Genomic DNA, 56,809 nt, shown 5'->3' with positions numbered 1-56,809 from the left:
TGCTGTTCCTCCTCGAGAGTCCAATCAGAAAACATCTTGTTCTCTCAAATATGGAGCAGCATCGATCATTTTGCAAGCGCATCTGTTGTTACAAGCCCTCTCTATTTTGGACCAAACTTAGGCGTGCGCGCCTGCGCCCTTTTTATTATGTGATGTAGAAAAGGTTCTTCGAACCTTTTCTACATCACATAATAAAAAGATGTTTGAGCACCGCAGGTGCGAAAACTCATGCACAGAGATGGTGGAGAGCATGGGGGGCTGACAGCCCCAGTACCAGCGGGATCTTGCTGCTCCCTGGCTGGCAGGCGCGTGCGCGCCTGCGCCCTTTTTATTATGTAGTGCAGGAAAGGTGCTGTGCACCTTTCCTGCACTACATAATAAAAAGATGTTTGAGCACCGCAGGTGCGAAAACTCATGCACAGAGACTGTGGAGACCACGGGAGGCTGACACACTCTAAAAGCCTGTCCGGTGGATGAACCCGGCATTATCCGGGCAGCGAGACAGAACGCATTAATGGGAGAGCGCATTGGCGGCAAACAAAGCCAGCACCAGTATAGCGCTCACGACCAGAGCAAAAAAGAGACGTAAAATAAGCAGAGAAGTAGATATTTTTAAGCGCTTCCGTGCTGGAACCTGTCTCTGTGTCTTCATATCGATCCTCATCGTTTCTGTCAGCCCAATCCTCGACTATAATCGGGCGCTGCATGGCACGATATTCACCACAAGCCGAGATTGCTTGTATGCTATCCTTCATCACAAGCAGAAACGATGTATGGATCGAATCCTAACATGCTATCTTTTGACTGGCCTTTTCTTCTTACACACCTCACATTCGCACATCGCACGCAACTTTTCGTACGTATAAATGCCCGTTTTATGCCCATCCTCCCAGATAGGTGTCAGGCCATAGCGGCCCACTGGCTCAATATTCACCAGTGTCGTCTCCTCAGGAGTTAAGGTCTTCTTGCTCGCCAGCACACCCGGTTGTCCACCCTCACCGGCGCACCACGCACAGGGACAGGCCCAGCGTAACAACTCCCAATCGTGCATGCTCTCATGCTCATCGCTCCATGATAAGTACAAAGTGCGCTTCTCCTCATCCAAAAAAAACGAGGTCGGCGTAGGATGACTATACTGCGACATAGGAAATCCCCCTTAATATATACACACACGTCTGAACATCGACGATACTATATCTGATCATATCCACACCTCATTATATGCCTTATCGACAGCATACGCTACTCCACCCATAACCATCCGTAGGAGCCACCCTTCACGGGCAACACCGCTTCAATACGAGCCCTCTCGACGAATACGGTAGGTGCGTGCCGAGGTCGCAACCGCTTTCCTGTTCCTCGTACCACCATCTCGCTCCAAGGTGCTCTAACGCCCTCTGGCATGATGGGGACGGATGAGCGTATCACGAGATGCAACTCATTCGCATGATCGCCACTCTCTAACGCTTGTTCCGCCTCTCCTGGTGGACCTTCGGGGGATATTTTGTGTACGACTCCACCGTAGAACGGTGGCCGCTACGTTGGTTTTGCCGATCCCCCCGTTCAGAGCAATACCGCTTCAAGAGCGAGAATTTAGGCGGTGTTGCCCGTGGAGGGTGGTTGCTACGATAGCACAAGAACAGAGTGCTTTAGCTGAATTGATTACTTCGTTACTCGTTTCGGTTTTCTTGCGTTGTACGAGATAGATACATCTTCGGGGGGATTTATATGCTTGAATTATTACTTATTGGTGGTGTTATTGGTAGTTGTATCATTGTATTGTGCTGCGCATTAATTGCTGTACAGATACAAAAGCGTGGTCTGGAGCGGCTTCAGCATCAGCAAGCGGCCTGGGAATGTGCTCAGGATACCCATAAAAAACAATGGGAAGAGCGTCAGGATAAATTGCTCTCTCAGCTGGAAAATGAGCTCAATGCCCATCTGGAGCAGCTTCAGAAAGAGACCGAGCAACGTCTGATGCTCGAGGCGGATCGCGTGAAATATGAATTATCCCATGTGCCACGCGTTGAGGATACACCATTGCCTGCCAGAACGCAGGATACAAAAGGGATAATGACGCCGCATACAACTGTCCCATTGCTGTCACGCAGCCTGCGTGGGGCAAATCTCAGCGGCTATGATCTTTCGTATCGCTATCTCCACGGCGCGGATCTGCGTAACGTCGATCTGGCGAATAGCAATTTGTTCATGGCTGATCTGAGCGGAGCCTGCTTACGTGGTGCCAGCCTGATCGGAGCTGATCTGTCGGCCGCCAACTGCGTTAATACCGACTTTACCGGCGCAGATCTCACTGGCGCGAATTTGCTGGTGACTGATTTAAATGATGCGGTCCTCGTTGGTGCCACATTGCAAGAAGTCCATAATCTGAGCAACGAACAGATCCACATCGCCATCGTGGATAGCACAACACGGCTTGATAGTGACATCGACATCACCTTACCGCGCATCCCACGCATCTCGCTGGCCTAGATCCCTATAACATGCAGGGAGTGCAGAGGGACGGTCAGTCCCTCTGCCGAGGCATGGGAATGCGCTCCAATCCTTGCTCTTTTCTCTCCCTGTATGTTATAGGGAGTGCAGAGGGACTGGCCGTTCCTCTGCCGAGGCATGGGGATGCGCTCTAATCCTTGCTCTTTTCTCTCCCTGTATGTTATAGGGAGTGCAGAGGGACGGTCAGTCCCTCTGCCGAGGCATGGGGATGCGCTCTAATCCTTGCTCTTTTCTCTCCCTGTATGTTATAGGGAGTGCAGAGGGATTAGCCGTTCCTCTGCCGAGGCATGGGAATGCGCTCTAATCCTTGCTCTTTTCTCTCCCTGTATGTTATAGGGAGTGCAGAGGGACGGTCAGTCCCTCTGCCGGGGTGTGGGGTGTTCCCCACCCTTTCTCTTTTCTCTCCCCCGCCGAAGGCGGTAATAAATAAAGAGAACCAAAAAGCCCTGAAAATCACGCTGGATTGCAGACTGAATCAAGGCAATTATGTTATACTACAGGATGCACGCTACCACAAAATTTATTTTATTGAGGGAACAGAACGTATGTCACAAGAACATCCTCTGCCATTAGCTGGAAAAGTTGCCCTGGTCACGGGAAGTAGTCAGGGTATTGGTCGAGCCATAGCCCAACGCTTAGCCCAGATGGGTGCAGATATAGTGATCAATTATCGCAGCAATGCACAGGCAGCGGAGGCTGCTAAAGCGGAGATAGAGGCATTGGGGCGACGATGTATCGCGGTTCAAGCTGATGTCAGTCAGGAAGAAGATGTACTGCGTCTCTTCGCTGAAATTAGCAGTACGCTTGGTCCTGTGGCTATCCTTGTCAATAATGCTGGCACAACGCGCGATAAGCTGATAATTCAGATGTCGCTCAACGATTTCGAGCATGTGATTGATACCAATCTCCGCTCCGCTTTTCTCTGTACGAAGGCCGCTCTGCGTGGCATGATGAAGGCGCGCTGGGGTCGTGTGATCAATATTGCCTCCGTCGCAGGTCTGATGGGTCCCGCTGGACAGGCGAATTATGGTGCCTCTAAGGCTGCTGTGCTCTCGCTGACGTTGAGTACCGCCCGCGAAATGGCAAGCCGCAATATTACGGCCAATGCCCTTGCGCCCGGCTTTATTCCTACCGAATTAACCTCTATTGTCACTGAGCCCCAGCGCAAATATATGCTGGACTCCACCCCATTGGGCCGCTTTGGAACAACCGATGAAGTCGCCGCTGCAGCCGCATTCCTGTGCTCCCCTGAGGCTGGCTATATCACCGGGCAGATCCTCAGTATCGATGGCGGCATGTCGATACATATTTAAATACACTATTTATCTCACTTCAAGTGAAATTTTTACCTGCTGCTCAAGCTAAAAGTTAGTGAAACAAGTTACCGCTGAAAATGATCTAACTCTTTAACAAACAGTTTGGTTAAGGAGGGCTTACGCTATATTATGGGTCTAATTGAAACTGATGAAACGAATCTATTCACTTTTGAGTCGTTCGCGGCTCATGAGTTTTACACAGACGTGAACCGGGCACTTGTCAAACAAACGCTGGCACATCTGCGCACACAAGAGGGCGACAAACCTCTGACCATCGTCGATATGGCATGTGGAACGGGAGCCGTCACACGTCTCATCGCGGAAGAATTAGTCAGACAGGGTCATTCAGCACAACTCAGGCTGGTCGGAGTAGATCCCTCGGCAGAGGCTTTGCGCCTCGCCCAGAAGGGCATGGATGAACTCCATCTTCCCGCTAATATCACCAGTGATTTTATTCAGGGTGAGTCAGAGGATCTCCCCAACCTCGTCCATGATGTCGATGCCGCATTCTTCTGTAATGCGATCCACCTCGTCCCAGACAAAGTCGCCGCCTTCAAACAAGTATCCGCTATTTTAGCGCCACAGGGTATTTTCGGCTGCAACAGCGCATTCTACGACGGAACCTACGTTCCTGGCACCGAGCGCTTCTACCGCCTCTGGACACGTCGTGCCGTGGGCTGGCTAAAAAAAGAGCATCCCGAGGCTCACCTGTCCCGTGAAGCGAAAGCAATGGCTATGCAATGGCTCAATCCAGATCAATATATCCAGGCGCTCAAGGAAAACGGCTTCACCACCGTCGAAACCCAGAGCACCAATATTGAGATCTCACTCGATGGCTGGCGTGATCTCGGTCAATACTGGCTCTTCATCGAAGGTGCCTTACCAGGTGTCCCGCTGGCGGATGGCGCACGTGCGCTAGAGATAGCCGTCTATCAGGCTGGCGAAGAACTTGGATTGAATGCCATTCCTCGCACCTGGTTGCAGATGGTCGCCATCAAGCAATAAGGTTCAGCCAGTATACGATCCAGTGAATATGGGCCCGGGCAACCTATGGGAAAGCTTTTCTATCCCTGCAAGCTTCCTATGGGCTGCCCGGGCCCATATATCCCTCTCCCTCACAGAGTGTTCAATCCCCCAAATCTTCTGCATCTTCCCGCATGACTTTTCGCACCTACAGCAACGATCGTTATGGGGTAACAAGATTGCCAGGGGAAAACCGACGCGAAGCGCTTCGCATCGGTTTTCCCCTGGCAATCTTGTCACTCCGACCTGGTCTTCTGGAAGCATTTTCGTTCTTCACAGACTCTTGTCCATCCTGGCGGCTCTCTGTTAGAAGAACATGCTGAACGTGTCGAGAGAGCGGCGATGGCGTGAACTCCTTTCCTCGGAGACTGCCCTCTTTTTACATGCGCTTTTGATAGGCCCTCATCGCAAAGATGTAGGCCACCACCAGAATGCCGACGCACCAGGCAAGCGCCACCCAGATATCATTCGACACGGGCTGCCCAGCCAGTAACGCACGGATGCTGTTCACGATCGCCGTCACAGGTTGATTTTCGGCAAAGACCCGGACGATAAACGGCATCGACTTCGTTGGTACAAACGCTGAGCTGATAAAGGGTAGGAAGATCAGCGGGTACGAAAAGGCAGTTGCGCCTTCCATCGTTTTTGCAGCCAGTCCGGCAATCACTGCTACCCAGGTTAACGCCAGCGTAAACAACGTGAGAATACCGACGACGGCCAGCCACGGCAGGATGCCCGCCGACGAGCGAAAGCCCATAATCAATGCGACGAGAATGATGACCGCCAGCGAAATCGCATTGGAGACCAGCGAGGTCAGCACATGCCCCCACAGCAGGGTAGAAGAGGCAATTGGCATGGAGCGGAAGCGTTCAATGATCCCCTTTTGCACATCGTTGAATAAACGATATGCTGTATAAGCTACTGCGCTTGCAATGGCGATCAGCAAGATCCCAGGTAACAAGTAATCCACATAATTGCCGGTCCCGGTTTGAATGGCACCGCCGAAGACATAGACGAAGAGCAGCATCATCGCAATGGGCGTGATCGTGACCGTGAAGATGGTGTCAACGCTGCGGAAAATGTGGCGCATTGAACGGCCAAGCATCACACTGATATCGCTGAAAAAGTGGTTTTGTACCTTGGTTCCTGAGTAGGTACCCTGTCTCGTTTCAATGTTCTGTATCGTTGCCATTTATGCTACCTCTTTTTTACCAATGATGGCCAGGAAGATCTCTTCTAAGGTCAATTGTTTTTCTACATACTCCACCTTTGCTGGCGGGAACAGCTTCTTGAGCTCCGCGAGCGTGCCGCTGGCGATAATCTTGCCCTCATGGAGAATGGCAATGCGATCAGCCAACTGCTCCGCCTCGTCCAGGTACTGGGTGGTCAAGAGGATGGTGACGCCCCCATCAGCCAACTCCTTCACTACTTTCCACACCTCGATGCGGGCCTCAGGGTCCAGCCCGGTCGTTGGCTCATCCAAGAAAATGATTGGCGGCGCTCCCACCAGGCTCATCGCGATGTCCAGCCTACGGCGCATCCCACCGGAATACGTTGACGCTTTACGCTTGGCGGCATCAGTTAAGCCGAAGCGGATTAACAAATCGTCGGCCACTTGGTGTGGCTGTTTGAGATGTCGGAGTTGGGCAATCATGATTAGGTTCTCTCGCCCAGTCAACAACTCATCCACTGCGGCAAATTGTCCAGTCAGACTGATGGATTGCCGCACGAGATCGGGTTGTGATGCCACATCAAAGCCGTTGACGAAGGCCTGCCCTTTATCCTGCTTGAGCAGTGTGGTAAGAATTTTAACCAGCGTGGTCTTGCCTGCCCCATTGGACCCAAGCAGGGCAAAAATGCTGCCCTGCTCCACGCTGAAATTCACTCCTTTTAAAACATCAAGCTTCTTGTAGGATTTTTGAATATCCTTTACCTGAATAGCAATGTTTGGCACAATCTTCTCCTTATGCTAGAACCGTTACGTCCGAAACATCGACTCCCAAGCCTTTGAGCGCGGCATAGGTGAGCTTATCCATCAGCGCGCCGTTAAAGCGAATGGATTCGACAGCACGCTTCATCGACCAGATCCCTACCGGGCGGAACGACACATTTTTAAGAGTCGCACCCTGAAACGAGGCATTCTTGAGTAATGGCAGGTCAAACTGGACGCCGATAAAGGTCAATCCATCAAAGCGCTGTCCAGTCAGGTCGGCAGAGTGGAAGTCCACGCCGATAAAGGTACAGTGTTCAAAGGTAGTTTTGCTCAGATCTGTCTTCGTCAATTTTGCATCGGTCAGTTGGGAGCCACTGAAGTGTGCTCCAGCCAGCCCCGCCGCATCGAATTTGGTGCGCACCAGGGTAGCTTCACTGAAGTTGGCATTTGTCAGATCCAGGCTGGTGAAGTCGCAATCGGTCAGATTGGCGTTGGTAAAATTGGCTTCCCGGACGTCGCTGCCCCGAAACGAACTCCCGGTCAGGTCTGCGCCCGTAAAGTCCGAGCCACGCAATGCGCTTCCTTGAAAGCTGCCATTCTGCGCAGTCACGCCCACAAAGTCGCTCTGTGGTAGATTGCTCCCACTCAAGTTTACGCCGTTGACAGAGTTGGTCAATTTCTCATTCATAACAATACTTTTCCTTTTCGTATACATGTCAAGCTGGTGATGGTGTGAGTCAGAGGCTCCCCTCTGACATTTCCGTCCTCACAAGCCCGAGGCATAATCATCGTTTTCCTCAAGTGAAAGGAGAACGAGCCCAAGGCTTTGAATTTTCAGGAGGACTCGATAGAGAGCCGCTTGATCGGGCAGTGATCCGTGCAACACGGTTCTACCGGAAGTCTCGATCAAAAGAGTGAGCGGCTCAAACCATTCTTGCCAGGACGGGTCCAGCTCTCCCTTAATAGTGATACTGCATCGCATCTTCAGTTCCATCCTCCTTTCGTTTGGGATGGTTGAAGTATAGAACCCCATCGGGTGAGTTGTGATCGCCCGATGGGGTGGTTGTAGAGGGGTGAAAGCAGAAGTAGAAAAGTTAGAGCAAGGACAAACGCCGGGCGACTTCGCCAGCTTCGACTCGATTGTGGACATCGAGCTTGCGGTAAAGGCTTTGAACATGGGTTTTCACGGTATTGAGCGAGATTATCAGCGCATCTGCGATCTCCGGATTGGAGCGTCCAACGACCAGCAGGCGTAGAACGCGCAACTCCTGCTCACTGAGGAGTTCCAGGAGTAATAGATCCTCCTTGGATACCTCCTGGCGTGGCTGAACTTCCACGCCCTGGGAAAAACCTCGCAAGAGGGTGCGTACGAAGGCAAGTAGAGAGGGATCACGCAGTTCTGGTAGGAGTATTCTGAGCAGCGCTTCCATAGCAGAGCCTTCATCCAGAAAAATGCGTTGAAAATTCTGTGGTTGAGCCAGTTTCAAGGCTTGAAGAAGCGAGGACCTGGCTTGAGCGTGTTCGCGTTGGGAAAAATGAGCCAGAGCCTCCAAAATTTGGATTTCTAGCACGCTCCGCTGGCGTCCCTGAGCCTGAGCTTTCTCTTTCCAGGGAAGCAGTCCTTCCAATGCCGCCTTCTCCCTCTTTTGGGCAATGCACACACGCGCCAGGAGCAGTGCTTCTTCTTGTTGATGCAAGAGTGGCAGATTTGGTGTCTGTTCGAGTGGTAGGGAACCAGCTATGTGCTCCCTGGCCTGAGTCCATTGCTCTACGGCGGCTAGATCTCCTTGTGCCAGTTGTATCTGTACTCGATAGGCGCGTATGGTGCTCAAAGACCAGGGAAAGCGCGCATGCTTTTCCCACCTCAAAAGCAGATCTAGAGCCTGGGCAGGTTCTCCAGACGCATACAGCAGACGAGCTTGGACAAGTGCTCCCGATGCCAGCACATGGATCTCTTCCTCTGGCTTTTTTCTCAACCCCAGCGCTTGAGACAGATACTGCCGCGCTTCTGCCAGTTCATTGCGTTCATACAAAAGCTGAGCAAGACAATAATAAGCCCAAGAGTTGTAGAACGGCTCACTTTCTCCTGTTTCCAGACGAAATTGCTGTTGGGCAATCTCTTGATCCTCATCGATATGGCCCATCGCTTGATGGTAGTAGTGCGAGGCTCCACGCAGCTCGCCTTTTTCTAGGCACACCTTACTCAAGAAAAGGGATGTCGCGAAGGCGCCAGAGGAATGATCGCCTTGGCGTTTTACCCGCTCGTACCCCTCGAGAAGGTACTGTTGGGCCACCTGTATCTCACCCGTAAGCAAGGCCTCGAGACCCCTGCTCACAAAATTATCAGGATACAAGAGACTGCGCTCTGTCAGGAGTGGTTGGGCCTGTTTGTTCAACGTAAACAGACGCCTGAGGTCTTCTTGCAGCCAGGCAAAGCCAGCGGAAAGTTGCAGGGCCTCCCCTTGCTTTTCCCGTTGCTCTTTGGCCTCAAAGCCCTGCTCTGCCCACTGAAGAAGCTGCCTCGCACGCGTCAACGTCGCAGATGAACGCCGATCTGTCGTCAGGATCAGGGCGCGTGCAAAGAGAAAACTGAGTTCTGGTTGAGCTTGCAGCACTTTATCTGGAAGGCGCTTCAGCCAGGAACAGAGCAAATGATACTCATTGCGGAAGCTGTTGGGAACCACAAAACGCTCGATCAACACGGTTGCACGCTCAAAATCCTCACTTCTGAGAGATGCTTCAATCGCTTCGGGGAGCATGCGCTGCTGCTCATACCACTGACTGGCTTTGCAGTGCAGCCCACGCACTGTGGTTGCGCCCAGGCGACGACGGGCCTCGTACTGCATGGCTTGCGCCCACAGAACATGATAACGATACCACTGCCGGTTCTCATCGAGGGGTTGGAGAAAGAGATTGGCCCGTTCCACCTGTTCAAGCAGAAGATCACTATCCTCTCTGCCTGTCAGAGCATCGCAAAGCGAGGCGCTCAAGCGGTCGAGCCCGCTGGTCTGTAACAAGAAGTCTTGTAACGCTTCAGGTAGACTTGCGAGCACTTCTTCGAGCAGATAATCGAGCAAGAAGCGTTGATTGCCGCTGAGAGTTTGCACATAGGCGGACGGATTGGCGTGTTTCTGGAGCACGAGTCCCGCCAGGTGCAGGCTGGCAACCCACCCTTCAGTACGTGCTTGCAGCAGCTCGATATCTTTTTCCGAGAGAGTGATTCCCATGTACCGGATAAGAAAATCCTGCGTTTCTTCTTGGGTAAAGCGCAATTCGGTCGTGCGAACCTCTCCCAGGTGCCCACGCACACGAAGACGGGCAAGAGGAAGATCGGGATCGGTGCGACTAGCCAGCAGAAGATGCACATGCGGCGGCAGATGCTCCAGCCAGAAAGTCAGCGCTAAGTGAATCTTGGGTTCATTGATGACGTGATAATCATCCAGGATGAGCAGGATGGGTGAGGTTTCCACATGCGGTTCGGCCAGTTCATTGAGCAAGGCTGTCAAACTGGTTGCCAGAGGCGCAGACGTTTGCAAGAGAGTGAGCGCGCGTGCTCCGATTTCTGGCCTGCAGAGGCGCAATGCTTCAATCAGCGAGATCCAGAAGCGTGTTGGATCATTGTCCATCTCCTCCAGAGGAAGCCAGGCCACGATTTGGGGGTGTCTGTGCGCCCATGTCGCAAGCAAGGTGGTCTTGCCCCAACCGGCGGCGGCTGAAAGCAGGGTGAGCGGGCGAGTGAGGGCATCATCGATAGCTGCGAGCAAGCGATCTCGTACCACGAGCGTGGCAGGTAAATGAGGAGGAGAGAGTCTGGTCGTCACCATCGCCATTTCCAGGCCGAGGCTCTGCTCGGTCGCTGTGGATGCGATCTCTTTCTCACTCTGGGCGGCCGGAGAGGAGACGGGTGATTGTTCTTGGAGGGTCTGAGCTACCTCTTCTAAACGCGTGAGCGTCACAGCCTCGCTCCGTCCGAGATAGCGCTTCTGAGTCTGAGCAGTGTTGGTATGGTAGGCATACCAGTAACCCGCTCCGCGAGCGCGCTGCTCTTTATACACGTTGAGTTGTCCGCACTGGCCCTGGAAAGAGAAAGAGGGATGCTCTGTTAACCAGGCAAACCACGACTCCTCGGTTCCCGACTCAATCCACAGGAGGACGTGGTCAGCAGTCTGGAGTTGGTAGGCGTGACGTTCAGGGAACCAGGTCAGGGTGGCGGCGGGCGCTTTTGGCATGTGTTTGTTTTTGCTCCAAAAAATATGTACCTCCCAACCTCCCAACAAGGATGAGTATAGCACGGAAAAGAAGCTAGAAGCAAGGAAATGGTCAGCACATCCAAACCCTCGCGTCCTATTTTCAGGTTTGGATGTGCTGACCATTTCCAGAGCGAAAGGGAAGAGAAAACGATCGTTTTCCTTTCCCCTTTTCGCACACAAAAATCGCTGGCATTTTTACCCGAAAGCGGGTAAAATAACCCCACCAAATGAGGTTTTCATTCCCATCATCCACGAAGTGAGGAACAAGCATGCCGGGATAGACGTTTGCCTATCTCCGCGTTTCCAAATTAGACCAGGATCTGGAGAAGAAAGAATAAGCTCGATATACAGCTTCGTCAAAGTTCATTTGAAGGGACCAGAGCACTACAGTGCTCAAAGAAGAATTGCGCCGAGTGCCTGTATGCATGGGAGCTGCATACAGGCACTCGGCTGCGTAACCCTGGCTCATGGGCGGATGTGATGAAAGAAGCGCTTGTTTGGAATGATCTTCTCCTCTTACTATAGACAATACACAAGCAGTTACATAAATACAGGCTAAACATGCTTCCCTGTTGACGTTATAAGCATAAACTGGTATCATAAACATACTGGGAATTTTCACGGCAAATTCGGTGCTGAGGTGAAATTAATGCAAGAGGCACATACGTGGCGCAAACTGTTAGGAAAAATCATTAGCGACACGAAAGAAAAGCAACACTTACTCGACACCTTAAAAATCACACCAATTACACTGACACGTTGGGCCAGTGGAGAGTCTGATCCACGGCAACAAAATCTACACCAGTTAATCCATGCCTTGCCGTCAAAATATCAGGAACAATTTCGCAAACTGGTGAAGGAGGAAAAAGGGACTGGTTCGGCCACAACAAACATGCAAGAGCATTCACAGAAAGAGATCGATGCGGAATTTTATGCCCGTGTCCTGGCAGCGCGTGCATTTGCAAATGCGAATTTACATTTCTGGTCAACCTGTCATCTCATCCTGCAACAGGCGATTGGACAACTCGATGCTGAGCGACGGGGCATGTCGATCTGGGTGGTACGCTGCATGCCTCCTTCGGGCCATTATCACAAGGTACGGAGCCTGCGTGAAAGTGTGGGGCTGGGCACGCCGCCCTGGATGGGAAATCTCGAACAAGAAGCGATGTTTCTGGGAGCCGAGTCCCTGGCGGGCAATGTCGTTACATTATTTCGGCCCGGTGTGGTACAAAACCTGGAGAAGGAACAGAATCTCGTCCCAGCCGCACGTACTGCGTATGAGAAAAGTGTTGCCATTTATCCTATTCTCTATGGCGGTCGCGTGGCCGGTGCGCTGCTTGTATCCAGTGTCGAGTTTGACTATTTCCTGTCAAGTGCACGCACAAATCTGATTCAGCAATACGCCGATCTGATTGCGCTGGCATTCGAGCCGGAAGATTTTTATGCGCCCGAAGAGATTGCTCTGTGCGTGATGCCCAGCCAGCAAGAACAAGAAAAACATTTCAAGCATTTTAACCGTATGGTTGCTCAAACAATGCTTGAAGCTTCGGCAAACAACCATCCGGTGGATCATCTGCAGGCCGAGATGTTAGTATGGAAGCAATTAGAGGAAAAATTCTTAGCATTGCCGGGCGAGGATCATAACTGAGGATGGGCAATACAAGCGCATCCGCAAGAGCGGAAAAGGAGATGAATTACGAAACGGAGCATACTTTCCGACAATTTTGACACGGTCATCGCGCCTTACTGGACCCAGACCTGTATCGGGACAGGTTCATTGAGTGTGTCCGATGCGGCGTTGCAAATGTGTCTGGCTGCCACTGCTCGCGGTCAGTATGCCGATGCACAGATTGACGATTATTCTCAACTGGCTCGTTCCGCTTTTCCCTGGCGACCACCATTGCGTATGGAGATACGCGCACACGCCTCTCATGTCGCTGCTACCCCACAGAGTACCATCCACAGCAAGGATATCTTGCGTGGTACCGCTGGCTTTGGCTTCTGGAACTATCCCTTCTCGGTGCGTGGGGATATTTTAACGCTGCCTGAGGCGGTCTGGTTCTTTTATGCCGCGCCACCCTCCAATATGGCCCTGGTGCCAGGAGTGCCAGGCTGGGGATGGAAAGCCCAGGTGGTACATGCCATGCGCCCCGGAGCCTTGTTCTCCGCTCTTCCCACCGCCCTGGCTACAGGTTGGGGCTGGTTGAGCCATGATTCTCGGCCCGCTGCCCGCTGGCTGCAACGCCTGAGTGGAGCACAGGAAGCACTGATAGACGCCGACCTCACGACTACTCATACCTATGCCCTTACCTGGCATCCTGACAATGTGCTCTTTGAAGTTGATGGCAGAGAGATCCTCCGCGCCAACAATCCTCCGACCCGCGCCCTGGGCTTTGTCGCCTGGTTAGATAATCAATACGCCATTGCCACCCCGCAAGGCGCTCTCCGCTTTGGAGCCACGCCCACCGAGGCGCAATGGCTGTCTATAGATCATCTCACCATCGAGCCATACTAAACCATGCTTAAAGTGCTTTATCCGCCAGGGGCAAGACTTCATCAATAATGCCGTACTCCAGAGCCTCCTGAGCACTCAGGAAAAAATCGCGCTCGGTATCATGGCGAATACGCTCCATGGACTGGCCCGTATGGGTTTGAATGATGCTATTGATGACATCACGCGTATAGAGGATCTCACGGGCATGGATATCAATATCCGTCGCCTGCCCACCAATACCACCAGAGATCAACGGTTGATGCAGATGGATACGCGCATTGGGCAATGAACGCCGCCGCCCTTTATCCCCTGCCAGCAACAAAATGGTCCCAAAACTCGCCGCATGGCCCACACAGGTCGTCGCGATAGGACAGGGCAGGGAGCGCATCGTATCATAGATGGCGAGTCCCGCCGAAATCACGCCTCCCGGCGAACTGATATAGAGATTAATTTCGCGCTCCGTGCTTTCAGACGCCAGGAAGAGCAACTGCGCCACGATCAAATTTGCCATGGTATCCTCAACCTGACCATTGACCATAATGATGCGCTCTTTCAGCAAGCGAGAATAAATGTCATAGGAACGCTCACCGCGACCGGTGCTCTCCAATACTGTGGGAACTAATACATTCGAGATCATGTTCTTTTCTCCTTTTTCAGACTCATCAATATTTACAGTCAGGCCTGCACATCCTGACGCACAAAGTAATAATGAACAAAGGAACCATGTTTTGAGGTCCGCTCATCCAGCACGCTGACCAGAATCCAGCCTTCTTTTCCTAACCCGTTCAACTGCTCGGCCTCTGGTAGCGCCTCAATCTCGGTATTAATCTTCAACACATGATAGGCCCAATTGGTGGTCTGCAACGGAAACTGCTCATACACCGTGGGAATTGGTAAGGATGAGCGCTCATCTGAACCAGCGGACTGAATGGTACGATGGAAAGACATCATATTCATTGCTACTGCTCTCTTTCTTTGTCTTTTTTCTATCGTTATACTTATCTACTAAAGAAAAGTCGCTATCCGTAGTGATTATCGCTACGCGCTCCTTGCTACCCCTTGAATATAACAGGCTTATAGCCTATACTGATAGGGTCTAGCTATGCTGTTAGCATAGGTCATTTTTAAAGCCATGCTTTAAGCATAGGTGCGCAGCGCTTTAAGCCTGTGTTGCATCTAATATCGTTTTCGCAGAACAGAATGCAAACGGGTAATCGAAAAGAGGAATAATCTAAATGGCTGATTTACAAGAGACACTGGGACAGGTGGTACGTCAGGAACGACAATATCGCAATCTCACGATCAAAGATCTGGGCGAGAAGGCGGGGCTGTCAGAGATCTATGTCGGTGAGATCGAACGGGGACAGAAATATCCATCGGCGAAGGTACTGGAGAGCCTGGCACAGGCCCTGGGCCTGGATCTGGCGGAACTATTGGAGTTGATGGCTGAAGCAATTCGGCGTGAGCGTGAGCCAGAATATACCAGCGTCATTGGCTTTACCTTGCCTACAACCACAGGACAACCACGCCGCACCGTCGTCAAGCGCATCGTGAATATGTTGAATGAGGGAGACGTCGAAAGTGTCGCTAACTTCAGCGCCTTTCTGCTCTCTCAGCACACTATGCCCTAATACACAGATATGCAGGCAAAGAGAGAAAGCAATGCAGAACATGAGCACTTCTCATAGCTTGAGTTTGTTTTCCATGCTCTCCACGATCTCTGTGCATGAGTTTTCGCACCTGCGGTGCTCAAACATCTTTTTAGTATGTGATGGAGAAAAGGTTCTTCGAACTTTTTCTCCATCACATACTAAAAAGGGCGCAGGCGCGCACGCGCCTGCCAGCCAGGGAGCAGCAAGATCCAGCTGGGAGTGGGAGGCTGGCACTTTGATAGGGTATTAACTGGCAATGGCTGTTCTGATTCTATGTTTCGCGCGCCACTGCGCCAGCCAGACGGTAGTGAGACGATACAAAAAGATGAAGAAGAAGAGATAGATCGCGCCTTCAAGATATCCCCCCAGCACGTCGGTGAACCAGTGGTCGCCTTCCAGAATACGTGAGTAGCCAATGAAGAGAATGTCATACACGGCATAGATCTGGAACGGTAACAGGAACCAGCGATAGCGCCACTCACGCACCGGACGGGTAAAGCTCAGATAGAGCAGGAAGCCATAATAGGCCATATCATGCTCGGTATGTCCTGAGGGGAAAGTGGGGAAAGGCACCAGCGATCCCGCAACATGTACTGGCTCGGTATGGGGATTGGGACGCGGTCGCGCCACCAGATCATCCGCCAACACATTCAAGCCCGCCGAACTCATCACTGTGACAATCAAGAAAAAAGCCGACTGCAGCCAGGTTAGCGGCGACTTATGGCGCAATTTCGCAATCAATGCCAGCACCAACAAACCGACCAGCCAGATACCAAGGGCAATCTCTGATGGAACAGGATTATTCATAATGCTGGGAAACACGACGAGCGCCATCAGGAAGGCCGGTAATTGCATATGCTGGATGGTTTGCGTCACCGACAAATCAACTGGATAGGGTTTGGGATGACTGTGCACAATAAAACAGACGACGACAAACACAAGTAATGCCAGCAACCACACGATATATTCGATACGGTACCACTTCCTGGCATAGCTCCGCGCTTCACCACCGGCCGTCGTCTGAGCCGTTGGCTGCTGTATGCCCTGGGGATGGTTAGTTGAACGCATACTAAATCCTCATTCTGTCTAAAATGGATAAGTACAAGCACTTGTTGCATAGAATACGTTTTGCTAAGCTTAACAGGATACAACAGTGATCAAAAACTTATGAAAAATAATCTCTACCAGCATTCTCAGCTTCACTACAGCGCGCCGCCAAACAAAGATTACAGTTTCTTCATCAAAGAAAAAAGAGGGTTCAAACCTCTCACAACGAATCTATGGCTCACCGCCTGCTAGAATACAATGTGCTGGCTGCCAGGAAATTTAAATGCCTCATCTATTCGATTGTCATCTTCTTGAAAAAGGATAGTATCAATCTTACATCCCCTACATCATGTATAATAATGAGGGAAGTGAGATCATCCAATTTCATTTTCATATCATCAAGCTCTGGGAATTGCCCACAGCAACCTTATTCGAGAAGTAACTACTCAGGTTCCCTGAGTTGCGGATGCATGCGGCATGTTGTTCTATGGATCGAGTTGTGCTATACTAGCTCAGCTACCTGACAGAGCATGCTCGTCAGTGGCTTTCTCCGTATTGTTGCATAGTATGGAAGGAGGGATGGTTCTGTATGAATGATGTTCTCCGCGCATTGACAACGCACTGATTCTCCGGGTCACAGAAACACACCAATTGGTACTGCCTGGAGAAATGCAGTCGATGAGCAGGTATTTTGCGCTCCTGCACTCTCATTTTCTGCTCCCCACAAAGGGTAGATCTTCCTGGTGATGCATGATACACCAGGTGATGCATCATGCCCCGGAGAGAGTAATCGTTCAAAAAAAATCACTTGTGAGAGGAACCATCCTTTGAATCAACTGAAATACGGAACCATTTCTCATCAAGGCTTGCCCTACAATAACCCCTTCAGTGTGGAGAAAATAGAGGCGGTCATCGACCTTCTCGGTCTCACTGATCAAGCAGTCGTTCTCGATATCGGCACAGGAAGGGCTGAGCTACCTATCCGCCTGGTCGAGCGCTACCAGGTCAAAGCGCTGGGTCTGGAACTCAATTCGTCATATGTTCAGGAAGCGCTAGAACAAACTGCTAGACGTATTCCTCTCGGCAGGCTCGAACTCCGAGCGTGTGATGCACAGACGTTCGAGTCCGAGCCGGATTCATTTGACCTGGTGAGTTGCCTGGGTGCCTGCCATGTCTATGGCGGTTTTCGGCCAACGCTGGAGCGTCTGGCGCACTATGTCCGTCCGGGTGGATACGTGCTTGTGGGAGACGGCTACTGGAAGCAGGAACCGTCCTTAGAGTATCTGGCAGCATTAGAGACGACGCGCGCCGAGTTGCAAACGCACGCGGAAAATGTGACGACGGGTGTTTCATTGGGTCTCATGCCGATGTATGCCTGTGTGTGTAATGAAGACGAATGGGACCGTTTCGAGTGGCTCCGTATGTATGAGCGCTTTGCCTACCGCAAGCCCGATGATCCTGGTCTGCCAGATCTTATCGCGCAGCTTCACTCCTGGCGCGACATCTACCTGCGCTGGGGGCGTGACACGCTGGGATTCGGATTGTATCTGTTTCAAAAATAGCTTTCATATACCTTACTAAAAAGCAATCAGAGCCTCAGTAGTTGACCAATTGCTGAGGCTCTAATTGCTTCTGCTCATGCCCCAGAGGGCCTGCAAAAAGATGCACCTTGTCCGTTCCCTGGATAAGGCTGGATAAGGCTGATACACTACAAGTATGACGGAAGAAGAAGCGAGACACTTGAGACAAGAGAGCGCGGACCTTAAACAGGAAGTATTAGTAGATATGTTGCAGTCATCTCTGCAAATACGCTTTCCCGCCCTTTTACCAGTGCTGGAGGAACACATCCAGACCCCTCTGGCGGATGAAGTATTGAGAACCCTGGCAATCACAATTGGGATGGTCGCAAAAACAGAAGACGAAGCCCGGCAACTGCTTCTCAAAGCATGGCATTCCCAATAAGCAACCCTGGCATGATTGCCTCCGTTTATGCTGAAAGCAATCATGCTGCTAAGATCCTGTTACAGTTGGTTACAGTCGGGGATCAACCGGCTCGCTTTCCAGGGCCAGGACACCGAAGACGCATTCGTGGACACGCCGCAGTGGCTCCCTCTGGACAAAACGTTCCAGTGCTTCAATACCCAGAGCAAATTCGCGTAAGGCGAGCGAGCGCTTGGCACTCAGTTTGCGCCAGCGTAAACGTGTCAAATTTTCAGGAACATCATATTCAGGCCCATAAATGATGCGCAAATATTCTGCGCCACGACACTTGACCGCCGGTTGCAAGATACCGTGTTTGCCATTCGCGATAAAATCAAGTGGCTTGACAACCATACCTTCACCACCATGGCTGGTAACATGCTGCCACCATTCAATTCCATTGCGCACACTTGCAGGATCATCGACCTCTACCGTCAGATAGGGAGTTGCTAATAATAAGCGCTCATCGGCACGGCAAATTTCGGCCAATGTCTCCATATGCCAGTGATGATCCTTGTCGATATGTACCTGTCCCTCGGTGGCTAACAGATGGAAAGGTGCCAGTTTAAGATCGTCAACACTTGCAACGGGCCAGCAATACTGGCGATAAGCTTCAACATAGCGTTGCGCCAATGTCTGATGTTGCTGATACGTTTGCAATACTTCCGTAACATCGATTCCCTGCTGGCTCGCCTGCGTCAGAGCTGACACAGCCTGATCCAATGAAACGCGGGATGCTGCGCCAACTGCGGCATATTGCTTCAAGACCAGGGATTGTGCCTTAACCGACCAGGGCAATAATTCACAATCCAGACACACCCAATCCGTCTGCAAACGCTCCCAGAAATTCGTGGCATCCAGCGCGGCGTGAACACGCTGCAAGAGCACCTTTTCAAGTTCCAGATCATCGAAGAAACGGCGGCCCGTGCGTGTATAGCAAATACCGATCCCTTCGCCAATTACGCCAAACCGTCGCTGGGCCGCTTGCTCATCCCGGCAGACAATCACCACCGCTCGCGATCCCATATGCTTGACTTCGCAAATAACCTGCTTGATCCCCTCAGCACGATAATAGGCAAAAGCCTCTTCAGGATACTCGAGCAATCCAGGTGCCTGACTGGTTTCACTGGGCGACATCGTCGGTGGAAGATAGATTAACCATTTTGGATTGGTCGCAAAACGGCTCATCACCTCTAATGCGGCAATAGAATTCTCTTCGCGAATGGTGATTTGCTGCCGCAGGCGTGTATTCACTAACATCTTGCCAGTCACATCTGCGACATCCAATATATCATCATGCTGCTGCTGGGCAGTCAGCGTGGCCGGTTCACTATTCACCGCCAGAGGACGAATTGGATCAGCGTAGACACGCTGTGCCGGAACCGCCACCAGTTGTTTTTCTGGATAGCGCAGCGCCGTTAAATGACCACCAAAGACACAGCCTGTATCAATATTGATGGTATTATTCAACCAGGTTGGTTGAGGGATCGGCGTATGCCCATAAACTACCATGGCTCGTCCACGATAGTCGCTGGCCCAATTATAGCGCACAGGCAAACCAAATTCATCGGTCTCGCCAGTTGTTTCGCCATACAGACAAAACTCGCGCACAGCGCGTGAGCCACGACCATGCATCGACTCTAGCAAGCCTGCATGTGCCACAACCAGTGCCCCATTATCCAACACGTAATGACTGGTAAGGCTATCCAGAAAAGCTATTACACGTTTTGTAAAGGAAACCGGTTCCTGGGCAAGCTGTTCCAGGCTCTCCACAATACCATACTTTAACGTGACATCTTTCCCTTTGAGCTTACGCAGCAACTTGATATCGTGATTACCCGGAACGCACAAAGCCGTTCCAGCCGCAACTGTGTCCATGACCAGGCGTAACACCTCAGGTGTCGCCGGGCCTCGATCCACAAGATCACCCAGAAAAATTACTTTGCGCCCCTCAGGATGGGTAAGTTGATAGCGAGGCTCGTCCTGTTCTTGAATAGAAAGTGTATAGCCCAGTTGCTGCAATAATGCGCGCACTTCAACAAAGCACCCATGGATATCCCCGATCAGGTCAAATGGCCCATGTTCGGATTTGAGATTGCTCCATAATGGCTCGCGCTCAATCTCAACCTCCGCTACCTGTTCGGGTGATGAGAGCACATAAATATGATGAAAGCCCTCTGACTTTAGCAGACGCAATGAACGGCGCAAGTGCAAGATCTGATTGCGCACCACATGCGGCCCAAATTGTCGATCTGAACGCTCACGGTTGCGCTCATGGCAGAGCTTCTCGGGCAGATTAAACACAATCGTAGTAGCCAGACAATGATACTGCTTCGCCAGTGTTAGCAACCTTTTGCGATCCTCCGGCTGAACATTAGTCGCATCAATGACCGTTAAGCGCCCTGCCGCCAGACGTTTCGCCGCAATAAAGTTCAAAACGGCAAACGCATCAGGCGTGGCAGATTGATCATTCTCATCATCAGAGACCAGTCCACGACACACATCGGATGAAAGCACTTCGGTAGCTTTGAAATGGGTACGCGCAAAGGTAGATTTCCCCGAGCCAGATGGGCCGATCAAGATAACCAATGAAAGTTCAGGAACAGTAATCTTCATGCATTTTCCTCCTTGATCGCGCTACTTCGAGCAAAGATGCCCATTTGAGAGGGCGCGCCTACCCCGGCATCCTCAGGTCCTATCGGGACAAAGCTGACGGTATAGCCGAACTGCCGGGCAATCTGCTGTGCCCAGGACTGAAACTGCTCTCGCGTCCACTCAAAGCGATGATCTTGATGCCGAAATGTACCGGCATGCAGGGTCTCATATTTGACGTTATATTCGGCATTGGGCGTTGTAATGACTACCGTCTCTGGATGGGCAAACTCGAATAGCACACGCGCAAAAGCCGACAGGCGAGATTGATCCAGATGTTCAATCACCTCGACGACGGCCGCGCCATCATAGCCCTCAAGGCGCTTATCGCGATAGGTGAGCGCGCCATGAATCAAAGTAATGCGCTCACGCTGGCGAGGTGGGAGACGATCAAGATGCAGACGTTTCTGAGCAATTTCCAATGCCTTATACGATACATCCAGGCCCAGAATATGCTCGAAGCTCTTCTCCTGCAGCAACATTTTGAGCAAGCGTCCCTCGCCACATCCCAGATCCAGTACACGCTTCGCCCCATGCTCTTTCAAGACTTCCAATGCCGCCTGCAAACGCTGCTCATGCAAATTGGGAAGCTTCTTCTCCATGGCTATCTCTGGAACGGCACCGATCTCAACAGTCTCAGTAGATTCCTCTACTTCAGTGGTTGGTAGCACTTCAGCCTCAGCCTCAACCTCAGCCTCCTCGACACCAACCTCTTCAGCAATCAGGCGCTCCAACGCATCATTGACCAGCGTGCGTTTATGATGCAAATAAGCAAAAGCAATCTGCACGCGCTCGGGATGTTTCTCCAGCCATCCCTGTCCACGCCGCAATAACTTATCGACTTCATCATCGCCAATCCAGTAATGCTTGGAATTATCCAGCACTGGGATCAAGACATAGAGATGCGTCAATAGCTCGCTCAAACGGCGTTCAGCGCTAAGCGTTACGGTGAAATAGGGACTCTGACCCCACTCGGGATGCTTTTCATCAAGCGCATGTTGTACCACTTCAACATGATAGCCCAATGGCTCGAACAAACGACGCAACCAATCCTCACCCTTGCGACACGGGATAGCCGCAAGTTGCGCCTGCAGTGGAAGCGCTGTCGTCACAAGCGTAGGCCGTTGAGCACAGCGGCCATTGAGAGCCGAACTAAACACCTCAGCCATGGCAACGCTCAAAAACGATGAAGCAACATAGGGGCGATCGTTGACATATTGATCTAACGAAATTGCCTTCCCTTTGCCGCGCACCATCTGAATCGTATCCACATCAAGCAGGAGAGCTGCCGTACAACGCTCTACCGTCGCCTCGGGATAAAAGACATGGGCGCGCCCAAAATTCAAGGAGAATGTTTGTAAATGCGTGGGATTTTTATGCAGCAAATATCCCAGATCGGTGGCGGGCTGATGTGTTGTGGAAATCGTCAATAACATAGATAATCCTTACCCATTTCTGCCAGTAATATACCCATGGTTTTCGCGGAAAGCTGTGGCGTCTGGCGCCACTATGCGCCTCCGTAGGTCACGATCAGATCCGTCGCATATCCTAGCAGAAAACCAATCAATAAGCCCCACATGACAATTTCAGGCGACCTGAAGCGCCTGGCCTGACCAAGCAGTTCGGCCACGACATAGACAATCGCGCCAGCAGCCAGAGCGAGAAACAGAATGAACATCTGGGGCGAATTGAAGATGATGCCAATGATGGTTCCCAGGAAAGTTGGTCCTCCACCGATTAATCCTAAGAGGGCAATGAATTTCCAGGAAACACGCTGACCACTCAAAGGGCCAGCAATGCCAAATCCCTCGGTCATATTATGCAGACCAAAACCAACAATCAGCACAATGGCGAGTTGAAGCGCCCCGGTCGCCGCAGATTGCCCGATGGCGAGCCCTTCAGAGAAGTTATGGAGGCCAATCCCGGTGGCGATGAGCAAGGCAAGCGTGGCGGGAGTGTGCTCTCCCAGCGCAGATGAAGACGCCGCATTTGCTGCGTTCACAGAAGAGGAAGAGGAGATGGGATCACCCGCAGCCTGAACAGGGACCACAGGAGAAGCCGTATGCGTGCGCATCCGTCCAAAGACCAGACGATTAAAATAGACGAGCCCCACCGAGCCCAGTCCCATACCGAGAACGAGCAGAATAACATTCAACAAGAAGGGGCCAATTGCGGTATGATGTGCTTGTACCGCACGCAGAGAGGCATTGATGGGATCGCTGGCTTTGCTCACAACATCAAAAAACAAGAACAGAAGAATGCCAGTGGCAAGCATGTTCAAAAAATATTTGACCGACAGTGGAAGTTGCTTGAGAAAAACCAGGGGCAAACCCAGAAAAATCGTCGCTCCAGCGAACGCGCCCAATAGAATGATTGTTCCAGTAGACAAGGAGTATCCTTTCAGAGACGAATGCACTTTCCATTCGACTCATTTGCTAACAATATATCGAACTCCCATCCCCATCAGGTTCTTACTGTTTGACCTGCTGGCAGGCGCTTGCGCGCCTGCGCCCTTTTTAGTGTGTGATGGAGAAAAGGTTCTTCGAACCTTTTCTCCATCACACACTAAAAACTGTTTTGAGCACCTTGGTGCGAAAACTCATGCACAGAGATCGTGGAGAGCATGGGAGTCTGACACATTCTAAGCTATTAAAGCCAATCTCTAACTTATGTATCAGGATATTAGGGTATACTAATCCTTTTTGTCAAGAGCTACCTGCGCCTTTTTTTCGCCTCGACCAGACAAAATCAATCCTCCATTTCAACCAGCCCATAGAATAAATCACCTCAATAAGGGACCGGCATCACCTATCAGATGGAAGGCAGCCCAGAAGTAGGGATGGATGTGGTAGGGTTGAGATGAGGCACGCGCACGCGCCAGAAACATCCGTTGGGCGTAAGCAAGGGCAGCCGCTTTGGGTACTCCATGCAGTAATGCCTGGTAGAAGAGTTGCATAAGCTCGGCACTACTGGCATCATCTACTTTCCAGAGCGTAGGTAGCAAGGAGGCGGCCCCGGCATAGAGAAAACCTCTGCCCAGGCCGATAACTTCGTCCACACCGCCCACAACGGCCCGGCCAGTCTCACAGGCGCTCAATACTAAGAGCGAGCAATGCGATAAGTCCAGGTTAAAGACTTCAATGGAACTGAGTTGACGATCAGCCAGTTGGATATGCGAGAAGTTTGGCGCATCCAGTCGAAACAGGCCGTGAGCCGCGATATGCACAATAGAACTCAGCGGAGCACGTTGCCAGAGCAGTTCAGCGGTCGCATCCTCATCAAGCGCACAGGCAACCCCTAATTGACGGCTTACCATTTCCGCCTCCTGTAATGCATAGTCCAGACGGCCACCATCCGAGAGGCCCATGATTAAGGCGTGTTGGGGAGAGAGGGAATGAGCATAGTTGGCCCGCCCACGCTTCCGACAAATATCTAACAATGCAGCGGCTGGCAGATAGGAAATCTCGCAATGCTCAATCATAAATTGCTGACCATTGTGCAGACAATGAAAGGGAAAATAGTGTAACAGGCCGTAAGGCACGACAATCAAATGGCGTGCTGGACGTAAGAGATCTTCGATTGGTTGCAACAAAAGATCATAGAAACGCTTGAGTAATCCCAGGCTGTTCTCTTGTAATCCCAGGAATGCAGTGGCCTGCTCCGCTGTATTGGCGGCTCGACCAGACAGATCCAGATTGGTACGCCAGAGCGAATAGAGTCGCTCAAGCTTAGCAACCGCCCCGGGTACAGTGCGCAGCGTGACACCGCCCTGAGCCGTAATCGGAAAAATATAGAGATCTTGATCGGTCAGATAATATTCAATCAGCAAGGCTCGTGGCTCTAATTGAGTGGATAATTCGGGGGCCTGGGAATTGGTCTCATTGCTCCTGGGACGCGCTATCGACGAGCCAGCCGAGCGCAGTTGGATCTGCTCAAATAGTTGCTCTATACGTCGTTCGCGCTTCTGCATCTCCTGCCGCGCCGTTGTGGGATCTACCGAGCGGATGCGCATGATAGCGGTATCGCTGAGATTGGCTTCATCTTCCGTATGATAGACGATCGAGCTAAACCAGGCCTGCTCCTCACGTGCCGTCACCAGGGCATCCAGGATATCCTCGCTCACACGATCATCGGGATGCAAACGGATATCGAGATTGTGGCGCAGATAGTCACCAACGACGCGGGATTTAGCCTTTTCCACATACCCAAAGGCTTTCTCCACCTCAGCACGGCGCAACGCCAGGATGATTGCGCGATGATAGAGATCACCTTTGTTCTCTAAAAAGCTGGTGCGAGCATCCAATATTAAACGACTCTGGACCTCTTCTATGCCCTCGATAGCCTGCTCATAATACGCTCCCGCCTCCTGCAACTGACCACAACGCTCGGCCAATTGTCCCAGGACATCGAAACAGCGATACTTTAAATCCAACAATTCCTGTTCCTGGGCCAGATACAGGGCCTGAGCACAGAGATCCTGCGCCAGAGGAACAGCATCTCGTGCCGCCGCGATCCTTCCCTGCAAAAGGATGGCCTGGGCTAAACGTGGCAAATCCTCTTGTTCGGCGAATATATCAGCCACATATTCGGCTTCACGTGCACTGGCATCGATTTGCTGATCCGCAAAGTAGAGTTCAGCTCGTTGTAAACGCGCCAGCGTCGCCAATTTGCTATAGCCTCCCTCTTCAAGCAGGCTGCTGGCCTCCCGCAACATCGCCTCGGAACCACGCAAATCATCCAGAAGGATTGCCGCCGCCGCCTGCTGCATCAATGAACGCGCTAGATAGTGGCGCTGCGCACGGTCAACACGGAAATATTCGACCGTCTCGACAGCCAGATCATAGGCCTCTTGAGCGCGATTTAAGCGTACCAGACAGGAACACATCTGCTGCGCAACCTCGTTAGCGGCAAAGTCGATGCCATGCTGGACAAAACGCTCACGACACTGATTGTAGAGCAGCAAAGCCTCACTATAGTGTCCCTGAGTAGCATTGATATCCGCCATATTCAATTCTTCGCGCGCCACAGAGATCTCTTCAGCCTCTCCATAGCGGGCAAAGGTGCGCCGCGCCGCCTCATGCAATTTCACCGCCTCGCGGAACTTACCCTGCGCAGCTAATGTCAATGCCTTATTCCCCTGGGCACGCGCCAGATACAGATCCACTCCCTCGCCATAGGCGGTATAGGTCTCCAGGGCACGGTCAAAGAGATGCAACGCCTGCTCATATTGCCCCAACTCGAAATGAATAATCGCCGCATTAACATCAATCTGGCCCGCACGCAATAGTTTTCCATGGCGCTTAAAAATCTCATGTGCCCGCTCAGCGTCCTGCAGAGCCTCGGTCGTTCGATTAAGTCCCAGGCAGGCATTAATGCGTCCAAAACGCGTACGCGCCCAGCTTACCTCATCCTCAAGCTGTAGAAATTCATCGCCCGCCGCATCAAAAAACGGCAAGGATTCCTCGAAGCGATTGATTCTGCGCAAGGCATCCCCCCGCGCCATCAATCCCAATGCATGATAGTAGGTATTTTTGGTAAGATCACCAATTAGCAATAAATAGCCAGAGAACGTTAATGAACGGTCAACATTGGTATTCCAACTGCGATCAGCCTCGTTTTTGAGCGTATACATCAGGCGGTCTAAAGCGGCGTCACTGAAGAGGGGCACATGCGCTTGCAGGAGCTGCCGGCCTTGCTCCTCATGCATATCAAGTAATGCGGTCACAAGATCTTGCGGAGTCATATTATTCTTATCTATCTGATGAGCGATGCCCTATTCAAGAAATATGAATATACGAGCAATGGAAAATCAAGAGTGCTAAGGATCTCGCGCTGGTGTCGCGAGATCCTTACGACAACTGTTAGAGTACTAGCTTGATGCAGGTGGCTGGATGGAGAGAGGCTCAATTATGATGATGCCTTCAGGTAAGTGCAGTTCCAGGCTATAACTGGCTGGAAGAAGATCAGCAAAGATGACATTGCCTAATTCATCGATATGTTGGCTCTGTACAATTTCTTTTCCATTCATTAACTGCACCAGTATTCCCTGCAATGTTGCAATTCCCTGGCCCTGACGACTGACCAGGCCAATTAATTGCATACTATCCCGCCGCTTCAGACTACTTTCAAGCTGTAACGAGATCGAGACATCTTCTGCCCGATAATCACGCGGCCAGTCCGCTCCGGGTTGCGCTGAACCACGTTGATAGCTGAAGCCCGGAGCAGGTGGTACCAGCCAGGCTGCTATACGCCGTGCCCCCGCCCTGACCTGCTCCCGCACATGCTCAAGCGTCTGCCCGGCCTCCGGTACCGGATGGTAGGTAGCACGCGCTGTCGATTGGACACCATCTTGCATGGACGCGACGGGCACGCGCTCCATTACCCATGCATCCATCGCCAGAAAGTCATTCAGCGTCGCCAATTCGGCACAACAGAGCACGCACATCCCCAGATGCGTCTGAATAGCCGTAACCATATCGTTGCTCAGAAGACCTAATTGATATTCTCCCAGCAATTGATTGGACGGGCAATCCCAGCGGTAGAGCTTGTTTGTAAGCTGACCTTCCATACGCCGGTATTGCACCAGACGAGACGAACAGCTTTGACAGCGCTCAAGGTGCTCTTCAAGCGCGGGCCGCACTTTTTCACCCTCAAGATAGGCGACGAATTCTTCATCGCGGATAGCACCTGGTTCACTACACTCCATGAGCGTTTCCTCTATATCAACGTCGGATACAGGTTCGATAGACATGTCCCTCCCCCAACGGAGTCGTCCTACTTAGCAGTAACACGAAAGGGAGCGACGCAGCGATACAAGCACATTATCCTATATCCCCGCTTGCCCCCGACAAAGTCTCCCCCTGTTGTGTACCGTACCATATTCTAACAGCTTAATACCTACGTTTACCTATGCACTCAACCCGGGCCAGTAGGCCCTTGTCTGGTTCTCCTTCAGAATAAACGCGCCTCTTCCAGCTTTTCGGACGCGTTGTTGCCCATTATTTATAGAAGAAGGCCTGCAAGCGACGATTGCGACGCAGACGCTCCAACACATTGCGCTTAATACGATAAACATCATCCACCGATGCGAACATCAGTGGATGCTGGTTGCTGATCTCCCCGGGCTTCATCCCATGCACATACGCTGCATAGATCAGCGTACGCTCTTCCTCGCCAGGCACTTCTTCAAGAATAAGTTTCCAGAGATCCTGAGCGGATAGCTGGGAAACAACGTCATCTGCGGGATCATCACTGGCTGGCTCTTGCTCAATCGCTTCCAGCGTTTCCTCGTATTGACGCGCCTGTCGGATACGCACTTCGTCTGCCACCACACTATGCACACACATCTTGAGATATTTCAAGATGGCGGCCAACGCATCAAAATGGTCCATTTTGGCCGGAGTAAGTGCCTGAGCAAATTTCGCAAAGGCAGCATTCACCAGCGGCGCACTACCATCCTGCCCTAAAATTGGGGTCGCACTCTGGTGTTGTGTCACCCAGGTCAGAACCAGGGGTGCATATTGTTGATAAATAGCAGCCCAGGCCACATCATCACGCGTGATAATGGCCCGGCGGAAGAGTTCAAGGCAGAAACGATCATTGGATGCGCTCTGCTTCAAAAACTTATTGGTCTCCTCTGAACAACAACGAGCCAGTTCCATGACAGAAAGTAGCTCAATTTGTGGTGCGCTATCACCTTGTCCTCTCATATAGGGCGATGAACCAGACGGCTGAGAGAGGTTGTGAGACTCCATCGACAATAGCTCCCTGCTTCCAGACTACTACATACTTCTCGGCTACAGACGGCTCAACGAGTCTATGCATACCACATCAAACAAAGAATGACGCAAGTCCTCGTTTGATCACAAGGCAAGCCTTGAATTATTTCCTTCATTATCGCACGTTTAAGAATGTATAGCTACTCAATTCAAAGCTTTTACATGAGTGATCCCGGGCTTTTGAAACAAACGTTCGCTACAATGGGAGTGCAGAGGGCGAAGCCTTCTGCCGGGGTGTGGGGTGTCCCCACATACTTCTTTTCCCCTTTTTGCCCGCCGCCTGCGGCGGCGCGAGGAAAAAGAAAAAGGACAGGGGACACCCCTGTAACCCCGGCAAGGGGCTAGCCGCCCCTTGCAACCCCGCTTGTAGAGCGGATTGAAGCCGATCGAACATCTATTAGAAAAATTCGGGATCACTCATGAAGCTTTTATTCGTAATCACAGCGATCAACAGACAGGCAGACGGGATGAGTACGAGAAAATAGCTATAAAATGTGTTAGATTAGTAGAGATACATTCACTATTACGGTCAAAGAGTAGGCAATTCTCCTTATTCTGGTAAATTTTTACCATATAATGCGTGCTTTATGCTATGCTTGTATAATCTGTATCATCTCCTGTATCATCTTCATATAAAAGGGCTCTTTATCCTTCGGGGTGATTGAGGAAGGGAATAGTTGCGAGGACTGTCATGCCCCCGGCATGCCTGCCATCGCGCTCCGTCTGGGGCTGCCGCCCCTGCACCCCACTTTCACTCTAAAGGATGGAGACCCTATAAAAGACCATAAAGATGAACAATGATAAGAGACGGAGCAAAAGGCTATGCCATCACAACGAGGGATAGCGCCACTGGGAAGATTGTAAATACTCACCTGATATTGGTTTGATGTGGACGAGGTTCTCTGAATTTCAACAGACGCGAATTTTCCATAATCACTGCTCGCTAAATTAGGACCTGGATGAAAATAAAAAGAACCTCCGTCGTTAATGTCTCCCCAGAATAAAAATTCTGCCAGGCTGGTAGGGCAATACACCCCAACCGCACCTTGTTGCATACATGTATTCGTGGATATAAGTCCCGCTCTACCCATTGCGAAACATCCAGATTTTGTAGCCACACTTCATTTGTCACAAAGCCAAGGCGACCACCCAGAATTTGGTTAGTAAAAATCTGGGTAAATACTCCTGAAGCGCCGAGCCACCCAGTTAACGCATAACAATGACCTGTATTTGATCCTGAGGAAGTACAATTGTACGAAATAGTAGTTGATTCTGCACTTGCTGTGATAGAATGAGTAAATGGCATAACAAGAGAAAACAAAAGTACCAAAAATACAAGGCCAACGCGCAATTCCACACTTGGAGGAGTATCCAAAGACCTGGAAGAACTTTGTGTCAGATAAGCCATAAAAAACACTTTCCTCTTTCTTAAATTTCTATTGTTAATTGCATTTCGAAACCAACCGAATATTCGGATGTGCTAATACAGTCTTTTACTATAATAGCTTCTATCATCATCTTCATACCTTATGTTTCGTATTAACAATTAATAATTAATTTATACAATATATGATTAGTAATTTGTTAATAAAGTTATTAAAAAACTGTTAAAATATATTTGATGGATGATGTGCGTGCCCAGATGGTCGGGCAGATGCATCATGAGGTGAAGGATGATGAGTTGATCCGCCGCTTGTTGGTCGCCTATCTGACATCCGGTTCGGTGCAGCAGGCATCCATGCAGCCCCCCCTCTCGGTGGAGACGCTGGAGATGGCAGAGGAGACACGGACGCTCATTCGGCAAGGGATGGCGTTGACGGGTGCGGGAGATCTGTTATCCTATCTACTGGCAGCAGCGGAACGAGATGCGCGACAGTTGAACAGCTAGGAACGACGTCATGATACAACGCGCTATGTCGCCCTTCTCACCTCACAGTTGGCCCATATCAAGCAGTTAGAAACGTCGTACGAGCGGTTTCGTCGTGCCGTCTATGCCATCATGCAATGGAATAAGGAGCATCGTCCGCTGGAGCGATGGTATATTACCACCCTGTCCATCCAGAAACTCGTCGGGGGGGCGGAGGGACTCGATTAAAGCGTTCCAGGATGCCCATCAGGAGGAGACCGAGGCCCATCACCAGGAGATAGAGATCACGGTCTCAGCCAATCGCAAATCGGAAGCGATCCAGAACATGATTGTCATACCAGAAAATTCGATGGACTTTCCATGGGGGTAGCCTGTGGAAGAACAGCAAGTGGAGCTAAGAGACCAGTGGCGGGCGTGTCCATAGTTGACCCAGGTGCGCTTCAGCTTCATGTTGCTGCTTGAGGCCAGCTCAATAGACTTCGAGCCTGCCGCCGAGCCGAAGTACCAGCCTGCATTCACATCATGATGCTCCGCCAGGACCTGACTCAGGCTCTCACGATCTCCGGTGACGATATTGATCACACCCGCTGGGATATCTGAGGTCTCGAAGAGCTGATAGCAGTCGGTAGCGCTCAGACTTAAAAGTAGCCTCGCAAGTCACCGACCAATTAAATCTGGGCGCGACCTCCGCCACCGAGGCCGCTGAACAACTTGAGCAGGTCGTCCAGGAATTGCGCTCAGTCATTGGGAAGCAAAAATAACAAAGATGCAGTATACTCTTTAAGAATGTGCCAAATCCCCATGGTCATCACGGTCACTGGGCATGATTTTTCGCACTTATGGTGCTCAAACATCTTTGTAGCGTGTGGTGGTGAAAAAGTGCTTCGAACTTTTTCACCACCACACGCTACAAAGGCGCAGGAGCTTGCGCTCCTGCCGGGGTGCGGAACGTTCTCGCTCTTCCCTCTACCCGCCAAAGGCGGCAATAAAGAAATAAATGGATGGTGATAAGACATGAAATTGATTGGAAAAATCAAACAATTGCAAATCCAGCGCTTTGGGATCAAGCGCGGAGAGAAACCACATCGCTATTACGATCCCGGTGCGCTTGAGATCGTGCCCAGATTGCTTCTTACTCCTACTGGTGTTCTAGGGTGTTGCTGAGGATAATACAACCTTTGTTGACGTTCACAATGCGCTCCATCCCACAACCCATAATCATGGCAAGGGCAATGATATCTCGCTCAATTTTACGGCCCACTATGCCACGATGCGCCATGAGTATGGGGATCATATCTACGATGGTGTGGCGGGCGAGAATATTTTGATTGAGACGGATCAGACCTATCAATTAGCCGCGCTCGGCTCCCATCTGATTATCAAAAATGCTCAGACGCAGCAGTTGCTCTATCTTTCAGAACTGAGTGTGGCCGAGCCTTGCCTGGAATTCAGTACCTTTGCCTTGCATCGGGAAGAGGTTCCGGCGAGTGCAGATATCAAACAGACGCTGCAATTTCTCTCCCACGGGCGGCGCGGCTTTTATGCGCGCCAACTAGAAGCCAGCGCAGCTAAACACTTTATCTATTGTGGCGATGAAGTGTTTCTTGAAGAGGATGCGCGAGAAGACAGCCTTTGACGGCCTCTCCCATGAGGAGGCCGCTGCTCGCAGGCAAGCAGGTAGGCGTTCACGCGCCAGTTTCACTTTTTAGCATGTGTCGGACACCCAGTACCATCGAGATCTTGTTGCTCACTTGCGCCCTTTTAAGTGTGTGGTGGAGAAACCGGGGTGCAGGGGCGGCAGCCCCGGATCCCAGGTTAAGGGTTGCACCTGTTGACACTCCCTGGCATAAATGCACAGGGATTCTTCCTTCATCCATGAGACTTGCCCATCAGTCTCACAACTGAAAGGTAGCGGTCCACATGTCCAGAAGCGTTGCGCAAACCGAGGTTTGCAGGTTTCCGAGTGCCCCTCGGTACCAACCACTTGTTCTTGTGGTGCATGAAGCCCAACCAACCGTGAGGTGGGTATCGTGCCTCATCGTCTTCAGACGAATCTTTTTGCAATGGCTTCATTTCATACAGGAGAGTATACAAAATGTTTTAATGGTTGTCAATCAGGAAGAGCCATTCATCCCTGCCATGAATGGACAGGGCTTTCTGGCTCGTTTCCTGTAAAAACCGCCTACCAAACAGAAAAGGGCAAAATGCGCAGCAATTTCATCTCAAAGTTTCCATACTGGAGTGGGACGCAGGCGTTTCGTTACACTTGCGCCTCTAACTCTTCTACAGTCCGGGAGATCAACTGCACCACATACTCAAGCATACCCGTGTCAAAGGCAAAGCTTGCTCCAGCCGCCTCATAGAGTTCAGGTACCGTTCTTGTCGCACCCAGAGAGAGCGCGAAACGATACTGGCGGATCGCTGTCTGAGGATCGTGGAGATAGTTGTCCCAGATCTGCAAAGCGCCTAACGCGGCAAAGGCGTATTCGATGAAGTAGAACGGAAGGCAATAGTAGTGCAGCACCCCCTGCCAACGACTTCCACATTCTCTCTCCAGGCCGCTCCAGTCGATTGCTGGTTGATAGCGTTGCGAGAGTTCTGCCCACTTCTGCCGGCACTGCTCTGGATCCATTCCCTGTTTGGGGTGATCGTAAACCCAGTGCTGGAAGGCATCGCCGATAACAATGATTGGCAAGTAGCTTGTCAGCATATTCTCCAGGTGCTGGATGCGCAGGCGGGCCGCCTCCTGTTCTGTACAAAGGCCGGCCTGGTGAAGATGCATGGCCCCAATAAATTCCATACTGGTTGATGCAACCTCGCCAAACTCTAGTGGTATGGCCTCCTCTTTTCGCTGGTGAATGTAAGGCAGAGGGATGGTCTCAAAGACGTGGAAGGCATGCCCCATTTCGTGAAAGATCAACGGCACAACGTCGGTAATCGAATTCACGTGCCCAAAAATGAAAGGACGGCGCCTGACCTCTAGCGGCAGATTGTAGCCATCGTCCGCTTTGTTTGGGCGCTCCTCCAGATCGAAAAGCTGCTCCTGGAGCATGGTCTCAAAGTAGCTTCTCAGTTGGGGATCGATCCGCTGAAAAACAGGGATGCACTGCCGCAGCAATCCAGCGACATCAGAGATATGGCGCGGTGCCTCGCGCGCCCGTGGATCGACCTGCATATCCCAGGGGCGCAATTTCTCCACACCGAGCAGCTTCCGGCGTTTCTCGTAGAGATGGCTGGCTGCTGGCACGATAACCTGCTCAACAGCCCTGTGGAATGCCTTGCAATCATCCGGGGTATAATCAAAGCGCAGCAATTGTCGCCAGCGATAATCGCGGTAGTTCTCATAACCGGCGTTGCGCGCAATCTGCTGGCGCAAATGTATCTTTTTCATCCAGAGTGCATCGAGCTTTTCGCGATCTTCAGCTTCACGCTCCGCAATAGCACGCCAGGCTCGTTCTCGTTGTGTGCGATCAGGATGAAACAGGACATTTTCCACGGTGGTTTTTGGTATCTCTTCCCCGTCCCACGTGATCATTTGTGCCCCGCCAATCTGGTAGTATTCGTCATCCAGAGCCTTGTCTTCATTCAACAGTGGCAGATTCTCTTCGCGGTAAAGCGCCGCCTCCGCGCGTAGATTACGCAGCGGAAGCGCAAACCCCTCCGGCTCCAGTCGGCTGGCCAGCAGACGCTCTTTGATCTGCTGATCCAGCGCCTGCTGTGGAGTAGAGACTTCTTCCATGAAGCGCTGCTTGCGCCGGGGACGCTCCTCGTCCGCCGTGTTCGTTGTGCAGGCGATATCCAGGCGCATCATCGTCTCATTGACGAGTGCGCTCAAATCCGACCATTGGACCATCCAGGGCTGGAGCGTTTCCGATGCAAGAGGACTCTCCAGTAACTCCCGGTACCAGGGTTCAATCTCTGCCCAGCTTAAACGTTCAAACGCTTCGCTCGTCTGGGGAAGTGATGTGAACATACAGGAAACCTTTCTTTTCAATAAGGATGGGAAAGGCTACGAACGCTTTCCCCTTTCTCAAGATTGAGGACAATGTTTCACGTTTGCTGGCTCGTTTGATCAGGATGGTCAGGGCTATTCGCCAAATGGAACCCAGATATTTTTGACCTGCGTGGCTTCGCGCAGGAATTCTTCCCCTTCGCCCTGCACACGATCCAACCAGTGGCGGGCGTGTCCATAGTTGACCCAGGTGCGCTTCATGTTGCTGCTTGAGGCCAGTTCAATAGACTTCGAGCCTGCCGCCGAGCCGAAGTACCAGACAGCATTCACATCATGATGCTCCGCCAGGATCTGACTCAGGCTCTCCCGATCTCCAGTGACAATATTGATCACGCCCGCCGGGATATCCGAGGTCTCGAAGAGCTGATAGCAGTCGGTGGCGCTCAGAGGTGCGCCAGGAGATGGCAGAACCACGACGGTATTTCCCATGGCGATAGCTGGCGCGACCAGCGAGAGAAAGCCAAGCAATGGATATTCATCTGGACAGGCAATGCCGATCACGCCGATGGCTTCTTTGAGGGCCAGCGTCACACCCCGCAGCGGCGGACGATGCACACTTCCTTCGTACTTATCAGTCCAGGCGGCATAGCTGAAGAGGCGCGAGAGGCTGACCTGCACTTCATGAAACGCATCCGCGTAGCTACGTCCTGTCTGCGCGACGATTCTGTGCGCAAACTCGACTTCGCGGGCCGCCAGGTTCTCAGCCAGATAAAAGAGGATCTGGGCACGATTATGCGCGCTCCCCGTGGCCCAGGCGCTGGCCTTATGCGCCGCCTCGACCGCGTTACGGATATCTTTCCGATTTCCTTCTCCAACTTCCCCCAGCACACGACCATCCACAGAGGTTATCGTCAGGCTATAGCCCGAGTCGGGACGTGCCTGCTTACCGTCAATGAATAACTTGGGGGTCCGATCAATCGCAGGCAGTGCTTCGGTTGTCGCCTCCTGTATCTCATTAAGGATTGAAACATCCTGTACGTCCATCGCCTCTTCTTGTGCGTTGTCAGCCTTCAGAGATGCCTTTGCAGTGTTAGATTGCCATGCAGGTTTGAGATACTCGTAGAGCCCTTCTTTTCCGCCCTCACGACCATAGCCGCTCTCACGATAGCCACCGAAACCACAGGAGGCATCAAAGAGATTGGTACAGTTTATCCAGACACTGCCAGCTTTGACCTTTGGCGCGATATCGAGTGCCAGATTGATGTTATCGCTCCAGATACTGGCAGCCAGGCCATAACGGGTATTGTTGGCAAGCTCAATCGCTTCGGCGGGCGTGCGAAAGGTCATCGCGACCAGCACAGGGCCAAAGATTTCAATCTGCGCCAGCGTGGAGGCCGGGGAAACATTGGTTAAAAGCGTCGGCGGAAAGAATGAACCACTCGCAGGACAGATGGATGACGGTTGCCACGCCTCAGCACCCTCGGCTATCCCTTGAGCCACCAGATGCGCGATCTCATCCCGCTGAGCTGGCGAGATCAGCGCGCCAATATCCATCGTCTTATCCAGAGGATCACCGATGCGCAGATTCTCCATGCGTGCACGTAGCTTGCTCAGCAAACGATCAGTGATATTCTCCTGGACCAGCAGGCGTGAACCGGCACAACAGACCTGTCCTTGATTGAACCAGATGGCATCGACGACGCCTTCAACGACACTATCGAGATCGGCATCGTCAAAAACAATAAAGGGAGATTTGCCGCCCAGTTCCAGCGAGAGCTTTTTACCAGAGCCCGCAGTTGTACGGCGAATGCTCCGACCCACATCCGTCGAGCCGGTAAAGGCGATCTTATTGACATCGGGATGCTTGACCAGCGCGTCTCCAGCCTTGCTCGCCTCGCCAGTCACGATATTGATCACACCAGCCGGCAGGCCCACCTCCTGAACAATTTCAGCGAACTTGAGCGCCGAGAGAGAGGTATAGCGGGCAGGCTTCAGGACAACAGTATTGCCCATTGCAAGCGCGGGAGCAATCTTCCAGGCCAACATCAGGAGTGGGAAATTCCAGGGAATGATCTGTCCCACAACGCCGACAGGTTGGTAATCCGCCAGTTCACTCTCCATCAATTGCGCCCAGCCCGCATGATAGTAAAAGTGGCGCGCCACCAGAGGAATATCGATATCGCGAGTCTCGCGGATCGTCTTGCCATTATCCAGTGACTCCAGCACTGCCAGCAGGCGAGCATGCTTCTGAATGTGACGGGCGAGCGCATACATATAGCGCGCCCGTCCATGTCCTGGCGTCTTACTCCAGGAAGGAAAAGCCTGCCGCGCCGCCGCCACAGCGGCATCCACATCAGCCGCATCGGCCGAGGCAATCTGTGTCAGAGCCTTGCTGGTCGCAGGATTACTGCTCTCAAAATACTGTTCTTGCAGCGGCTTGACCCATTGATTGTTGATAAATAACTGGAACGGCTGCCGCGCTTGAATCCAGTTCAAGGCCAGCGAAGACGCTTCCGGGGCCGGACCATACTCCATCGTTTCAAAAATGTCCATCACACTCATCTTGCAGCTCCTCAACTAGACCAAAGGATTTTCGTACGCGGCGGCATACTGCCCCGTCACAAAGTGAGCCAGTTGGCGCTCGATATCTGAAAGCAGACCGCTGGCACCAAAGCGGAATAGATGATTATTCAGCCACTCGTTACCCAACTCCTCTTTGATCAACGCCAACCAATCCAACGACGCTTTGGCGGTACGGATACCACCGGCGGGCTTAAAACCAACCTTGTAGCCGGTCTGCTCATAATAATCGCGTACTGCGCGCACCATCACCAGACCTACTGGTAGGGTCGCATTCACCGGCTCTTTGCCCGTTGAAGTCTTGATAAAATCGGCACCGGCCATCATACAGACCAGACTCGCCATCCCGACATTGCGCAACGTCGCCAGTTCATGGGTCGCCAGGATGGTCTTCAGATGCGCCTCACCACAGGCCGCACGATAGGCCTGCACCTCCGCATACAGCTCCTGCCAGTTACCGGTCAGAACATGCTGGCGCGAAATCACGATATCGATCTCACGGGCACCTGCCTTGACAGAGGCGGTAATTTCTTGCAACTTCTGCTCAAACGCATTCAGGCCAGCCGGGAAGCCGGTCGAAACAGCGGCCACAGGAATCAAGGTCCCCTGTAACGCCTCAACCGAGGTAGCGACAAATTGATGATAGACACAGACCGCGCCAACCGTGAGCTGCTCAAAGCCCAGAGCATCCAGGATCTCCTGGCGCACAGGCTGACGTGCCTTGGCACAGAGACGGCGCACATTGCCCGGCGTATCATCGCCTGCCAGGGTGGTCAGATCGATACAGGTAATCGCTCGCAACAGCCAGGCCGCCTGCCATTCTTTTTTGACCGTTCGGCGAGCAGGCAGAGCGGCCGCACGCCGCTCAATCGCACTACGATTGCTATGGACGCGGTTGACCCAGCCCATATCGAGCGGCATACCCGGATTGCGGGGTAGGGCCGCGTTCTCAGACGGCTGTGTGCCATCATCCGAGGCGGTACGCGATGTTATCGTGGTCATGAAACTTTATCCTCTTTAAGAGGTATCGATGATGCATCGTTGCACGCATCTCTGGCAAAGAGTTGGCGGTTAGCGTCGAGCATCCACCAGAGCTGCCCAGGTCGCGCCATGGGTCTCTAAAGCCTGTAAAATAGCCAGCGTACTCAATGTCTCACGAATACCCAGTTCTTGTTCTTCCACGCTCACCACGGACTCGCCGAGGGAGCGACGCATATTAAAAAGCAGCCATCCCAGCCAGGTGCCCATAAAACCATAGACAGCATCCTGACCCGCATCCTCAATCACTCCTCCCGCCTCCACATAGTCATCCAGCACCGCCGAAAAAGCAGTCTCATCCGGCGTACCAGCCACAATGCCACTCCAGTACAACGCCACACTCATTAATTCCATGGTTGGATTAATCAAGCCAGCGGCCTCCCAATCGATCAACCAGGGAGTTGTGGCATCTTGCCAGAGCACATTCTTTTGATCCAGATCCCGATGACTCACCACCACCCGTTGTCCCAGAGACAGACCTGCCTGCTCATAATTCCTGGTCCACTGCAACAAATGAGGCAGAGCTGAACGCACGCGATAGGTCCAGGGAAGCTCTAGCTCGGATGCCTGGAAGGTCAATGCATCCCAATCCTCATCATTAAAATGTCCCCACTCCAATGGTTCAAAGGAGGAAATGTCAAGGTGCAGCGCATGGATACGGGCCAGAATGATACCCATCTGACGGGCACGCTCTGGATCTATCGAGGATACAGGCAATGTCACGCCATCCACCCATGGATAGACCAGAAGCGACAACTGATCGAGAGAGTATAGCACATCCCCTTGCTTATCTGGCAGAGCCGCAACGGCAGGAATACCCTCAGCAGCCAGAGCGGCGGCAATCTGCTCGGAGAGACGATACGCATCCTGGATACCCGGCTTACGCATAATCTCTGCATGCAATTCTTTTACCGCAAAGCGTCCCCGGGATGTTGTGATCTTCCACATACGATGCAACAAACCACCACTAACCGCCTGAGGCTGCTCAGTAGGCTCGCCTAAACCACCCAGAGCACAGAGACGTGCAACCTGTATTGTATCCACTATCTACACCAACCTACTCTTTTTTCTTATTATCCTTACTTACAATGAGGCTACAAACAAGACAATTTTATCATCTTTTTCATTCATGCGAATACCCCTGTATGCCTATACAAGGCATACAATTCTCAGGAACAAGAACCGTACACCGATTCCCAGTAATGCGGGAAAGCGCGCAGCGCCAACGTAGCGGCCCTCGTTCTACGGGGGAATTAAACGACCAATGCGCACCGTGCTATGACCCAACCCCGTTACCTGCGCCTCCATCGCTCTCTGGCGTCTTCGGGCGAGGTTCCGGTACGACTCCACCGTAGAACGGTGGCCGCTACGGGGCTTCTGGCTACCGCCGAAGGCCACAATGTGGCTAGAGGTGTCGACAGGTAGGGCATAAAGCGTTATACTGAAACTGGCCTGAGAGGATAGATGATGGTATCTCCCAGGCAGAATAGAAAGGTGTCTGTGGTGAGCGAAATCCCTGAATCATTAGAATGGAACTCTATCCTTGGTGTCGCGCCCGATCTCAATATCCGCGCCGCGCTCCCAAATTTAAATCAACAAGGCGTGATTGCCTATACCGATGGAGCCTGTCTGAAAAATCCTGGTGGACCCGCCGGTTGGAGCGCTCTCCACTGGGCCGCCGCCGATGCGACAGGTGAGACGATTCCAGAACATGCTGCTTGCCTCGAAGCTTATGGGCATATTCCTAAGGCCAAAACCACCACCAACAACCGGGCCGAAATCTCAGCTGTTCTGGCCGTTCTCTCCATCGCACCGCCCGCTCTGCCACTCACCATTTATAGCGATAGCGAATACACCATCAAGGTTGCCACCGGCAAATATCAGATGAAGGCCAATCCCGACCTGTGGGCCATTTATCGCAAGATGCTAAGCTATAGGAAAACACCACCCCACTTCATCTGGGTGCAGGGACATGCCGGCCAGCGCCATAATGAACGCGCCGACTATCTCGCCGGATTGGGAGCCTGGAATGGCAATCGTTCAGCCTTCGACAAATGGCAAGTCTCTCAGGCACCCGAAGCCCGTAGCGGAAGCGCGCCAGGACAGATGTCGAAACTGCGCCTGCAAGTCAATAACCTCAATATCTTTTTCGCAGCCATCGATGTGAATAGCGGACGCGTCAGCCAGCAAGAACGTCAGTTTATCGAAGACATGGCGAAACGGATGCAAAAGAACACCTTTGCCCCCTCAGAAAAGCAAAGCAACTGGATCACTCAGCTCGGAGCCAAGTACAAAGTCTAATCTCTGTTTGCCGTGCTCTCCCAGCATGGCAAGTTTGACAATGTACAAATTAACTACAATTTAGCTCCTGGCGCTTCCGACAACTCAACAGGGCTAAATTGTCCCTATTCCCGACTATTTTTCTTCACAGAAATATCCCATACTTACTATAACCTCAGTTCACCGACGAAATGCTTGCACAGGCCAGGCATCACAGTATCATGAAGTCAGAGTTGCTTCAGAATACCGGGCATGCTTATTTTTTCTGGAAAGAACATATCTTTTAAGCTGATACTACCAGAGAAAACCTATCCTCTGGGCATGCTTGCCAGGCAAAACCAGAGCAATTTATACACCATCACCACTCGAGAACAAGACATGCTCTCGCTTTATACAAAAAAGCAACCAGGCAATAAAAAACTGTCGATTTTAGCTCAGGAGGTGTTCATTGAGATTTCCAGGCTTCAGAGATCTTCCAAGTGCAAGTAGATTTAATGACCGCACATCTGGTCCTACAGTTGACATCGACGCCAGGCTTACTGCTCAATTAGACAGAGGGGCATTTCCTGAAGCAGAACTAACTGCGCTACGTGAGCTAACAGAGAAGCAACGCGACGACGCAAAAGCGAAAGCCAAACTCTATCGCCCGATGGAGACACGTGAAACAAAAAGACAATTACCTGAACGGCTGGATCGAGCCCTGGCAGGCGATTACCTCAAAGAAATTGCCACCCTCACCATCAATAAAGCCGATAAAGCCATAGAAAGCATCAAGCAAAGATGTGAAAATATCCAACAGGAAATAACGGACGCAAGGACAGAGTTAACAAGACTTACAGATCTCTACGCAAGAGATAAATTTAGTCGCACTCCAGACACAGAAGAACTAAAAAGCCGTATCAGCAGGGTAGAAAATAACATTGTAAGTCTGGAAAAAGATTATCGCGTGTTAGAGGAAAATTTAAAGGCCGTCTCTGATATTCGTTCGACCGAGATAGCGCATCTCGAGGATGTATTTGTGGATGTGGCGAACAAAGAAGTCTATCAACAGAGCATTACTACCAATTTTGAAAGAATTGCTGCCTGGTTGGAAAGAAGACAAATCACCAATGATAATTTGCAGAAAAACATCGACAATGTCAAAAAGGGCCAGAACTATTGGATGAATGGTGATGAAAAAACATTCTTCCAGAGTCTCAATAGCCATTATATGGAAACACAAGCCCCACAACCAGATAAGATTCCACTTTTTGATAAGGACCTCGGGCATACATACAGCGCTGAGCACCACCTCGATGACACAACCCTGGCAACCAGAAAAGTGACGCTGGATACCCAATATGCAGACACGACGACAAGATGGGACGCACGTAATACGACCGCCATTGAAACAACAGAAAATGTAGAGAAACAAATTTATGTTGGTCACCTCAGTGATGCAACGATACTGCGGGCACAGGATGTTGCCCAGCAATTGATGTCAAGACCAACTTTTGCTCTACAGCATGCAAAAAGAAATAAAAAAACGGCCGAGTATCTAAAATTTGTCATCCAGACGCCACGACAAAGCCTGCCAGAACTGCAACAAAAGCTATCCATGAAAAAGATTGAACCACACGAAGAAGCCTATCTGCGCGAAGCCGAAAATAAACAAGATCTTTATCTGGTAAAAGATATGGGAAGAAATATCGCCATCGAAGTATTCAAAAGCAAGATGAACGATCCTATTCATGCGGAGCGTCTGGCAAATATCCGTAGGGATGAAGAGCGTTGCATGGTTTTACATAATAAGCTCTACGAAACCCTCGTCCAACTAGAACATGACCCCATGACACAGGCAGATCGGATCAACGAGCACATCAATAATTTACAAAGACAATCCCAGGATCTCTTACGGGACAAAGTAGCGTTCCATAATGACAATGTAGAGACAGCCAATGCCATCCAACAAGGTGTGCGTGACTTTATTCATCACCGCTTTTATCAGGATCTGATCACCGGTAAATTTAGAAGTATGGAGCAAGCTATCAAGTCCTGGGCAAACTATGGACAAAATATAGGACAAACACTCGCCACGCTAGGCGTAGGATTAACCTCAACCTCACTCACCAATGATGCCCTGAGTAAATTAATAGGCAACGCTATAGGTTCAGTAGGGACCCACTCATAATTGCCCCGACCCATAGTGATGGGTTTTTCCCCACACTGGGAGCCTTGCAATGGGAGTGCAGAGGGCGAAGCCTTCTGCCGGGGTGTGGGTATCCCCCAATACGGTTCAAATAAGCCATTGATAAACAAAAAGGGAGGGGAATTCGTACCGCAGGGGAGAGGATAGAGCGTCGGGCAGCGATGTAGGTGCGTGCCAAGGCCGCAGCCGATTAGTTGAACCGTATTGGGGGATACCCACACCCCGGCAAGGGGCTCGCTGCCCCTTGCAACCCCGCTTGTAGAGCGGATTGAAGTGGATCGAACATCCGCTCGAAAAATTCGGGATAACTCATGAACATAAACCAGCCCTGCCTACAGGCGAGCATCAGAATCATGCAAGGACAAGGCGTTTGGCCTGAATGACGCTATGCTTGCTGCGTTTACCTTCAACGGTCAACTCTACCCCTTCAGCCAGTTCTTCGATAGCACTGGGGATATCAGCAACGTGATGGCCTTCGCGGGTAAAGACCGTCGTTTTATTGTTGACAACAATCGCGACCGGCGCGATTTCGTCCGTGGTCTTGCGAATCGTTCCCGCGATGACATAGGTACCTGGCAGCCGGGGATTGGGCACCTTGCCGGTGACAGTGACTTTTTTACCATCTTGCACTAATGCATCCAGCATATCGGGTAATGTCTGACGAATCTCTTCTTCATGCTTCTGATCTTTTTCGGAACCATTTTCGCTATGTAGCTCGGATGCTGGTAGTGACTCGACGGCTACCGTATGTTGCTGCGAAGATGTTGCAGACACATTATCGTCTGTCTGGTGTGAACGCTGGAATAAACCATGGTGTAAACGCTGGCCGGGTGTTTCTGTTGCGTCATGCTCATCCGCCCCTTTATCCTCATGGCGATTGGGATCGTGCTGGAATAACTCATCGCTATACGTCCTGGGAATAGCCACGGGCAGAGCCTCAGGTAGTGTGTCGATCTGATAGGTGATGAAAACCTGATCGAGCCCCTCTTTATCTAAATGCTCGATCTTTTTATAATCCTGGGCACTAAGATAATCTTTGAGCTTCACCGCACTGCCATCCACCTGCAATGGGGCACTGGCGGGAACCTTGATACGTAAATGCGCGCCCTTGAAGTATTCCGTCGTGGTATTGTCCGGCTTCTGGCGGAGCAGAAGCGAGGAGAGTTGTTGGATGGTGGAGAGAGGTGTACCGGCAGTGATCACACAGACATCTACCTGACCATCATCCACATACGCATCGGGCGTGATGCGCTCGACCCTGGCATAGCGTCGTGTATTGCCCAGCACCACCTGTAAGGCCTCACCTTTCCAGAGAGAGGCATCCTGCTCACCAGCCTGGATCTCAATCGGGAACGCATGCTGCCTGGGAAGTTCTTTGACGGCCGCAGCACCAACCGCGAAAGGTCCAATGTTATATTTTAAAGGCTTGGAAACGCCGCCCATGACTGCAGCATCCAGACCAATACCGGCCATCAGCAGGAAATGATGGCGAACTTTGCTGCTGGTAAGCGCAGCCTTTTTGCCTGCCTTCGCAATCTCAACTGGCTGCTCCTGACCAGGAAATTGGATGGCATGAATGGCGATACGTACCACATCCACCGTACGCACATCGCTATCGATCAATGTTAAGGCTGCCTTGACAGGATCATTGGGAATGCCCACTTCGCCCGCCCAGACATTCGCAGTCCCACCCGGGATCAAGCCGACCGTGGGACGTTTTCCCTTCACACTCATTACTCCGTTCACCACCTGATTCAGCGTACCATCCCCGCCATAGGCAATCACCAGATTCTTCTTTTCTTCCGCCGCCTGCGCCGCCATCGCCATCACATGCTTCCCATATTCTTTCAAAGCCACCTCGGTTTTCCAACCACCGGCATAAAGGACCGCCAGAATCTCTTGTAATTTAGCGGTATTCTCTCCCGTCCTGGGATTAATCAGGAACGATGCTTTCTTATGTGACATAGCGTAACCCCTTCATGATAGCATACGTTTTCATGCTCAATTTAACACAATGTTAATATGCATTTCTCATGGAGATACGCAATAACGCACGGTTCAGTTTCAATCCTGATATTTAGAGATTTTAAACGAGATTTTGAACAGACAAAAGGCCCACCCCTCAGATAGAGTGATGAGCCTTTTGTCTGTCGCCTGTGCCCGCGAACAAAAAATGATGATGTTTTTGAGGAACGCCCCAAATGCCGCCTCATAGGTGCGAACGTAAGGCTTTTCAGGCGGGATTGCAAAGGGCGGCCAGCCCTTTGCCGGGGTTTGGGGTGTCCCCAAATACCTTTTTTTCTTCTTTTCTTCGCCGCCGCACGCGGCGGCGAGAGGGAGGTGAGAGACCGGGGCACAGCCCCGGACCCCAGGTTAAGGGTGCAACCCTTAACAATCCCGCTTCTATTCGCACCTAAGGGGGGAACACCCCCAACTCCGGTCAGGGGCTTGCCACCTCTGGCAATCCTGCTTAGCTTACCTGGATGATTTGACGAGTGCTTTGACGGCTTCGACGATATGATGGGCACTAATACCGGCGGCTTCAAGCAGTTGGGCTGAGGTGCCGGATGTGGGCATGGACTCAACTGCCAGCTTGACAACCTGTGGCAAGGGTGCATCGATCTGGGTGAAGGCTTCCAGGACGGCTTCTCCTAATCCACCTTCGGGCCAGTGATCCTCGACGGTGATGATCTTGCCGCCAGCCTCTTGCGCAGCTGCAAACAATGTCTCTTCATCGATGGGTTTGATCGAGTAGGCGTCGATGACGCGGATGTTGATGCCTTCGCCCTTGAGTTGCTCATAGGCAGACAGCGCTTCGTGCAGGGTAATTCCTGCAGCGACAACTGTCGCTTTATCCTTGTCGGATTGGCGGACTACTTTACTGCCACCAATGGAGAATTTTTCGTCGGGACTATAGATGACGGGTGTCTTTTCACGCGTGGTGCGAATATATAAGATACCACTATGCTCGGCCATCTCAGCGACTAACTGGGCGGTCTGATTGGGATCGCTGGGATAGAGTACGGTGCTATCGTATACGGCACGCATCATTGCCAGATCCTCAAGTGCCATTTGCGAGGGTCCATCTTCGCCAATCGAGACGCCAGCATGGGAACCTGAGAGGCGAATATTGGCGCGTGAGATGGCTGCCATACGAATAAAATCATAGGCACGTGAGAAGAAGGCGGCAAAGGTAGAGGCAAAGGTAATTTTGCCACGCACCTGCATTCCGATGGCAAAGGCGACCATCTGCTGCTCCGCAATATACTGCTCAAAGTAACGCTCGGGATAAGCCTTGGCGAATTCATTGGCATAGGTCGAGTTGCTGACCTCGCCATCCATCGCCACCACATCAGGATTCGCAGCACCCAGGGCCAGCAGGGCATCACCATAAGCTTTACGGGTCGCTTCCTTAGTGTTTAACTCATAACGAGGTAGTTCAAGTGGCCTGGCAGGAGGCTCGGGAGCGACCTTACCAGCAGCAGGCTGCTGAACCGGGAAGACCATACTGCGTACCTGCGGATTCAACTCTTTGATGGCTTCTTCGGCCTGCTCAGGACTCAAGGCCTTCCCATGCCAACCATCCTTATTCTCTACCAGCGAAACGCCTTTGCCTTTCAGGGTTTTGGCGATAATAAAGGTTGGGCGATCTGTTGTATCGGCAGCCTGACGGTACGCCTGATCGATCTCATCATAGTTATGTCCATCGATCACAATCGTATTCCAGCCAAACGCCTTACCACGAGCTGCATACGCCTCGGTATCCCAACCCAGTTCAGTCTCGCCGCGCTGGCCCAGGCGATTACAATCCAGAATCGCGACCAGATTATTCAACTTGTAGTGTTGTGCCAGATGGAACGCCTCATAGATCGAACCTTCCGCGCTCTCACTATCCCCCATCAGCACCCAGACCTTATACGGCAGCTTATCCAGATACTTACCGCAAGCTGCGATACCCACACCATCTGGCAAGCCCTGGCCCAGCGAACCAGTTGCCACATCCACCCAGGGCAGTTCAGGCGTGGGATGTCCTTCCAGACGGCTACCAAACTTACGGAGTGTCAACAACTCCTCATCCGAGACGGCACCCACCGCTTTATAAATAGAATAAAGCAAGGGAGAGGCGTGACCTTTAGAGAAAATCAAATGATCATTGTTAGGATTCTTCGGATCATTAAAATCATAGTGGAGATGGCTCAACACCAGCACCGACATCAAATCAGCCGCTGACATTGAGGAGGTGGGATGGCCGGAACCGGCTGCTGTAGTACAGCGAATACTGTCTACTCGTAACTGCTGCGCAAGATTTGTCCATTGTTGTGTCTGTGAAGTAACTTCTGTCGTAGTCATAACACTCCTTAACTATATGCGCTTCGTGTGTTAGCCTGGCGCTTTCATACTTTCTCGCCTTCTCAGATAGCCGCTCATAGAGGCCGGATGTTCTTATGCGGCAATAGCACAAAACAGGCGGTCAGGCTGTCCTATCCAGGAAGCAGGAAATATCAACTACCTATCATTACTGTAAGCATCGCAACAAAACATCTATCATTGTCTGCAAGCAGATCTTATCCACCTTATCCCTGCGAGCCACACCCACCAGGCAGATCAGCCAGGATACTATCTTCGATAATACCGTCACGACATCATCTAACACGAATTGACATAGCGCATTGGTTTCAGAGTTACAGGTTATCTGACACAACCTTGTCAGAATAGAACAATTATGACGTCCTGATACCCTTGAAATGAACAGAGAGTTTCGCTAGCGAAGCGCGCAATTGGCGCATCTCCGCTTCCCCGAGGATCGACTGATAGTCAGCTTCAATCTCGCGCCAGACCGCATAGGCATGCTGAAGAAATTCCCAGCCTCGATCAGTAAAAAAGACCAGCGAAGCCCGCCGATCAGAGGGATCAGCTTTGCGCTCGATATATCGCTGATCCTCAAGGTCCGTTACTAACTGACCCATCGACTGCTTGGTTATACCAGCGCGCTCAGCCAGTACCGTAATGCGATTCCCCTCCACATCGAGGTGAGAAAGCAACTGAATATGCGCCAGCGTCAGACCCTGATGCCCCCGCTCCTGAAGCATCGCAATCGCCTGCTGATTAAACTGCCGATACACCTGTTGCAACAGACGCCCGATATGGATCTGTCGCATCAGATGGAGATCCTCAATCCCATGCTCATCAAAATTCATCATATACACCTTTTTCCTTCTTTTCTTCGCCGCCGCGTGCGGCGGCGTGAGGGAGGGAAGAGGCCGGGGCACAGCCCCGGACCCCAGGTTAAGGGTTGCACCCTTCACAATCCCGCTCTGTTCGCGCCTATGGGGGGAACACCTTACATTCCTTTTTATTGATGTAGTTTGGCGGCCAGCACATTGTATTGCACGAACGTTGCCGGGACGGTCATGGCTGGATGTAACACATCCCGAAACAGGCTCGCCATTGGTTCTCCCTTGATGTGTGTAGCCAGAGCCGCTTCATCGGCATAGGCGGAAACATGCACAAAGCTGGTGGGCCGCTCTTGCTGCTGCATCGCGATATAAAGCAGGGTTTCAGGCTCGCGATCTTTCGTCTGGGCAACCGTTGTACGGATCACATCCTGTGCCGCCTCCAGAGCATCCTGACGGATTTCGTAGCGTGCCAGGCGAACGATGGGCAGGGTATCAACCAGAGGCAGCTTGCCATCAACCACAGTGTATTGTGAAAAGCTCACCGGAACGGTCATCGCTGGATGCAACACATCCCGAAACAGGCTCGCCATTGGTTCTCCCTTGATATGCGTGGCAAGGGCCGCCTCATTGGCATACGCGGAAAAATGAAGCAGGTTAGTTGGCTGACCTTGCTCTTGCAATGCTATATAGAGAAGAGTTCCCGGCTCACGATCCTTTGTCTGAGCAACTGTCGCATTAATCACATCTTTCGCAGCCTCAAGCTTAGCAGGGTCTAGTGTGTACTGTGTAAGACGATAAATAGCCATCGTTTTCTTCCTTCTAGTATCTTTCCTTTCAGAGGAAAGATACAATTCATCATAAATTAGTAAGCTTACCTGTCTATATTGTAAGCCAGACTTACTAATTTGTCAAGAGAAAAGTATTTGATCTGATAGAAAGAGGCAAAAGGGGATACAATATACAGTCCTCACTGTAAAGGATGAGGTCTTCTGTGGGTCTCGCCTTGATGGGGAAGCAGAAAGAAGAATGGCAGAGGGAGATAGAGGAGCGCGCTGAAAATAGGTCTCTCTACGCTCGATATCTCCCTCTGACAATGGGAAATGGCTGTGTGAAAGACTAGCGGCCTGCCTTTGGAGCAAGCGCATAGAACAGCAATCCAGCCAGCACAAAGAACATCACCAACATCAAGCCCATGATGGGATCGATCACGCCGGTAATCGGAATCTGGAAAATCGCCGCCGACAAGAGGAACAGCAACCAGACCCCACCCAAAATAGGGAAAACGTATAGCCAGTTAAAGCGCGCGCGGGGATTGGGTTCACGGACAACTACTTCATAGTCTGAATCAAGTGGCTCCATATCATACCTTTCCATCATGTCCCGCCCAGATGCGCGTACATCGACGCCCATTAGCAGGACATGTAAGTATTTCTTACATCGTATTATAAGCGTTCACATTCCAGCAACGCAACATCTCGCACTCCTCTCCTACCTCTCTCTAAGCAATATGTGGAGCGTGTTTTTGTACCATGCGCGCATGGTACAAAAACACGCTCCACATAAAAAAAAGCCTTTAACGGCCAAAGCTACAGAGATCTAAGAGAGAGATTTCGCGGGAGTCAGAATAGGCGACGGTGAGGATATTATCTAAGAGCGCGTGTGCAGGAAGAGAACGACGTTTGTTAAAATGGCGACGCAATTCAAATGCGTTCACCTGATAGGTCGCGCCATCAGAGGCGGCAGCCAGGTGTCCTTCAGCAATGGCACTACAAACATCAGCAAGAGTCGGGACATAGTCGGACATAAGACTCCTCCCCTACAAATAAACTGCGGCGTGTTCTACAATCAACTCAACAACGAATGAAATAAAGAGAGATGACCTCCTAATTAAGCACGAAGAGAAGCGCTGTAGGGTTTCACTTTTCAGCCTGGCAAGGAGAAGGATAGCACTCCATCCGTCCTTGCCTGTTTTGCCGCTCCTCTCGATCCGGTATCTGCCTGTGTTTACTCGTCATCCTCTTGCTCGGATTTATCGTTAGGATCGTCTATTACAGCGTCATCATCCAATAAACCCTTCATAGGATCAATATACATCACTCGACGGATCAGGTCAATCTGTTTGATGACATCTTTGATGGCAGGGATCAAAACTTGTTTCCCAGTAGGACTCTTGAGGACATAGACATCATTGCCAGCAGTCGTCCAGATGTCGGTGATAACACCAACTTCTTGATTATTCAGCAGTAAGACTTGCAAGCCCAGGATATCGTGCTGATAGTAGGAGTCGGGCGGGAGGGTTGCCAGTTGCTCGGTAGGAATACAGACATCGCGACCGCGCAGTGTCTCAGCAGTATTGGTATCATTAACGCCCGCGAATTTCAGGAGCAACATATCGCCTTTATGGGGGCGTACGGCTCGGATGGTATAACGTTTGTAATCAGGGGCCAGATAGATGGCCTTCAAAGAAGCGAAGCGATCAGGTACATCGCTCAACGAGAAGACCTTCACCTCGCCGCGTATACCAAAAGGGGCCACTATTTTGCCGATAGTAGCCCATTCTGTCGTGTTTTTCATGTGCACGTGCTCTCTTATTGGCCGCCACGGCACCGGCAGAGGACTGCACGCTTACTCAGATCAAGTAAGTGGCCTGCCCGATGTAGCAACGGTCTGTCTTGCGAGTGGGTTTATCGCAATACGTTATTGAATCTCAAGTGAGGTATGACGACCTTCACGAGTACCACCGGCACGCATCAGTGTACGCATAGCTTTAGCAACACGCCCCTGGCGACCAATTACTTTCCCAAAGTCATCAGCCCCCACATGCAATTCCAACACGAGCGCATTGCGGTCATTGCGTATTTCGCGTACCTGGACAGCCGAAGGGTCATCCACCAGCGACTGAGCTATATACTCAATCAATTTCCGCATAGAGTATCCTTACTTTTGGTTTCAGAAAGAATACGATGAAGCCTTGTCTGTATTATGCCTGTTCAGCAGGAGCAGCTTTAGCAGCAGCCTTTTCCTGTGTGAAACGATCCAGGATACCGGCGCGTTTGAGGAGCGAAGTAACGGACTCCGTGGGTTGCGCACCATTTCTCAGCCAACCAAGAGCTTTCTCTTCGTCGATATGGATAGCGGAAGGCTCGACGCGTGGGTTGTACCAGCCAATGTTCTCAATGATGCGACCATCACGAGGAGAACGAGCATCTGCAATCACGACACGATAGCTTGGGGCTTTCTTCATGCCCGTACGTTTTAAACGAATTTTGACAGCCATATTTTGTTAATTCCACCTCTGCCCCACACAAAGGGGGCTATATTTTTAGCAGTGCCACATTTTTGCATAGCACATAATAGTGCCCCTAAATTACGGCGTGATTAGGATAACACGCAAGACCGTAAATGTCAATTGCGCCAACCTAATCCTTAAACCCATTAGAGACAGCCATCAATAAAAACGTAGGCATTGCACATCTTTCATCATAGATGTATCGATCAAATGGATATGGGGCTTCGAGAGTTGGGAATAGGACGATGAACGGGCAAACGCACCTCGGTTGCGACCTCGGGCCGCACCTACATTTCCCATCATGAGATTTATTTCATATATTTTGTCATATTAGATGTTTTTAGTTCCATGATGTGCTATGAAGAAACGAAGATATCTCTGCAAAGACATAGATGATGAGCACATAAAAGGCGAGCTGAGGCTCTATATTCCGTACATTTCTGTTCATTAGAGCTTGCTGCTTGCTAGCATTTGAGGTACACTTCGACTGCAAATATGCGCTGACAGAGTTGTCCTATGGCGCAATAAAAAGTAAGGGATGGAGCCGCTAATGAGGCAATTGAAGAGGGCTTATTATATGCGTCGCACAAAAATCGTTTGCACGATCGGTCCCGCGACCGAGAGTGAAGAACGGCTCGAACAATTAATACGAGCAGGCATGAATGTAGCGCGCTTAAATTTTTCCCACGGAGCCCATGATGTACACGCGGCCGTTATCGAACGCGTGCGTAAAATTTCTGAGCGATTGGGTATGCCGGTCGCTATCTTACAAGATTTACAGGGGCCGAAGATCCGCGTGGGCGCACTGCAACAGCCAGTGTCGCTGGTGGATGGCTCGACCGTGACCATTACGACACGCACAGTCACAGGAACAAGTCAACTTATTCCAACAACATATCAGAATTTACCCCAGGATGTAAAAATTGGGGACCGCATTCTGCTGGATGATGGTCTGATGGAACTGCGCGTGCTGGAGTTTAATGATACCGATGTGCAGTGTCTGGTGATCAATGGCGGGTTGCTGAAACAACATAAGGGTATTAATTTGCCCGGCGTGAATGTGAGCGCGCCTTCTCTGACGGAGAAAGATCTTGAGGATCTGCGCTTTGGCGTGGCAAATGATGTAGACTATGTGGCGTTGAGCTTTGTACGTGCCGCTAAAGATGTCATTGAAGCAAAAGAACATATTAAAGCCTTACAGGCTGAATATCATACCGGTGGGAGACAGGAACCGATCCCACTGATCGCGAAACTGGAAAAGCCGGAGGCGGTCCAGAATCTGGACGAAATTCTAGCGGTGGTGGATGGTGCGATGGTGGCACGTGGCGATCTGGGCGTCGAGATGGCCCCGGAACAGGTGCCGTTGATTCAAAAGCATATTATTACGCGCTGTAATGAGCTGGGCTTGCCCGTGATTACTGCAACGCAGATGCTTGAGTCGATGATTACCAATCCACGCCCGACCCGCGCTGAAGTCAATGACGTCGCAAACGCCGTTTTGGATGGGACGGATGCCGTGATGCTGAGCGCAGAAACATCGGTGGGAGCCTTTCCGATTGAGGCGGTAGCGATGATGGGCCGGATCGCACGCGAGATCGAGCTGAATGGCAATACAGCCATCCTGCCACATTGCGAGCGCTTGAGTCAGGAACATGCCGTCAGTCACGCAGCCCGTGCTCTGGCTGAAGAAGCCAGTGTCAAAGCTATCGTGGTCTTTACCCGTTCGGGTCTCTCGGCACATCTCATCTCAAAAGATCGGCCGCTGACTCCTATTTTTGCCTATACACCATCGATTCATGTCTATCGCAGATTGGCACTCTGGTGGGGTATCTCGTCCCACACTATTCCTTTAAGTGGGACAACCGATGAACTGATTTCGGTGGTCGAACAACGTTTACTGGATGATAATTTGATGCAGAAACGCGATAATGTCGTCATCATGGGCGGGTTACCAATCGCCAGTGAGGTACGCACAAACTTTGTCAAATTACATTGTGTCGGGAGCGGGAAGTAGATAAAATATCTATCTTGCCGGATACCCGATACTCCAGCATATATGCTATACTTTGGAAAGAATACCAAAAATTTCTTGCGGCGGATAACAACGTAGTTACCCGCCGCATGTCATTGCAATGAAGCCCAACATACATTATCTACATTTGCGTTGGTATTCTTCACAGCTAGAGAGATGGAGTAATATAAGCAATGACGACTCAAGCACAAAAGGCCATTCCTCTGCCTCAGGTAGAGGCACGTGTCCCTATCCCCAGGCAAAACTTACGTGTACCAGGTCCAACCCCTGTCCCTCAACAAGTCCTGGACGCACAGGCAGCCCCACTGATCAATCACCGTGGTCCTGAGTTCTCCGCGATCATGAAGAGAGTCACACCACGTCTCCAATACTTTTTCCAGACTACATCCCCCGTCCTCACCTATCCCGCATCTGGTACCGGTGGCCAGGAATGTGCTCTGGTCAACGTCTTTTCACCCGGCGACCATGTTGTCGCGATCATCATCGGCAACTTCGGCACTCGCCTGGCGAAAATTGCCACTGCTTTTGGCTTAAATGTGACAAAGATCGAATTCGCCTGGGGCGAGGCGGCAGACCCGAATGTGGTTGAGTCTCGCCTGAAAGAGATCTCAGATTATCGCGGAGTCTTAATCACCCATAACGAGACATCAACTGGTGTGACCAACGATGTCAAAACGCTAGCCGAGATTGTGCGCCGCGCCAATCCCGATGCCCTGATCGTGGTGGATGCCGTGAGTTCGCTGAGCAGCCTGCCCCTGGAAATGGACCCCTGGGATCTGGACGTGGTCTTCACCGGCTCACAAAAAGGATGGATGATTCCTCCAGGTATTATGATGATCGCCGCCAGCGAACGCGCCTGGGAAGCCCATAAAACCTCGAAACTACCACGTTTCTACTGGGATTGGTCCTCGACCCGTAAGAACCTTGAGGCATCCTGGCAACATCCCACAACTCCGCCCGTCTCCCTCTTCTATGCCCTGGATGAGGCCCTGGAGATGATGATTGCCGAAGGTCGTGAGGAGATCTTTGCTCGCCACGTGAAGGCTGGAGAATATGTTCGTGGCCGCGCCCAGGCAATGGGATTAAAATTGCTCTCAACCGATCCACGCTATGCGTCAAATACGGTTACCGCGATCAGGACGCCAGCAGGTATCGAAACCAAAGCCATCTTAAAGAAACTACGTGAAGAAGACCAAATCGTTCTCGCTGATGGACAGGATCACATGAAGGGCAAAATGTTCCGTGTGGGCCATCTGGGATACTTCACCCAAACTGATCTGGAACAGGCCATGGATGCCGTTGAAACACGCCTTCACGAGCTTGGTTACCAGGCATAATGCATACAACTAGAGGAGAGAATCCTATGGCAGAAGTACGTGATGAGGTAGTGCACGTTGATCCAGCGGTCGAGGCCGTGAAGATTTTGATTACTGATCGCATTGCGCATGAAGGCGTTGATCTGTTGCGCGCCCAATTGCCCGATGCTCAGATTGATGAGCGTCCAGGACTGAAACCTGAACAGCTGAAGGCGATTATTGGCGCGTATCAGGCTTTAATTGTGCGCAGCGAAACCCAGGTGACCGCCGATGTATTGGCTGAGGCGACCAATCTGAAGATTGTGGGGCGCGCAGGCGTGGGCGTTGATAACATTGATACCGGGGCCGCGACACGGCAGGGTATTATTGTGGTGAATTCCCCTACCGGCAATATTGTCGCCGCCGCCGAACATACGATTGCGATGCTGATGTCGCTGGCCCGCCACGTGCCAGCCGCCGATGCCAGCATGAAAGCCCATAAGTGGGAGAAGAGCCGCTTCCTGGGTATTGAGGTACGCAATAAGGTATTGGGCGTGATTGGCCTTGGGAAGGTCGGCATGAATGTCGCGAAACGTGCACAGGGACTGGAGATGCAGACGATTGCGTTTGATCCTTTTGTCTCGCCCGAGCAAGCACGCAAATCCAATGTCGAGATGATGAGCCTGGAAGATGTGCTACGTAAAGCGGATTTCGTGACCCTGCATACCTCTCTGACCAGTGGTCCTAACGGGACACGTGGCCTGATCGGTGAGCATGAGCTGAGCATCATGAAGCCTGGTGCACGCTTAATCAACTGCGCACGCGGTGGCTTGATCGAGGAAGAGGCTCTGCTGAAAGCCCTCGATGAGGGCCATATCGCAGGGGCCGCGCTGGATGTATTTAGTCAGGAACCCATTCGCGATAACGCGTTATTGCAACGCCTGGTCAGCCATGAGCGGATCATTGCAACACCGCATCTGGGTGCCTCAACCGAAGAGGCACAGGTTGGCGTCGCCACCGATGTCGCGGACCAGGTTGTCTCTGTCATTCGAGGCGGCTTCCCACGAGCTGCTGTCAATGCGCCTTTGATCCTGCCGGAGACACTCAAGATCTTGCAACCCTATATGACCCTGGTTGAGAAATTGGGTCGCATCTATACCCAGTTGCAACCCGAGCCTCTGCATAAAATCGAGTTGACCTATAGCGGTGAGATCGCCAGCTATGACCTGCGTCCCCTGCAAGCGGCTCTGGTCAAAGGATTGCTGGAATCGGTATCCGAAGCTCATGTCAATATGATCAATGCCCAGGTGCTGGCGAAAGAATGGGGCATCGAGATTGTCGAGCGCAAATCAACTACACCCGCCGAATTTGCTAATCAGGTCACCCTGCGCGTCGTTACAGAGGGAGAGGATCAGGCTGCCAGTGAGGATCAGATCAGCGTGCTGAGCGGTACCGTGATGCATGATGAGCCACGGATCGTCCAGGTTGGTCCTTACTGGACCGAGTTTGTGCCAGAAGGTCCCATCCTCTTCTGCCGCAATATCGACCAGCCAGGCATGATTGGTATCGTTGGCACCGTCCTGGGCAAAGCCGGGGTGAATATCCGCCATATGGATGTCGGACCCAGCGTACGCAAAGCCCGCTCATACGACGCCCAGCGCGCCAGCGAATCCGCCCTGATGGTTATCTCTGTCGATAATCCCATTCCCGGTTGGGCCATTGACGAGATCAATCAGGCTGGCGATATCTTTAATGTCAAAATGGTCACGCTCTAAATCCAGACACAACTCAGACACACGGACAAAGGAAGCTCGGACCCTCATATGAGAGACCGAGCTTCCTTTGTCTGTAATCCACCTTATAAATTTGCGTGATGCGGGTACCCCTTGGTTTACCTATGGGGAGGAACATCACGCGCTTCTTTCTCTGCTGTATTCATACCCGTCTCTCCTGTGGAGACGATGCATATATTTCGGGTGAATATCAACTTTCCCTACACGAAATGAAGGGCGATGACGAATCGCAATCCGTCCCTGAAAGGTTCCTTTGGGAGTGATGGCCTTGACCACATCCCCCGTTCGGTATCCCAAATACGACCCCTTGCGCTCTTTGTGCTGTTTTGGGAACCCGTACGTATCAGTCACACACATCTTGCGTCTGCCGTGTCCTGTCGCCTTGATCAAGAGGGGTTTCACCTTCTTGATGTCTAAGGCATCAGGAGTACTTTTCGCCACGCAGGCGGCATCGATCCAGTGCGCTTTGGGCAGTTCTCTGATGGTTCGGTTGTATTTCGTCAAACCACCCGACCCACACTCGACCGGCAAGCCCGTCGCCTTGAGTCGCTCAAAAAGTGCGCTGCCTAAGCGAAGAGGTCGCCCTCTCCGCTCGGCTTCAAAACCGTGCGTGAGACTTGTCGCCTCACACGGCTCCTCAATACTGCAGTCAATTGTCATTGACACACTCCGTTCCATGTTT

At 51.5% G+C, this 56,809-nt stretch carries 45 protein-coding genes and 3 pseudogenes; 16 read left to right on the top strand and 32 right to left on the bottom strand.

The window, feature by feature from the left end:
* Window positions 1-511 precede the first annotated feature (511 nt).
* Together F1593_RS28360 and F1593_RS14900 are read right to left on the bottom strand one after the other, a co-directional pair.
* Window positions 512-652, bottom strand: coding sequence for a hypothetical protein (locus F1593_RS28360; RefSeq protein ID WP_172632132.1), 141 nt, complete (start codon window positions 650-652; stop codon window positions 512-514).
* Between the two features lie 141 nt (window positions 653-793).
* Window positions 794-1,144 (bottom strand): gamma-butyrobetaine hydroxylase family protein, encoded by a 351-nt coding sequence (locus F1593_RS14900; RefSeq protein WP_149402358.1) that lies wholly within the window; start codon window positions 1,142-1,144, stop codon window positions 794-796.
* Window positions 1,145-1,728: 584 nt separating this feature from the next.
* Here F1593_RS14900 and F1593_RS14895 point away from each other — a divergent pair.
* The 3 genes from F1593_RS14895 (at window position 1,729) to F1593_RS14885 (ending at window position 4,832) form a co-directional block, all read left to right on the top strand.
* Complete coding sequence (locus tag F1593_RS14895) at window positions 1,729-2,490, top strand: pentapeptide repeat-containing protein (protein WP_149402357.1); 762 nt, start codon at window positions 1,729-1,731, stop codon at window positions 2,488-2,490.
* A gap of 566 nt (window positions 2,491-3,056) precedes the next feature.
* Entirely contained in the window at window positions 3,057-3,824 is a 768-nt protein-coding gene (fabG, locus tag F1593_RS14890) for a 3-oxoacyl-[acyl-carrier-protein] reductase (protein WP_149402356.1), read from the top strand.
* Window positions 3,825-3,956: 132 nt separating this feature from the next.
* Window positions 3,957-4,832 carry a class I SAM-dependent methyltransferase gene (locus F1593_RS14885; protein WP_149402355.1) on the top strand — a complete coding sequence of 292 codons (876 nt, stop codon included), beginning with the start codon at window positions 3,957-3,959 and terminating at the stop codon, window positions 4,830-4,832.
* A 397-nt stretch (window positions 4,833-5,229) separates the two neighbouring features.
* Here F1593_RS14885 and F1593_RS14880 read toward each other — a convergent pair whose 3' ends face one another.
* From F1593_RS14880 to F1593_RS14860, 5 genes and pseudogenes are all read right to left on the bottom strand, one after another.
* Window positions 5,230-6,042: an ABC transporter permease gene (locus F1593_RS14880; protein WP_149402354.1), complete on the bottom strand. Its 813-nt coding sequence runs from the start codon at window positions 6,040-6,042 to the stop codon at window positions 5,230-5,232.
* Window positions 6,043-6,804: an ABC transporter ATP-binding protein gene (locus tag F1593_RS14875; RefSeq protein WP_149402353.1), complete on the bottom strand. Its 762-nt coding sequence runs from the start codon at window positions 6,802-6,804 to the stop codon at window positions 6,043-6,045.
* Window positions 6,805-6,814: 10 nt separating this feature from the next.
* Window positions 6,815-7,435, bottom strand: a pseudogene (locus F1593_RS14870) (pentapeptide repeat-containing protein); the annotation flags it as partial.
* Between the two features lie 114 nt (window positions 7,436-7,549).
* Window positions 7,550-7,765 (bottom strand): DUF8691 family protein, encoded by a 216-nt coding sequence (locus F1593_RS14865; RefSeq protein WP_149402351.1) that lies wholly within the window; start codon window positions 7,763-7,765, stop codon window positions 7,550-7,552.
* 112 nt (window positions 7,766-7,877) lie between these two features.
* Entirely contained in the window at window positions 7,878-11,012 is a 3,135-nt protein-coding gene (locus tag F1593_RS14860) for a winged helix-turn-helix domain-containing protein (RefSeq protein WP_149402350.1), read from the bottom strand.
* Window positions 11,013-11,682: 670 nt separating this feature from the next.
* On the opposite strand from F1593_RS14860, the gene F1593_RS14855 reads away from it, so the two are divergent.
* Together F1593_RS14855 and F1593_RS14850 are read left to right on the top strand one after the other, a co-directional pair.
* Window positions 11,683-12,681, top strand: coding sequence for a GAF domain-containing protein (locus F1593_RS14855; protein ID WP_149402349.1), 999 nt, complete (start codon window positions 11,683-11,685; stop codon window positions 12,679-12,681).
* A gap of 129 nt (window positions 12,682-12,810) precedes the next feature.
* Window positions 12,811-13,548, top strand: a complete 738-nt coding sequence (locus F1593_RS14850) for a hypothetical protein (RefSeq protein WP_149402348.1) — start codon at window positions 12,811-12,813, stop codon at window positions 13,546-13,548.
* A gap of 7 nt (window positions 13,549-13,555) precedes the next feature.
* On the opposite strand, the gene F1593_RS14845 is transcribed toward F1593_RS14850, so the two are convergent.
* Complete coding sequence (locus F1593_RS14845; protein ID WP_149402347.1) at window positions 13,556-14,164, bottom strand: ATP-dependent Clp protease proteolytic subunit; 609 nt, start codon at window positions 14,162-14,164, stop codon at window positions 13,556-13,558.
* 38 nt (window positions 14,165-14,202) lie between these two features.
* Window positions 14,203-14,484 (bottom strand): hypothetical protein, encoded by a 282-nt coding sequence (locus tag F1593_RS14840; protein ID WP_149402346.1) that lies wholly within the window; start codon window positions 14,482-14,484, stop codon window positions 14,203-14,205.
* Between the two features lie 278 nt (window positions 14,485-14,762).
* On the opposite strand from F1593_RS14840, the gene F1593_RS14835 reads away from it, so the two are divergent.
* A complete protein-coding gene (locus tag F1593_RS14835) occupies window positions 14,763-15,158 on the top strand; it encodes a helix-turn-helix domain-containing protein (RefSeq protein ID WP_149402345.1) in 396 nt (131 codons plus the stop codon).
* 267 nt (window positions 15,159-15,425) lie between these two features.
* Here the strand turns inward: F1593_RS14835 and F1593_RS14830 are convergent, their stop codons facing one another.
* A complete protein-coding gene (locus F1593_RS14830; protein WP_149402344.1) occupies window positions 15,426-16,247 on the bottom strand; it encodes a phosphatase PAP2 family protein in 822 nt (273 codons plus the stop codon).
* Between the two features lie 806 nt (window positions 16,248-17,053).
* Between F1593_RS14830 and F1593_RS14825 the strand changes: the two genes are divergently transcribed.
* Together F1593_RS14825 and F1593_RS14820 are read left to right on the top strand one after the other, a co-directional pair.
* Window positions 17,054-17,788: an SAM-dependent methyltransferase gene (locus F1593_RS14825; RefSeq protein ID WP_149402343.1), complete on the top strand. Its 735-nt coding sequence runs from the start codon at window positions 17,054-17,056 to the stop codon at window positions 17,786-17,788.
* A gap of 178 nt (window positions 17,789-17,966) precedes the next feature.
* The gene (locus tag F1593_RS14820; RefSeq protein WP_149402342.1) at window positions 17,967-18,188 is read left to right on the top strand and encodes a hypothetical protein; all 222 of its coding nucleotides are present in this window, start codon (window positions 17,967-17,969) and stop codon (window positions 18,186-18,188) included.
* A gap of 69 nt (window positions 18,189-18,257) precedes the next feature.
* On the opposite strand, the gene F1593_RS14815 is transcribed toward F1593_RS14820, so the two are convergent.
* The 7 genes from F1593_RS14815 to F1593_RS14785 all read right to left on the bottom strand — a co-directional run bounded on the left by F1593_RS14815 (window position 18,258) and on the right by F1593_RS14785 (window position 30,044).
* Window positions 18,258-20,822 (bottom strand): polynucleotide kinase-phosphatase, encoded by a 2,565-nt coding sequence (locus tag F1593_RS14815; RefSeq protein ID WP_149402341.1) that lies wholly within the window; start codon window positions 20,820-20,822, stop codon window positions 18,258-18,260.
* On the bottom strand, window positions 20,819-22,294 hold the full coding sequence (locus F1593_RS14810; RefSeq protein WP_149402340.1) for a 3' terminal RNA ribose 2'-O-methyltransferase Hen1: 1,476 nt from the start codon (window positions 22,292-22,294) through the stop codon (window positions 20,819-20,821). Before F1593_RS14810 ends, F1593_RS14815 begins: the two co-directional genes overlap by 4 nt.
* Before the next feature lie 71 nt (window positions 22,295-22,365).
* Window positions 22,366-23,247: a ZIP family metal transporter gene (locus F1593_RS14805; protein WP_149402339.1), complete on the bottom strand. Its 882-nt coding sequence runs from the start codon at window positions 23,245-23,247 to the stop codon at window positions 22,366-22,368.
* Between the two features lie 393 nt (window positions 23,248-23,640).
* Complete coding sequence (locus F1593_RS14800) at window positions 23,641-26,601, bottom strand: CHAT domain-containing protein (protein ID WP_149402338.1); 2,961 nt, start codon at window positions 26,599-26,601, stop codon at window positions 23,641-23,643.
* Between the two features lie 126 nt (window positions 26,602-26,727).
* A complete protein-coding gene (locus F1593_RS14795) occupies window positions 26,728-27,609 on the bottom strand; it encodes an anti-sigma factor (RefSeq protein WP_149402337.1) in 882 nt (293 codons plus the stop codon).
* Between the two features lie 247 nt (window positions 27,610-27,856).
* Window positions 27,857-28,612 carry a sigma-70 family RNA polymerase sigma factor gene (locus tag F1593_RS14790; RefSeq protein ID WP_149402336.1) on the bottom strand — a complete coding sequence of 252 codons (756 nt, stop codon included), beginning with the start codon at window positions 28,610-28,612 and terminating at the stop codon, window positions 27,857-27,859.
* Window positions 28,613-29,579: 967 nt separating this feature from the next.
* Window positions 29,580-30,044, bottom strand: a complete 465-nt coding sequence (locus tag F1593_RS14785; RefSeq protein ID WP_149402335.1) for a hypothetical protein — start codon at window positions 30,042-30,044, stop codon at window positions 29,580-29,582.
* A 213-nt stretch (window positions 30,045-30,257) separates the two neighbouring features.
* Between F1593_RS14785 and F1593_RS14780 the strand changes: the two genes are divergently transcribed.
* Window positions 30,258-30,524: a hypothetical protein gene (locus F1593_RS14780; RefSeq protein WP_149402334.1), complete on the top strand. Its 267-nt coding sequence runs from the start codon at window positions 30,258-30,260 to the stop codon at window positions 30,522-30,524.
* A gap of 246 nt (window positions 30,525-30,770) precedes the next feature.
* Here the strand turns inward: F1593_RS14780 and F1593_RS14775 are convergent, their stop codons facing one another.
* The gene (locus F1593_RS14775; protein ID WP_149402333.1) at window positions 30,771-31,139 is read right to left on the bottom strand and encodes an aldehyde dehydrogenase family protein; all 369 of its coding nucleotides are present in this window, start codon (window positions 31,137-31,139) and stop codon (window positions 30,771-30,773) included.
* A 378-nt stretch (window positions 31,140-31,517) separates the two neighbouring features.
* Here F1593_RS14775 and F1593_RS28355 point away from each other — a divergent pair, with 378 nt between their 5' ends.
* A complete protein-coding gene (locus F1593_RS28355) occupies window positions 31,518-31,667 on the top strand; it encodes a hypothetical protein (protein WP_172632131.1) in 150 nt (49 codons plus the stop codon).
* Window positions 31,668-31,725: 58 nt separating this feature from the next.
* Window positions 31,726-32,139 (top strand): annotated as a pseudogene (locus F1593_RS14770) (hypothetical protein); the annotation flags it as partial.
* A gap of 624 nt (window positions 32,140-32,763) precedes the next feature.
* Here F1593_RS14770 and F1593_RS14765 read toward each other — a convergent pair.
* From F1593_RS14765 to F1593_RS14750, 4 genes are all read right to left on the bottom strand, one after another.
* Window positions 32,764-34,476 carry a M3 family oligoendopeptidase gene (locus F1593_RS14765; protein ID WP_149402331.1) on the bottom strand — a complete coding sequence of 571 codons (1,713 nt, stop codon included), beginning with the start codon at window positions 34,474-34,476 and terminating at the stop codon, window positions 32,764-32,766.
* 114 nt (window positions 34,477-34,590) lie between these two features.
* Complete coding sequence (locus F1593_RS14760; protein WP_149402330.1) at window positions 34,591-37,017, bottom strand: aldehyde dehydrogenase family protein; 2,427 nt, start codon at window positions 37,015-37,017, stop codon at window positions 34,591-34,593.
* Window positions 37,018-37,032: 15 nt separating this feature from the next.
* Window positions 37,033-38,037, bottom strand: coding sequence for a deoxyribose-phosphate aldolase (gene deoC / locus F1593_RS14755; protein WP_149402329.1), 1,005 nt, complete (start codon window positions 38,035-38,037; stop codon window positions 37,033-37,035).
* A 69-nt stretch (window positions 38,038-38,106) separates the two neighbouring features.
* Complete coding sequence (locus F1593_RS14750; protein ID WP_149402328.1) at window positions 38,107-39,117, bottom strand: phosphotransferase; 1,011 nt, start codon at window positions 39,115-39,117, stop codon at window positions 38,107-38,109.
* Between the two features lie 459 nt (window positions 39,118-39,576).
* On the opposite strand from F1593_RS14750, the gene F1593_RS14745 reads away from it, so the two are divergent.
* Window positions 39,577-40,374 carry a ribonuclease HI gene (locus F1593_RS14745; RefSeq protein ID WP_172632130.1) on the top strand — a complete coding sequence of 266 codons (798 nt, stop codon included), beginning with the start codon at window positions 39,577-39,579 and terminating at the stop codon, window positions 40,372-40,374.
* 427 nt (window positions 40,375-40,801) lie between these two features.
* Entirely contained in the window at window positions 40,802-42,523 is a 1,722-nt protein-coding gene (locus tag F1593_RS14740) for a hypothetical protein (RefSeq protein WP_149402326.1), read from the top strand.
* 369 nt (window positions 42,524-42,892) lie between these two features.
* Here the strand turns inward: F1593_RS14740 and F1593_RS14735 are convergent, their stop codons facing one another.
* From F1593_RS14735 to rpsP, 9 genes are all read right to left on the bottom strand, one after another.
* The gene (locus F1593_RS14735) at window positions 42,893-44,506 is read right to left on the bottom strand and encodes a diacylglycerol/lipid kinase family protein (protein ID WP_149402325.1); all 1,614 of its coding nucleotides are present in this window, start codon (window positions 44,504-44,506) and stop codon (window positions 42,893-42,895) included.
* A gap of 510 nt (window positions 44,507-45,016) precedes the next feature.
* Window positions 45,017-46,891, bottom strand: coding sequence for a transketolase (locus F1593_RS14730; RefSeq protein WP_149402324.1), 1,875 nt, complete (start codon window positions 46,889-46,891; stop codon window positions 45,017-45,019).
* Between the two features lie 371 nt (window positions 46,892-47,262).
* Window positions 47,263-47,742, bottom strand: coding sequence for a MarR family winged helix-turn-helix transcriptional regulator (locus tag F1593_RS14725; RefSeq protein WP_149402323.1), 480 nt, complete (start codon window positions 47,740-47,742; stop codon window positions 47,263-47,265).
* Between the two features lie 152 nt (window positions 47,743-47,894).
* On the bottom strand, window positions 47,895-48,524 hold the full coding sequence (locus F1593_RS14720; RefSeq protein WP_149402322.1) for a putative quinol monooxygenase: 630 nt from the start codon (window positions 48,522-48,524) through the stop codon (window positions 47,895-47,897).
* A gap of 310 nt (window positions 48,525-48,834) precedes the next feature.
* On the bottom strand, window positions 48,835-49,077 hold the full coding sequence (locus F1593_RS14715) for a hypothetical protein (protein WP_149402321.1): 243 nt from the start codon (window positions 49,075-49,077) through the stop codon (window positions 48,835-48,837).
* Window positions 49,078-49,291: 214 nt separating this feature from the next.
* Window positions 49,292-49,522 (bottom strand): hypothetical protein, encoded by a 231-nt coding sequence (locus tag F1593_RS14710; RefSeq protein WP_149402320.1) that lies wholly within the window; start codon window positions 49,520-49,522, stop codon window positions 49,292-49,294.
* Between the two features lie 200 nt (window positions 49,523-49,722).
* Complete coding sequence (gene rimM, locus F1593_RS14705; protein WP_149402319.1) at window positions 49,723-50,292, bottom strand: ribosome maturation factor RimM; 570 nt, start codon at window positions 50,290-50,292, stop codon at window positions 49,723-49,725.
* 123 nt (window positions 50,293-50,415) lie between these two features.
* Complete coding sequence (locus F1593_RS14700; protein WP_149402318.1) at window positions 50,416-50,646, bottom strand: KH domain-containing protein; 231 nt, start codon at window positions 50,644-50,646, stop codon at window positions 50,416-50,418.
* A gap of 52 nt (window positions 50,647-50,698) precedes the next feature.
* Window positions 50,699-50,995, bottom strand: a complete 297-nt coding sequence (rpsP, locus tag F1593_RS14695; protein WP_149402317.1) for a 30S ribosomal protein S16 — start codon at window positions 50,993-50,995, stop codon at window positions 50,699-50,701.
* Window positions 50,996-51,584: 589 nt separating this feature from the next.
* On the opposite strand from rpsP, the gene pyk reads away from it, so the two are divergent.
* The 3 genes from pyk (at window position 51,585) to serA (ending at window position 56,109) form a co-directional block, all read left to right on the top strand.
* Window positions 51,585-53,021: a pyruvate kinase gene (gene pyk / locus F1593_RS14690; RefSeq protein ID WP_149402316.1), complete on the top strand. Its 1,437-nt coding sequence runs from the start codon at window positions 51,585-51,587 to the stop codon at window positions 53,019-53,021.
* Between the two features lie 191 nt (window positions 53,022-53,212).
* Window positions 53,213-54,376, top strand: coding sequence for a pyridoxal-phosphate-dependent aminotransferase family protein (locus tag F1593_RS14685; RefSeq protein ID WP_149402315.1), 1,164 nt, complete (start codon window positions 53,213-53,215; stop codon window positions 54,374-54,376).
* A gap of 26 nt (window positions 54,377-54,402) precedes the next feature.
* Window positions 54,403-56,109 (top strand): phosphoglycerate dehydrogenase, encoded by a 1,707-nt coding sequence (gene serA / locus F1593_RS14680; protein WP_172632129.1) that lies wholly within the window; start codon window positions 54,403-54,405, stop codon window positions 56,107-56,109.
* A 116-nt stretch (window positions 56,110-56,225) separates the two neighbouring features.
* On the opposite strand, the pseudogene F1593_RS14675 reads toward serA, so the two are convergent.
* A pseudogene (locus F1593_RS14675) lies at window positions 56,226-56,688 on the bottom strand (RNA-guided endonuclease IscB); the annotation flags it as partial.
* Between the last annotated feature and the right edge of the window lie 121 nt (window positions 56,689-56,809).

The organism is Dictyobacter arantiisoli, from assembly GCF_008326305.1.
GTDB lineage: Bacteria > Chloroflexota > Ktedonobacteria > Ktedonobacterales > Ktedonobacteraceae > Dictyobacter > Dictyobacter arantiisoli.
The sequence above is the reverse complement of the archived record's forward strand: the minus strand, read 5'-3'. Positions and strand labels throughout refer to the sequence as shown.

Excerpts from the sequence above, each read along its gene's own strand:
- F1593_RS28360 (WP_172632132.1), bottom strand. The coding sequence starts at position 652 with ATGAAGACACAGAGACAGGTTCCAGCACGGAAGCGCTTAAAAATATCT.
- F1593_RS14900 (WP_149402358.1), bottom strand. The coding sequence starts at position 1,144 with ATGTCGCAGTATAGTCATCCTACGCCGACCTCGTTTTTTTTGGATGAG.
- F1593_RS14895 (WP_149402357.1), top strand. The coding sequence starts at position 1,729 with ATGCTTGAATTATTACTTATTGGTGGTGTTATTGGTAGTTGTATCATT.
- fabG (WP_149402356.1), top strand. The coding sequence starts at position 3,057 with ATGTCACAAGAACATCCTCTGCCATTAGCTGGAAAAGTTGCCCTGGTC.
- F1593_RS14885 (WP_149402355.1), top strand. The coding sequence starts at position 3,957 with ATGGGTCTAATTGAAACTGATGAAACGAATCTATTCACTTTTGAGTCG.
- F1593_RS14880 (WP_149402354.1), bottom strand. The coding sequence starts at position 6,042 with ATGGCAACGATACAGAACATTGAAACGAGACAGGGTACCTACTCAGGA.
- F1593_RS14865 (WP_149402351.1), bottom strand. The coding sequence starts at position 7,765 with ATGCGATGCAGTATCACTATTAAGGGAGAGCTGGACCCGTCCTGGCAA.
- F1593_RS14860 (WP_149402350.1), bottom strand. The coding sequence starts at position 11,012 with ATGCCAAAAGCGCCCGCCGCCACCCTGACCTGGTTCCCTGAACGTCAC.
- F1593_RS14855 (WP_149402349.1), top strand. The coding sequence starts at position 11,683 with ATGCAAGAGGCACATACGTGGCGCAAACTGTTAGGAAAAATCATTAGC.
- F1593_RS14845 (WP_149402347.1), bottom strand. The coding sequence starts at position 14,164 with ATGATCTCGAATGTATTAGTTCCCACAGTATTGGAGAGCACCGGTCGC.
- F1593_RS14840 (WP_149402346.1), bottom strand. The coding sequence starts at position 14,484 with ATGAATATGATGTCTTTCCATCGTACCATTCAGTCCGCTGGTTCAGAT.
- F1593_RS14835 (WP_149402345.1), top strand. The coding sequence starts at position 14,763 with ATGGCTGATTTACAAGAGACACTGGGACAGGTGGTACGTCAGGAACGA.
- F1593_RS14830 (WP_149402344.1), bottom strand. The coding sequence starts at position 16,247 with ATGCGTTCAACTAACCATCCCCAGGGCATACAGCAGCCAACGGCTCAG.
- F1593_RS14815 (WP_149402341.1), bottom strand. The coding sequence starts at position 20,822 with ATGAAGATTACTGTTCCTGAACTTTCATTGGTTATCTTGATCGGCCCA.
- F1593_RS14810 (WP_149402340.1), bottom strand. The coding sequence starts at position 22,294 with ATGTTATTGACGATTTCCACAACACATCAGCCCGCCACCGATCTGGGA.
- F1593_RS14800 (WP_149402338.1), bottom strand. The coding sequence starts at position 26,601 with ATGACTCCGCAAGATCTTGTGACCGCATTACTTGATATGCATGAGGAG.
- F1593_RS14795 (WP_149402337.1), bottom strand. The coding sequence starts at position 27,609 with ATGTCTATCGAACCTGTATCCGACGTTGATATAGAGGAAACGCTCATG.
- F1593_RS14790 (WP_149402336.1), bottom strand. The coding sequence starts at position 28,612 with ATGGAGTCTCACAACCTCTCTCAGCCGTCTGGTTCATCGCCCTATATG.
- F1593_RS14785 (WP_149402335.1), bottom strand. The coding sequence starts at position 30,044 with ATGGCTTATCTGACACAAAGTTCTTCCAGGTCTTTGGATACTCCTCCA.
- F1593_RS14780 (WP_149402334.1), top strand. The coding sequence starts at position 30,258 with ATGGATGATGTGCGTGCCCAGATGGTCGGGCAGATGCATCATGAGGTG.
- F1593_RS28355 (WP_172632131.1), top strand. The coding sequence starts at position 31,518 with ATGAAATTGATTGGAAAAATCAAACAATTGCAAATCCAGCGCTTTGGG.
- F1593_RS14765 (WP_149402331.1), bottom strand. The coding sequence starts at position 34,476 with ATGTTCACATCACTTCCCCAGACGAGCGAAGCGTTTGAACGTTTAAGC.
- F1593_RS14760 (WP_149402330.1), bottom strand. The coding sequence starts at position 37,017 with ATGAGTGTGATGGACATTTTTGAAACGATGGAGTATGGTCCGGCCCCG.
- deoC (WP_149402329.1), bottom strand. The coding sequence starts at position 38,037 with ATGACCACGATAACATCGCGTACCGCCTCGGATGATGGCACACAGCCG.
- F1593_RS14735 (WP_149402325.1), bottom strand. The coding sequence starts at position 44,506 with ATGTCACATAAGAAAGCATCGTTCCTGATTAATCCCAGGACGGGAGAG.
- F1593_RS14730 (WP_149402324.1), bottom strand. The coding sequence starts at position 46,891 with ATGACTACGACAGAAGTTACTTCACAGACACAACAATGGACAAATCTT.
- F1593_RS14725 (WP_149402323.1), bottom strand. The coding sequence starts at position 47,742 with ATGATGAATTTTGATGAGCATGGGATTGAGGATCTCCATCTGATGCGA.
- F1593_RS14720 (WP_149402322.1), bottom strand. The coding sequence starts at position 48,524 with ATGGCTATTTATCGTCTTACACAGTACACACTAGACCCTGCTAAGCTT.
- F1593_RS14715 (WP_149402321.1), bottom strand. The coding sequence starts at position 49,077 with ATGGAGCCACTTGATTCAGACTATGAAGTAGTTGTCCGTGAACCCAAT.
- F1593_RS14710 (WP_149402320.1), bottom strand. The coding sequence starts at position 49,522 with ATGTCCGACTATGTCCCGACTCTTGCTGATGTTTGTAGTGCCATTGCT.
- rimM (WP_149402319.1), bottom strand. The coding sequence starts at position 50,292 with ATGAAAAACACGACAGAATGGGCTACTATCGGCAAAATAGTGGCCCCT.
- F1593_RS14700 (WP_149402318.1), bottom strand. The coding sequence starts at position 50,646 with ATGCGGAAATTGATTGAGTATATAGCTCAGTCGCTGGTGGATGACCCT.
- rpsP (WP_149402317.1), bottom strand. The coding sequence starts at position 50,995 with ATGGCTGTCAAAATTCGTTTAAAACGTACGGGCATGAAGAAAGCCCCA.
- pyk (WP_149402316.1), top strand. The coding sequence starts at position 51,585 with ATGCGTCGCACAAAAATCGTTTGCACGATCGGTCCCGCGACCGAGAGT.
- F1593_RS14685 (WP_149402315.1), top strand. The coding sequence starts at position 53,213 with ATGACGACTCAAGCACAAAAGGCCATTCCTCTGCCTCAGGTAGAGGCA.
- serA (WP_172632129.1), top strand. The coding sequence starts at position 54,403 with ATGGCAGAAGTACGTGATGAGGTAGTGCACGTTGATCCAGCGGTCGAG.